Source organism: Comamonas sp. BIGb0152 (genome assembly GCF_024809975.1).
Taxonomy (GTDB): domain Bacteria; phylum Pseudomonadota; class Gammaproteobacteria; order Burkholderiales; family Burkholderiaceae_C; genus Comamonas.
Map to the genome: position 1 here is coordinate 56,873 of NZ_JANUDY010000013.1, position 56,018 is coordinate 112,890.

The 56,018-nt window shown below is 64.4% G+C and carries 45 protein-coding genes (1 of these 45 cut by a window edge); 20 read left to right on the top strand and 25 right to left on the bottom strand.

Annotated features, from left to right (window positions below):
- The 4 genes from prpF to M2375_RS20880 form a co-directional block, all read right to left on the bottom strand.
- Positions 1 to 890: the 5' portion of a 2-methylaconitate cis-trans isomerase PrpF gene (gene prpF / locus M2375_RS20865; RefSeq protein WP_259170217.1), read on the bottom strand. The gene continues 298 nt to the left of window position 1, outside the view; only the first 890 of its 1,188 coding nucleotides appear in the window; its start codon is at positions 888 to 890; its stop codon lies beyond the left edge, outside the window.
- Between the two features lie 34 nt (positions 891 to 924).
- Complete coding sequence (gene acnD / locus M2375_RS20870; protein ID WP_259170155.1) at positions 925 to 3,564, bottom strand: Fe/S-dependent 2-methylisocitrate dehydratase AcnD; 2,640 nt, start codon at positions 3,562 to 3,564, stop codon at positions 925 to 927.
- A 77-nt stretch (positions 3,565 to 3,641) separates the two neighbouring features.
- The gene (gene prpC / locus M2375_RS20875; RefSeq protein WP_259170218.1) at positions 3,642 to 4,811 is read right to left on the bottom strand and encodes a 2-methylcitrate synthase; all 1,170 of its coding nucleotides are present in this window, start codon (positions 4,809 to 4,811) and stop codon (positions 3,642 to 3,644) included.
- A 5-nt stretch (positions 4,812 to 4,816) separates the two neighbouring features.
- Positions 4,817 to 5,215: an acyl-CoA thioesterase gene (locus tag M2375_RS20880; protein ID WP_259170156.1), complete on the bottom strand. Its 399-nt coding sequence runs from the start codon at positions 5,213 to 5,215 to the stop codon at positions 4,817 to 4,819.
- Between the two features lie 150 nt (positions 5,216 to 5,365).
- Between M2375_RS20880 and M2375_RS20885 the strand changes: the two genes are divergently transcribed.
- Positions 5,366 to 6,784, top strand: coding sequence for a short-chain fatty acyl-CoA regulator family protein (locus tag M2375_RS20885; RefSeq protein WP_259170157.1), 1,419 nt, complete (start codon positions 5,366 to 5,368; stop codon positions 6,782 to 6,784).
- Here M2375_RS20885 and M2375_RS20890 read toward each other — a convergent pair.
- On the bottom strand, positions 6,781 to 7,653 hold the full coding sequence (locus tag M2375_RS20890; RefSeq protein ID WP_259170158.1) for a LysR family transcriptional regulator: 873 nt from the start codon (positions 7,651 to 7,653) through the stop codon (positions 6,781 to 6,783). The two genes, M2375_RS20885 and M2375_RS20890, sit on opposite strands and share 4 nt — an antisense overlap.
- Before the next feature lie 35 nt (positions 7,654 to 7,688).
- Here M2375_RS20890 and M2375_RS20895 point away from each other — a divergent pair, with 35 nt between their 5' ends.
- Both M2375_RS20895 and M2375_RS20900 read left to right on the top strand, forming a co-directional pair.
- The gene (locus tag M2375_RS20895) at positions 7,689 to 8,273 is read left to right on the top strand and encodes a GNAT family N-acetyltransferase (RefSeq protein ID WP_259170160.1); all 585 of its coding nucleotides are present in this window, start codon (positions 7,689 to 7,691) and stop codon (positions 8,271 to 8,273) included.
- 2 nt (positions 8,274 to 8,275) lie between these two features.
- Positions 8,276 to 9,823, top strand: a complete 1,548-nt coding sequence (locus M2375_RS20900; protein ID WP_259170161.1) for an MFS transporter — start codon at positions 8,276 to 8,278, stop codon at positions 9,821 to 9,823.
- 1 nt (position 9,824) lies between these two features.
- Here the strand turns inward: M2375_RS20900 and M2375_RS20905 are convergent, their stop codons facing one another.
- The 7 genes from M2375_RS20905 to M2375_RS20935 form a co-directional block, all read right to left on the bottom strand.
- Entirely contained in the window at positions 9,825 to 11,057 is a 1,233-nt protein-coding gene (locus M2375_RS20905) for an acyl-CoA dehydrogenase (protein WP_259170162.1), read from the bottom strand.
- Between the two features lie 54 nt (positions 11,058 to 11,111).
- On the bottom strand, positions 11,112 to 12,416 hold the full coding sequence (locus tag M2375_RS20910; protein WP_259170163.1) for an LLM class flavin-dependent oxidoreductase: 1,305 nt from the start codon (positions 12,414 to 12,416) through the stop codon (positions 11,112 to 11,114).
- A 62-nt stretch (positions 12,417 to 12,478) separates the two neighbouring features.
- Entirely contained in the window at positions 12,479 to 14,236 is a 1,758-nt protein-coding gene (locus tag M2375_RS20915; RefSeq protein ID WP_259170164.1) for an ABC transporter ATP-binding protein, read from the bottom strand.
- Positions 14,233 to 15,150 carry an ABC transporter permease gene (locus M2375_RS20920; RefSeq protein WP_259170165.1) on the bottom strand — a complete coding sequence of 306 codons (918 nt, stop codon included), beginning with the start codon at positions 15,148 to 15,150 and terminating at the stop codon, positions 14,233 to 14,235. The genes M2375_RS20915 and M2375_RS20920 overlap by 4 nt, the downstream gene beginning before the upstream one ends.
- Positions 15,147 to 16,064: an ABC transporter permease gene (locus M2375_RS20925; RefSeq protein ID WP_259170166.1), complete on the bottom strand. Its 918-nt coding sequence runs from the start codon at positions 16,062 to 16,064 to the stop codon at positions 15,147 to 15,149. The genes M2375_RS20920 and M2375_RS20925 overlap by 4 nt, the downstream gene beginning before the upstream one ends.
- Positions 16,061 to 17,599 (bottom strand): ABC transporter substrate-binding protein, encoded by a 1,539-nt coding sequence (locus M2375_RS20930; protein ID WP_259170168.1) that lies wholly within the window; start codon positions 17,597 to 17,599, stop codon positions 16,061 to 16,063. The genes M2375_RS20925 and M2375_RS20930 overlap by 4 nt, the downstream gene beginning before the upstream one ends.
- A 95-nt stretch (positions 17,600 to 17,694) precedes the next feature.
- The gene (locus tag M2375_RS20935) at positions 17,695 to 19,224 is read right to left on the bottom strand and encodes a rhodanese-like domain-containing protein (protein ID WP_259170170.1); all 1,530 of its coding nucleotides are present in this window, start codon (positions 19,222 to 19,224) and stop codon (positions 17,695 to 17,697) included.
- A gap of 259 nt (positions 19,225 to 19,483) precedes the next feature.
- Between M2375_RS20935 and M2375_RS20940 the strand changes: the two genes are divergently transcribed.
- Positions 19,484 to 21,148 carry a phosphoethanolamine transferase gene (locus M2375_RS20940; RefSeq protein ID WP_259170172.1) on the top strand — a complete coding sequence of 555 codons (1,665 nt, stop codon included), beginning with the start codon at positions 19,484 to 19,486 and terminating at the stop codon, positions 21,146 to 21,148.
- A 19-nt stretch (positions 21,149 to 21,167) separates the two neighbouring features.
- Here M2375_RS20940 and M2375_RS20945 read toward each other — a convergent pair whose 3' ends face one another.
- The 5 genes from M2375_RS20945 to M2375_RS20965 form a co-directional block, all read right to left on the bottom strand.
- Positions 21,168 to 21,560, bottom strand: a complete 393-nt coding sequence (locus M2375_RS20945; RefSeq protein ID WP_259170175.1) for a diacylglycerol kinase — start codon at positions 21,558 to 21,560, stop codon at positions 21,168 to 21,170.
- A gap of 391 nt (positions 21,561 to 21,951) precedes the next feature.
- Positions 21,952 to 22,371: a response regulator transcription factor gene (locus M2375_RS20950; RefSeq protein ID WP_259170176.1), complete on the bottom strand. Its 420-nt coding sequence runs from the start codon at positions 22,369 to 22,371 to the stop codon at positions 21,952 to 21,954.
- A gap of 66 nt (positions 22,372 to 22,437) precedes the next feature.
- Positions 22,438 to 22,647 (bottom strand): response regulator transcription factor, encoded by a 210-nt coding sequence (locus tag M2375_RS20955; protein ID WP_259170178.1) that lies wholly within the window; start codon positions 22,645 to 22,647, stop codon positions 22,438 to 22,440.
- Positions 22,648 to 22,991: 344 nt separating this feature from the next.
- On the bottom strand, positions 22,992 to 24,209 hold the full coding sequence (locus tag M2375_RS20960; RefSeq protein ID WP_259170180.1) for an MFS transporter: 1,218 nt from the start codon (positions 24,207 to 24,209) through the stop codon (positions 22,992 to 22,994).
- Between the two features lie 14 nt (positions 24,210 to 24,223).
- Positions 24,224 to 25,456, bottom strand: a complete 1,233-nt coding sequence (locus M2375_RS20965) for an MFS transporter (RefSeq protein ID WP_259170182.1) — start codon at positions 25,454 to 25,456, stop codon at positions 24,224 to 24,226.
- Between the two features lie 134 nt (positions 25,457 to 25,590).
- Here M2375_RS20965 and M2375_RS20970 point away from each other — a divergent pair, with 134 nt between their 5' ends.
- Positions 25,591 to 26,187, top strand: a complete 597-nt coding sequence (locus tag M2375_RS20970) for a TetR/AcrR family transcriptional regulator (RefSeq protein ID WP_259170183.1) — start codon at positions 25,591 to 25,593, stop codon at positions 26,185 to 26,187.
- 211 nt (positions 26,188 to 26,398) lie between these two features.
- Positions 26,399 to 26,548, top strand: a complete 150-nt coding sequence (locus M2375_RS20975) for a hypothetical protein (protein ID WP_259170184.1) — start codon at positions 26,399 to 26,401, stop codon at positions 26,546 to 26,548.
- A gap of 228 nt (positions 26,549 to 26,776) precedes the next feature.
- Here the strand turns inward: M2375_RS20975 and M2375_RS20980 are convergent, their stop codons facing one another.
- From M2375_RS20980 to M2375_RS20995, 4 genes are all read right to left on the bottom strand, one after another.
- Complete coding sequence (locus M2375_RS20980) at positions 26,777 to 26,980, bottom strand: hypothetical protein (protein ID WP_259170185.1); 204 nt, start codon at positions 26,978 to 26,980, stop codon at positions 26,777 to 26,779.
- A 119-nt stretch (positions 26,981 to 27,099) separates the two neighbouring features.
- Complete coding sequence (locus M2375_RS20985; protein ID WP_259170186.1) at positions 27,100 to 27,294, bottom strand: hypothetical protein; 195 nt, start codon at positions 27,292 to 27,294, stop codon at positions 27,100 to 27,102.
- Positions 27,295 to 27,500: 206 nt separating this feature from the next.
- Positions 27,501 to 30,017, bottom strand: a complete 2,517-nt coding sequence (ligD, locus tag M2375_RS20990; RefSeq protein ID WP_259170187.1) for a DNA ligase D — start codon at positions 30,015 to 30,017, stop codon at positions 27,501 to 27,503.
- 24 nt (positions 30,018 to 30,041) lie between these two features.
- Entirely contained in the window at positions 30,042 to 31,070 is a 1,029-nt protein-coding gene (locus M2375_RS20995) for a Ku protein (protein ID WP_259170188.1), read from the bottom strand.
- Between the two features lie 252 nt (positions 31,071 to 31,322).
- On the opposite strand from M2375_RS20995, the gene M2375_RS21000 reads away from it, so the two are divergent.
- The 8 genes from M2375_RS21000 to M2375_RS21035 all read left to right on the top strand — a co-directional run bounded on the left by M2375_RS21000 (position 31,323) and on the right by M2375_RS21035 (position 37,416).
- Positions 31,323 to 31,532, top strand: coding sequence for a hypothetical protein (locus M2375_RS21000; protein WP_259170189.1), 210 nt, complete (start codon positions 31,323 to 31,325; stop codon positions 31,530 to 31,532).
- On the top strand, positions 31,532 to 32,311 hold the full coding sequence (otsB, locus tag M2375_RS21005; protein WP_259170190.1) for a trehalose-phosphatase: 780 nt from the start codon (positions 31,532 to 31,534) through the stop codon (positions 32,309 to 32,311). Before M2375_RS21000 ends, otsB begins: the two co-directional genes overlap by 1 nt.
- The gene (locus M2375_RS21010) at positions 32,308 to 33,882 is read left to right on the top strand and encodes a trehalose-6-phosphate synthase (RefSeq protein ID WP_259170191.1); all 1,575 of its coding nucleotides are present in this window, start codon (positions 32,308 to 32,310) and stop codon (positions 33,880 to 33,882) included. Before otsB ends, M2375_RS21010 begins: the two co-directional genes overlap by 4 nt.
- 3 nt (positions 33,883 to 33,885) lie before the next feature.
- Positions 33,886 to 34,929 carry an acyl-CoA dehydrogenase gene (locus M2375_RS21015; protein ID WP_259170192.1) on the top strand — a complete coding sequence of 348 codons (1,044 nt, stop codon included), beginning with the start codon at positions 33,886 to 33,888 and terminating at the stop codon, positions 34,927 to 34,929.
- Entirely contained in the window at positions 34,917 to 35,675 is a 759-nt protein-coding gene (locus M2375_RS21020) for a PIG-L deacetylase family protein (RefSeq protein WP_259170193.1), read from the top strand. The genes M2375_RS21015 and M2375_RS21020 overlap by 13 nt, the downstream gene beginning before the upstream one ends.
- Positions 35,672 to 36,250: a bifunctional 2-polyprenyl-6-hydroxyphenol methylase/3-demethylubiquinol 3-O-methyltransferase UbiG gene (locus M2375_RS21025; protein ID WP_259170194.1), complete on the top strand. Its 579-nt coding sequence runs from the start codon at positions 35,672 to 35,674 to the stop codon at positions 36,248 to 36,250. The genes M2375_RS21020 and M2375_RS21025 overlap by 4 nt, the downstream gene beginning before the upstream one ends.
- A gap of 10 nt (positions 36,251 to 36,260) precedes the next feature.
- The gene (locus tag M2375_RS21030) at positions 36,261 to 36,932 is read left to right on the top strand and encodes a glycosyltransferase family 2 protein (protein WP_259170195.1); all 672 of its coding nucleotides are present in this window, start codon (positions 36,261 to 36,263) and stop codon (positions 36,930 to 36,932) included.
- Between the two features lie 310 nt (positions 36,933 to 37,242).
- On the top strand, positions 37,243 to 37,416 hold the full coding sequence (locus M2375_RS21035; protein ID WP_259170196.1) for a hypothetical protein: 174 nt from the start codon (positions 37,243 to 37,245) through the stop codon (positions 37,414 to 37,416).
- A 356-nt stretch (positions 37,417 to 37,772) separates the two neighbouring features.
- Here M2375_RS21035 and M2375_RS21040 read toward each other — a convergent pair whose 3' ends face one another.
- Positions 37,773 to 38,720 (bottom strand): hypothetical protein, encoded by a 948-nt coding sequence (locus M2375_RS21040; protein ID WP_259170197.1) that lies wholly within the window; start codon positions 38,718 to 38,720, stop codon positions 37,773 to 37,775.
- 270 nt (positions 38,721 to 38,990) lie between these two features.
- Between M2375_RS21040 and M2375_RS21045 the strand changes: the two genes are divergently transcribed.
- The 5 genes from M2375_RS21045 to M2375_RS21065 all read left to right on the top strand — a co-directional run bounded on the left by M2375_RS21045 (position 38,991) and on the right by M2375_RS21065 (position 43,231).
- Positions 38,991 to 39,683, top strand: coding sequence for a response regulator transcription factor (locus tag M2375_RS21045; RefSeq protein ID WP_259170198.1), 693 nt, complete (start codon positions 38,991 to 38,993; stop codon positions 39,681 to 39,683).
- Positions 39,581 to 41,524 (top strand): ATP-binding protein, encoded by a 1,944-nt coding sequence (locus tag M2375_RS21050; RefSeq protein ID WP_259170199.1) that lies wholly within the window; start codon positions 39,581 to 39,583, stop codon positions 41,522 to 41,524. Before M2375_RS21045 ends, M2375_RS21050 begins: the two co-directional genes overlap by 103 nt.
- A 382-nt stretch (positions 41,525 to 41,906) precedes the next feature.
- Complete coding sequence (locus M2375_RS21055; RefSeq protein WP_259170202.1) at positions 41,907 to 42,167, top strand: hypothetical protein; 261 nt, start codon at positions 41,907 to 41,909, stop codon at positions 42,165 to 42,167.
- Positions 42,168 to 42,180: 13 nt separating this feature from the next.
- Positions 42,181 to 42,651, top strand: a complete 471-nt coding sequence (locus M2375_RS21060; protein WP_259170203.1) for a DUF4279 domain-containing protein — start codon at positions 42,181 to 42,183, stop codon at positions 42,649 to 42,651.
- A 370-nt stretch (positions 42,652 to 43,021) separates the two neighbouring features.
- Positions 43,022 to 43,231: a DUF4287 domain-containing protein gene (locus M2375_RS21065; RefSeq protein ID WP_259170204.1), complete on the top strand. Its 210-nt coding sequence runs from the start codon at positions 43,022 to 43,024 to the stop codon at positions 43,229 to 43,231.
- Positions 43,232 to 43,500: 269 nt separating this feature from the next.
- Here M2375_RS21065 and M2375_RS21070 read toward each other — a convergent pair whose 3' ends face one another.
- A complete protein-coding gene (locus M2375_RS21070; protein WP_259170207.1) occupies positions 43,501 to 47,469 on the bottom strand; it encodes an IPTL-CTERM sorting domain-containing protein in 3,969 nt (1,322 codons plus the stop codon).
- Positions 47,470 to 48,222: 753 nt separating this feature from the next.
- On the opposite strand from M2375_RS21070, the gene M2375_RS21075 reads away from it, so the two are divergent.
- A complete protein-coding gene (locus tag M2375_RS21075) occupies positions 48,223 to 49,239 on the top strand; it encodes a DNA topoisomerase IB (protein WP_259170208.1) in 1,017 nt (338 codons plus the stop codon).
- Positions 49,240 to 49,444: 205 nt separating this feature from the next.
- On the opposite strand, the gene M2375_RS21080 is transcribed toward M2375_RS21075, so the two are convergent.
- Both M2375_RS21080 and M2375_RS21085 read right to left on the bottom strand, forming a co-directional pair.
- The gene (locus M2375_RS21080; protein ID WP_310473193.1) at positions 49,445 to 52,642 is read right to left on the bottom strand and encodes a DUF5979 domain-containing protein; all 3,198 of its coding nucleotides are present in this window, start codon (positions 52,640 to 52,642) and stop codon (positions 49,445 to 49,447) included.
- A 1,191-nt stretch (positions 52,643 to 53,833) separates the two neighbouring features.
- Positions 53,834 to 54,808, bottom strand: coding sequence for a hypothetical protein (locus M2375_RS21085; RefSeq protein WP_259170210.1), 975 nt, complete (start codon positions 54,806 to 54,808; stop codon positions 53,834 to 53,836).
- Positions 54,809 to 56,018 lie beyond the last annotated feature (1,210 nt).

The window sequence follows — 56,018 nt, forward strand, 5'->3', positions numbered from 1 at the left end:
GCATCCACCGCCTTGCCGCTCGATGCCGTATAGCTGGCCGGCGGCGCCACAAAGGCCAACTTGGGCGTGTGCTGGCGGCTGGCTGCCTCGCCCAGCTCCTGGATCAGGCCCATCTTGAGGGCGCCATGCGCGCGAATCGCTTCCAGGCGCGCCAAGGCCTGCGCATCGCCATTGATATCGCCCTGCAGCTCGCAGCCGCTGTAGCCCAGGTCTTGCGCATTGAGAAAGATCGTCGGGATGCCCGCATTGATCAAGGTTGCGGCAAAGCGGCCTACCCCTGGCACATCGAGCTCGTCCACCAGCTGGCCGGTGGGAAACATCGCGCCACCATCCTCGCCCTCGTCAGCCGGATCCATAAAGGCCAGCTGTACCTCGGCAGCGGGAAAGCTCACGCCATCCAATTCAAAATCGCCGGTTTCCTGCACCTGTCCGTTGCAGATGGGCACCTGCGCAATGATGGTCTTGCCGATATTGGCTTGCCAAATGCGCACGGTACACAAGCCGTTGTGCGGGATGCGGGCCGGGTCGATCAGGCCCATTGCGATCGCGCAGGGGCCGACGGCAGCCGAGAGGTTGCCGCAGTTGCCGCTCCAGTCCACCAAGGGCTTGTCGATGGCCACCTGGCCAAACAGATAGTCCACATCATGGTCAGCGCGTGTGCTCCTGGCCAGCAGCACTGCCTTGCTGGTGCTCGATGAGGCATTGCCCAGGCCATCGATCTGTTTGCCATAGGGGTCGGGACTGCCCAAGCAGCGCAGCAAGAGGGCATCGCGCGCTGCGCCGGGCTGCTGCGCGGGCAGCGGCAAATCCGGCACATGGAAGAACACGCCCTTGCTGGTGCCGCCACGCATATAGAGGGCGGGTATCTTGATCTGGGGGGGATGGGTCAGGGTCGTCATAGCGGGTTCAGAAAAAAAGGGGCCATCAGACAGTGGCAGGCTGCGCAGCGCTGGATGCCAAAAAATCCTGCGCAAAGCGCTGCAACACGCCGCCTGCTTCGTAGACAGACAGCTCTTCGCCGGTATCCAGGCGGCAGACCACGGGCACGCGATCGATCTGGCCATGGCGGCGCCGGATCACCAGGCTTAGCGCGGCCAGCGGAGCGCGCTCACCCTCCACATCATAGGTCTCGGTGCCATCGAGCTGCAGCGTCTTGCGGGTGGTGCCCGGCTGGAAGGCCAGCGGCAGCACGCCCATGCCAATCAGGTTGCTGCGGTGGATGCGCTCAAAGCCCTCGGCCACCACCGCCTCCACCCCCGCCAGGCGCACGCCCTTGGCGGCCCAGTCGCGGCTGGAGCCCTGGCCGTAGTCGGCACCGGCAATGATGATCAGCGGCTGGCGGCGCTGCAGATAGGTCTCCATCGCCTCCCACATCCGCAGCACCCGGCCTTCGGGCTCGATGCGGGCCAGCGAGCCTTTTTGCACCTGGCCATCGACCACGGCCATCTCATTGACCAGCTGGGGGTTGGCAAAGGTGGCGCGCATGGCGGTCAGGTGGTCGCCCCGGTGCGTGGCGTAGGAGTTGAAGTCTTCTTCGGGCAAGCCCATCTTGGCCAGGTACTCGCCAGCGGCCGAGCTGGCCAGGATGGCGTTGGACGGCGAGAGGTGGTCGGTGGTGATGTTGTCAGGCAGTAATGCCAGCGGCCGCATGCCCTTGAGGGTGCGCGGATGGGCAGCCAGCGCGCCCACGCCCTCGGTATCCCAGTACGGCGGCCGGCGGATATAGGTCGATTGCGGGCGCCAGTCGTACTGGGGCGCAGCCGCCGGGCCATCGTCTTGCTGGATGGCAAACATGGGCCCGTACACCGCGCGGTACTGCGCAGGCTTGACGGCCTGCGCCACCACCGCATCAATCTCCTCGTCGCTCGGCCAGAGGTCTGACAGGCGGATCTCCCGGCCATCCACGATCCCCAGCGCGTCCTTTTCGATATCAAAGCGGATGGTGCCTGCTATCGCATAGGCCACCACCAGCGGGGGCGAGGCCAAAAACGCCTGCTTGGCATAGGGGTGGATGCGGCCGTCGAAATTGCGGTTGCCCGAGAGCACGGCCGTGGTGTACAGGTCGCGCTCGATGATCTCTTGCTGAATCTGGGCATCGAGCGCGCCGCTCATGCCATTGCAGGTGGTGCAGGCAAAGGCGACGATGCCAAAGCCCAGCGCCTCCAGATCGGCCAGCAGCCCCGCCTCCTTCAGGTACAGCTCCACCGCCTTCGATCCGGGCGCCAGCGAGGTTTTGACCCAGGGCTTGCGCACAAGGCCCAGGCGCCGCGCATTGCGCGCCAGCAAGGCCGCCGCGATCACATTGCGTGGATTGCTGGTGTTGGTGCAGCTGGTGATGGCCGCGATAATCACCGCGCCATCAGGCAGCAGTCCATCGGCCTCCTGTGCACGCGCTCTCGCCAACGGCTCAGCCCCGGCAATGCCGCGCTCCACCAGCTGCGAGGTGGGCAGGCGGCGGTGCGGGTTCGATGGCCCCGCCATATTGCGCACCACAGCGGACAGATCAAAAGCCAGCACCCGTTCGTACTGCACCTCGCGCAGGCTATCGGCCCAAAAGCCTGCGGCCTTCGCATAGGTCTCTACCAACTGCACCTGCTTGTCATCACGGCCGGTCAGGCGCAGATAGGCCAGCGTCTGTGCATCAATCGCAAACAAGGCGGCCGTGGCACCGTACTCCGGGCACATATTGGCAATGGTGGCCCGGTCGCCAATTGACAGGCTCTCCGCCCCCTCGCCATAAAACTCCAGGTAGGCGCCCACCACCTTTTGCTGGCGCAGGTATTCCGTCAGCGCCAGCACGATGTCGGTGGCGGTGATGCCCGGCTGTGGGCGGCCGCTGAGCGCCACGCCGACGATGTCGGGCAGCCGCATCCAGGAGGCGCGGCCCAGCATCACGTTCTCGGCCTCCAGGCCGCCCACACCCACTGCTATCACGCCCAGCGCATCCACATGCGGGGTGTGGCTGTCGGTGCCCACACAGGTGTCGGGAAAAGCGACCCCATCCTGCACATAGACCACCGGCGACATCTTTTCCAGATTGATCTGGTGCATGATGCCGTTGCCCGCCGGGATCACATCCACATTGGCAAAGGCCTTTTTGGTCCAGGCGATGAAATGGAAGCGGTCCTCATTGCGGCGGTCCTCAATGGCCCGGTTCTTCTCAAAGGCTTGGGGGTCAAAACCGCCGCACTCCACCGCCAGCGAGTGGTCCACGATCAGCTGCACCGGCACCACCGGGTTGACGGCAGCCGGGTCGCCCCCCGCTTGGGCAATCGCATCGCGCAGCCCGGCCAGATCCACCAAGGCCGTCTGGCCCAGAATGTCATGGCAGACCACCCGCACGGGGAACCAGGGAAAGTCGATCTCGCGTTTGCGCCCGATCAGCTGGCCCAGATAGTCCGGCAGACAAGCAGGGTCCGCGCGGCGCACCAGGTTCTCGGCATGGACCCGCGCGGTATAGGGCAGCTGGGCCCAGGCGCCGGGCACCATCGCATCGACTGCAGCGCGTGCATCAAAGTAATCCAGGCCGGTTCCAGCCAGTGGTTTTCGGTAATCGGTGTTCATGGGGCTGTGCATAGCGGCGGGCTTGCTGCCCGCGCTGGTGTGGTGGGGAAAGCCAACATAATGGGCCAAGCTGCCGATCAACTGCGCTCAGCAATGGGCACAAAAACCTGGTCTTCCGGCCCGGTGTAGTGGGCACTGGGCCGGATGATCTTGTTGTCTATGCGTTGCTCAATCACATGTGCGGCCCAGCCGCTGGTGCGCGCCACCACAAACAGGGGGGTGAACATGGCCGTCGGCACGCCCATCATGTGGTAGCTCACGGCGCTGAACCAGTCGAGGTTGGGGAACATTTTCTTCACCTCCCACATGACAGTCTCCAGCCGCTCGGCAATGTCGTACATCTTTGTGGAGCCGGCATCGAGCGACAGCTCCTTCGCCACGCCCTTGATAACGACATTGCGCGGGTCGCTCACGGTGTAGACGGGGTGGCCAAAGCCAATCACCACCTCCTTGTTCTCTACACGCTGGCGGATATCGGCCTCGGCGGCGTCGGCATTGTCATAGCGCTTTTGGATCTCAAAGGCCACCTCGTTGGCGCCGCCATGCCTGGGGCCGCGCAGCGCGCCAATCGCGCCGGTGATGGCGGAGTACATGTCGCTGCCGGTGCCGGCCACTACCCGGGCGGTAAAGGTCGAGGCATTGAACTCGTGCTCAGCATACAGATTGAGCGACGTATGCATGGCCCGCTCCCACAAAGCGCTGGGCTTTTTGCCATGCAGCAGGTGCAGAAAATGCGCACCAATGGAGTCGTCATCGGTTTCCACATCGATGCACTTGCCCGAGGTGCTGAAGTGGTACCAGTACAGCAGCATGGAGCCCAGCGATGCCATCAGCCGGTCGGCGATATCACGCGCGCCGGGCAGGTTGTGGTCGTCCTTCTCTGGCAGGGTGCAGCCCAGCACCGATACCCCCGTGCGCATCACATCCATAGGATGGCTGGCGGCAGGCAGTTGTTCCAGCGCCTGCTTCACGCTGGCGGGCAGGCCGCGCAGCGCCTTGAGCTTGTCCTTGTAGGCGCGCAGCTCAGCGCGGGTGGGCAGCTTGCCATGCACCAGCAAGTGGGCGATTTCTTCAAACTCGCAGACTTCGGCCATATCCAGAATGTCATAGCCCCGGTAGTGCAAATCATTGCCGCTGCGCCCTACGGTGCACAAGGCGGTGTTGCCCGCCGTCACGCCCGAGAGCGCGACCGATTTCTTGGGCTTGAAGCTCGAAGGCGCTGCGGCCTCGGCGAGCGTCGTGGTCATGGTGGTCATAGCGGGGTTTCCTGGTTCAAATATGCGCAATCGAGGGGGATGGGCCGGCCTTTGGTATCGACGGCCACCATTTCAAACAAGCCTTTGAGCACCTCTTCGGGCGCAATGCCGGGCAGGTCAGCCAGACCGGTGACGCAGACCGTCATGGAGCTGCGCCCCACTCGGCTGACCCAGGCGCGCAAAGTCAGGCAGTGGCCCACAGGCGTGGGCGCCAAAAACTCAATACGGTTGACAGCGGCCATGACAACCTCGCCTTGCGCAAGGCTGCGCGCTGCGAGGAAAGCAGCCTTGGCCATCAACTGCAAACCCTGGCCCGCAAACAGCGTTCCGTGGTGGTTGCTGAGCGCTGGCAGTACCAGCTCTTGCGACTCGACGAATCCAGTGGGTGTTGTCATAATTCGCAATTTACGCAAAATACAATGAGAAGACCAGCACTGAAATGGCGAATTTTTGCGAATGAAAATGCGTAATTTGCAAATATTGCGAATTTTCAGAGCCACGGGCAATCCTTCTCCCGCGAGCCCGATGACCAGAAAGACTTTGCGATGAAAAAAACCTTCATGGGTGTGAAGCTGCGCAAGCTCCGTGCAGAGCGCAACCTGTCCCAGATTGCATTGGCGCATACGCTGGGGCTGTCTCCCAGCTACCTCAACCAGCTGGAGCAAAACCAGCGGCCCCTGACGGTGTCCGTGCTGCTCAAACTCCACCGCACCCTGGGTGTCGACATCCAGCAGTTCTCGGAGGACGAGGAGACACGCTTGGTCGCTGGTCTGCGCGAAGCCCTGGCCGATTCCCCACAAGCCATTGCCTTGCCCGAACTGCAAGAAGTGGCCGCGCAGATGCCGGCGCTGGGCGCTGCTGTGGTGGCGCTCTACCGACGCCATCTGGAAACCATGGAGCGGCTCGAAGCCCTGTCGCTGCAGCTGGGCGATGACCGCGCAGGCAGCACCCGGCCTGCGGCCATGCCATTTGAAGTGGTGCGTGATTTCTTCTTCTCGCACCAGAACTACTTTGATGCGGTGGACCGCGCCGCCGAAAGCCTGGCTGCCCAGGCCCAGGCAGAGCGCCCGGGCAGGCCACTGGCCGACTGGCTACGCGAGCGCCTGGCGCTGGCGCACCAGGTGCGGGTGGAGTTTGTGGACAGCGCGGGGGCGAGCAAACGCCAGTTCGACCCCGCCTCGCGCCTGCTGCAGCTGTCCTCTGCGCTGGGCACCGCGCAGCAGGCGTTCCAGCTTGCCACCCAGCTGGCGCTGCTCGAGATCGGCGACACGCTCGACAGCCTCAGCCAGGTGCCAACACTCATCAGCGACCCCGCCGCCCGCCGGCTGGCGCGCCTGGGCCTGGCCAACTATTTTGCCGGCGCCCTGCTGCTGCCCTACGGGCCCTTTCTGCAGGCCGCCGAGGCGCTGGGTTATGACATCGACCTGCTCGGCCAGCGCTTTGCCGTGGGCTTTGAGACGGTCTGCCACCGGCTCAGCACCTTGCAGCGGCCAGGCAATCCCGGTGTGCCCTTTTTCTTTGTGCGCGTCGACCGGGCCGGCAATATCTCCAAGCGCCAGTCCGCCACACACTTTCATTTCAGCCGCACCGGCGGCACCTGCCCGCTGTGGAATGTCTACGAGGCCTTTGGCCAGCCGGGCCAGGTGCTGGCCCAGGTGGCGAGCATGCCCGATGGCCGCCGCTACCTGTGGGTTGCACGCTCGGTCTCCGGCGGGCAGCGCGGCTATGGCGCACCGCGCAAAACCTTCTCCATCGGCCTGGGCTGCGACCTGCGCCATGCGGCGCGCTTGGTGTATGCCAAGGGCATCGACCTGCAGGATCCGGCGCTGGCCACGCCGATTGGCATGGGCTGCAAGGTCTGCGAGCGCGACCACTGCCCGCAGCGCGCCTTTCCCTATCTGGGCAAAAGCCTGGCCGTCGACGAGAACGCCAGCCGCCTCACCCCCTACGGCTCGGGCGTCTAAATCTCCGCCAGCAGCTGGCCAAAACGCCGCTCGACATACTGCGCTGTCGGGCTGCGCTGCGCGCCCTGGCGCCAGAGCATGCGCACCGACAGCGGGGGCAGCGCCAGCGCCGGGCAAGGCACCTCGCGCAGCGCCTGGCGGTTGCCTTCGTAGTGCGCGATATTGACTGGCAGCACCGCCCAGCCCAGCTTGTCGGCCACCATGTCGGCAATGTTGTAGAAGCTGTCCGAACGCCACACGCGCGGGCTATAGGCGCGCTCGTGCACATCCTCGGTGTGCATCAGCAATTGCCGGTGCTGGGCCAGCTGCTGCAGGCCCACCACCCGGCCATCGGCGAGCGGGTGGTCGGTCGCCACAAACACCCCCTGGGGCACGGTGCCCAGGTGGCGCTGCTCAAAATGCTGCAGCACCGGGCCCCGGTCGATATGCAGGGCCATGCCCGCCCTGCCCTCACCCACATAGTCGGCCACCTCGCTGGCGGTGCCGTTGAGCAGCAGCAGCTCCAGGCCCGGGTACTGCTGCGCCACCTCCCGCAGCAAGCTGGCCACCGCCGTATAGGGTAGCGCCTCGTCAATCGCCAGCGACAGCTCGGCGTCCGCCCCGCCGCTCAGCGCCTGCGCGCGCTGGTCCAACTGCTCGGCCTGGCGCAGCAGCTCACGCGCTTCGAGCAGCAGCACCCGGCCCGCATCGGTGAGCTGGGCATTGCGATGCGAGCGGTCAAACAGCACCACGCCCAGGTCCACCTCCAGCATGCCTACGGCCGTGCTCACCGCCGACTGGGCCTTGCCCAGGCTGCGCGCAGCCGCAGAGAAAGAGCCGCTGTCAGCGGTGGCGACAAATTGCCGCAGTTGTTCAACCGTCCATTCCATAGCGCACTAATGTAGCTTATCCATCTAATTTATTGATGGATTCCAACTTTATCAATCTGTTTTTATGGCGCAATATCCGCCCCATGCAATCGAACCACACCACAACAACGGCCCTGAAGATGGCCTGGTGCCATGAGCCCGCGCAGGCCCCGGCCATCCTGGCACTGTTTATGGGCCAGCTCAACGCCCACTACCTGTCCCACGGCGAGCTGCAATCGCCACGCGCCATCGCACCGGGCCAATGGAGCCCCGACCTGGCCCGGCACATGGCCAGCGAGATCGAAGCGACTTTGGCCGCGTCCGAGCCGGGTGCATCGCAGCGGATCGCCACCGCCCACCAGGGCGACATGCTCGTGGGCGTGGCCTTTGTCTCGCTCGACGAGGCCCAGCGCGCGCCCACCCCGTTTGCCACCTTGGATGATCTGGTCGTGAGCCCCGTCGCACGCGGCCAGGGCCTGGGCCAGGCCTTGTTTGCCTGGGTCTGCGCCCAGCTACAGGCCCAGGGCGTGCAACGCCTGTTTCTGGAAAGCGGCATCGACAACCACGGCGCGCACCGGCTGTTTGAGCGCCTGGGCTGCCAGCCCGTGTCCGTCACCATGATCAAAGAACTGGGAGCGTAACCATGGCACTGCATTCCAGAAGATGGCTGGTGCTGGCCATTGTGTCGATGGCGCTGCTGCTGATCGTCGTCGACATGACGGTGCTCTACACCGCCCTGCCCACCCTCACCCATGACCTGGCCGCCTCCAGCTCGATGAAGCTGTGGATCGTCAACGCCTATGCGCTGGTGGTGGCGGGCCTGCTGCTCAGCACCGGCGCGCTGGGCGACCGCCTGGGCTACCGCCGCATGTTCATGCTGGGCCTGGTGGTCTTTGGCGCTGCCTCGTTGGCCGCGGCCTATGCGCCCAATGCCGGGCTGCTGATTGCCGCGCGTGCCGTGCTGGGCGTGGGGGCGGCGATCATGATGCCCGCCACCTTGGCCATCATCCGCATGAGCTTTCCCGACCAGCGCGAGCGCTCGGTGGCCATTGGTATCTGGGCCTCGGTCGCCTCGGGTGGCGCGGCACTGGGCCCGGTGGTAGGCGGCGTGCTGCTGGAGTATTTCTGGTGGGGCTCCGTCTTCCTGGTCAATGTGCCCATCGTGGCCTTGGCCTTGGTGCTCACCATCTGGCTGATTCCGGCAGACCGCATCAAAAAAGGCGCCAGCCTGCCCGGTTGGGACTACACCAGCTCGCTGCAGGCCATGGTCGCTATGGTCAGCCTGGTGCTGGCCATCAAGGAGCTGGCCAAACCCGCGCCGTCGCTGGCCTTTGCCGTGCTGATGGGCGTGCTCAGCGCCGTGGTGCTGGGGGTCTTTATCCGCCGCCAGCTGCGCAGGCCCCAGCCGCTGGTGGAGCTGCGCCTGTTCCGCATCCCCACCTTCTCGGGCGGTGTGATTGCCGCCGTGGTCGCAGCCGTGGCCTTGGTCGGGGTGGAGCTGGTGTTCAGCCAGCGCCTGCAGCTGGTGGTGGGCCTGAGCCCGCTGCAAGCAGGGCTGGCGATCTTGCCCATCCCGGTGGCGGCCTTTGTCGCCGGCCCGATTGCCGGCTGGGCGCTGTCGCGCATCGGCACGCACCGGCTGATTCTGGGCGGCCTTGTGGTCACCGCCCTGGCGCTGTGTGCATTGGCGATGAGCCTCAACACCGATGCCCATGGCCTGCAGAAAATCGCCGTGCTGGCCGTCCTGGGCCTGGGCGTGGGCGCCACCATCACCGCCGCATCCAATGCGGTGATGAACAGCGCGCCGCCCGAGCATGCAGGCATGGCCGCCTCCATCGAAGAGGTGTCCTACGAGTTTGGGGGCGTGCTGGGTGTCGCGCTGCTGGGCAGTGTGCTGTCCTGGCGCTATACCAGCAGCCTGGTGCTGCCGCCCAGCCTGCAGGCGGCCGCTGGCGCCAGCGATGGCATTGATGCGGCCCTGCTGGCAGCCGAAACACTGCCGCCGCAAGCGGCTGCGCAACTGCTCGGCCTGGCCCATGGCGCCTTTGACCAGGCCTTTATGGCGGTAATGGCCACCGCCGTGGTGCTGGTGCTGGCCTCAGCGCTAGCGGTGGTGCTGCTGCGCAGCTGGAGCCAGCGCAAGCCGGCAGGGGTGCATGGCAGCAGCGCGGTGGCCAGCGAAGGGCATTGATTTAGAAAAAGTCCTTGTCCGGCAGCGGCTCAGCATGCACTGCCAGCCGGCCCAGCGCCAAAGCCTTGTACAGCGCTGGGTTGTGCGAAGCCACGGTGCGGGCATTGCGCCAGTGGCGGTCCAGGTTTTGCGTGCGCAAGGTGGACGAGGCGCCACCCAGGTCAAACACCGCCGTGCCGGCCTGAAGCACCAGGCCATCGACGATGAACTTGGCCTTGGCGGCCAGCACCGCCGCATGGTGGGCGGCGCCCTTCAGGGCGCGGTCGCCCTCCGCCGTGGCCAGCGACGCATCCTGCGCATGGCTGGCAGCGGCCACCACCGCTTCTGCAGCAAACAGCTGGGCAGACAGATCACCGACGATTTTGAGCAACAACGGGTCTTCGGCCGGCGTATCGGCCGCCGCAAAGAAAAAGCCCTTGCGCGATCGCTTGTGCAGCATCGCAGCAGCATCGCGAACAATGGCCCGCAAGATGCCGGTGTTCACCGCCGTCAAGAACAGCTGGGGCAAGGTGCTCTTGTAAGGCCGGCTGTAGCCAGTGCCTGCGCTGTCCACGATGATCTCCTCGGGCTCCACCCGCACGTTCTCGAACAAGGTGGTGCCGCTGCCCGTCATGCGCTGGCCCATGGCATCCCAGTCATCGACCAGGTTCACACCTTCGCGCCGGGTGGGGATGATGGCGGTGACATCGCGCTCCTGCGCATCGCGCGCCCGCACGATGACGAAATCCGCATACAGGCTGCCGGTGCTGTAGAACTTGGCGCCCGTCATGCGGAAATGCGCGCCGTCGGGCACCAGGCGCGTGAAGGTCTTCTCCCCGCTTCGGGCCTGCGCCAGCTCGGTATTGGCCAGGCCAAAAATCGCCCCCTGTGCGACCTGCTCGCGCCAAAAATGCGCCTGCGCACTGACCGGGTTGCGCGCAAAGCGCTCCACAAACACAAAGTGGTTGCGCAAGATATGCGCAACGTTGGAATCGGCGGCGGCCAGCGCAATCACCTGCTCCATCAGCCCCGCAATGCTGGCCCCTGTGCCGCCCTCTGCCACTGGCAAGCGGTAGGCGCCAAACCGCTGGTCCTTCAGGGCCTGGATCTGTGCAAACGGCAGAATGCGCTTTTCCTCGCGCTCGGCTGAGCCAGCGGCGATCTCGTCAAACAGCGCTTGCCAGTCGCTGCTGGCGGTTTCACTGGTTGCGGTCTGCGCAGCAGGGGTCAGGGTCTGGGGGTAGTCGATTTTCATAAACGGTTCTGCAAAAGCGCGGGCCGGGCCCGGTGGGTATGTTGTAAGAAGGGCTCAGGCCACAGCCAGGCCCAAATTGCCGCGCAAGGTGCTGGCGGTATAGGTTTCGCGGTAGACCCCTGCCTTGCGCAGCAGCGGCACCACCTGGTCGACAAAGTCCTCCAGGCCCGAGGGCAGCACGTCGTGCATCAGATTGAAGCCATCGATGGCGCCACTGCGGAACCAGGTCAGCATGTAGTCGGCCACCTGCTCGGGCGTGCCAACGATGGTGTTGTGGTTGCTGCCGCCGCCGTTTTGCGCGCGGATCAGCTCGCGCACCGTCCAGCCATGGCTGCGCGCCTTGTCCACCACGTTCTTGGCAAAGGTGGTCATGCCGTTGTCCGGCAGTTGCAGGTCAGCGGGCAGCGGCCGGTCCAGGTCGGCATGGCCAAAGCGGGTCTGCAGCAGGTCCGACAGGTAGTTCAGCCCTTGTTCAATCGGCACCAGATCGGCCAGCGTTTTGGCGCGCTGCTGGGCAGCCTGCTCGGTGTCGCCCAGCACGGTCACTAGGCCGGGGAACACCTTGACGGCGTTGGGCGCACGCCCTAGCGCATGAAGCCTGGCATCCAGGGCCTGGCGATAGCTTTGCGCCTGCTCCAGAGACGGCGCCAAGGTAAACACCGCATCGGCATGCAGGGCGGCCAGGTCCAGGCCCGCGTCCGAGCCACCGGCCTGCACCACCAAGGGCCGGCCTTGCGGGCTGGGCGGCACATTGATGGGGCCCTCGACCGAAAAGAACTCGCCCTGGTGCGCAATGGGCCGGATTTGCGCCGGGTCAAAGTACTGGCCGGTGGCGCGGTCTGCCACAATGCCGCCCGGCCCCCAGCTGGCCCACAAATCCTTGAGCACCTGGCTGAACTCCGCCGCGCGCCGGTAGCGCTCGGCATGCGCCAGCGGCGCGCTGCGGCCAAAGTTGCGCGCGGCCTCCACATCGGCCGAGGTGACGATGTTCACCCCCGAGCGCCCGCCACTGACCAGATCGAGCGACGCAAAGCGCCGCGCGATATTGAAAGGCTCGTTGTACGACGAGGACACGGTGGCCAGCAGCCCGATATGCCGGGTCTGCGCGGCGATCAAGGTCAACAGAATGCTGGGCTCGATCGCCGGGAACGGGCGGTGCAAGCTGTTGCCGGGAAAGGCTGCGCGGTCCGAGAAAAACACCGCGTCAAAGCCGCCCCGCTCTGCGGTCTGGGCCAGGCGGACAAAGTAGTCGGGCGTCACCGGCCACAGCGGGTCGTTCTGCGGCCACAGCCAGGCGGCCGCATGGGCCCCTGCGCCGTAGATATTGAGGTTGAGGTGGAGTTGGGTGGGCTGGCTCATCGTGTTCTACGCACTGGCAATAGGCGATCAAAAAAGGGAATCCAGGCAAGCGCAAAGCGGCATCAAGCCACCCGCGCCAGCGCCGCCTGCGGTGCAGGCCGGGCCTTGAAGCGGCTGCGCGCCGGGTCGATATCGAGCATCGCGGCCAGCAGGCTGCGGGTGTAGGGGTGCTGCGGCGCGCCAAAGACCTGGTCACGCGGGCCGGCCTCCACCACCCGGCCCTTTTCCAGCACAACGATGTCGTCCGAGATCGCGTAGACGCTCTCCAGCCCGTGGGCGATAAACACCATGCTCAGCTGCAGATCTTTCTTGAGGCGTTGCAGCAGCGCCAAGATTTCGGCCTGCACCGACACATCGAGTGCGGAGACGGGCTCATCGCAGATCAGCAACTGGGGCTGCACGCTCAGCGCCCGCGCAATGCAGACGCGCTGGCGCTGGCCACCCGAGAGCTCATGGGCAAAGCGGTCCAGCGCCGAAGCCGGCAGGCCCACCATGTCCAAAAGCTGCGCAGCCTGTGCCCGCAGTTGCACCGCCGTCCAGCCCGGTTGCTCGGCCAGCGGCTCTGTAATCAGCGGGCCAATGCGCATGCGCGGGTTGAGCGAGGCATAGGGGTCCTGGAACACCATCTGGATGCTGGCAGCCGCGCGCACTGCGGGGTCGCTCAGATCGGCGCCATCAAAACCGAGGCTGCCGCCATCGGCCTGGGCCAGGCCGGCGATGATGCGCGCCAGCGACGACTTGCCACTGCCCGACTCACCCACCAGGCCCAGGGTGCGGCCCCGTTGCAAGGAGAAAGACACGCGATCCAAGGCCAGGTGCTTCTGGGGCTTGAAGTGCCAGGCGCGGGGCTGCTGGTAGTACTTGCTCACGGCATTGAGCTGCAGGATCGGCGGCGATTCTTGCGCAGCCAGCGGCTGCTGCAAGGCGGCATCTACCAGCGGCTGGCGCACCACCGCAGGAATGCGCGGCGCCAGCGCCAGCAGCTGGCGCGTATAAGGCGCTTGCGGCCGGGCAAACAGCTGTTGCACCGGGGCGGATTCGACCATCTCACCGTGGCGCATCACATGCACCTGGTCGGCCACCTGGGCGACGACCGACAGGTCGTGGGTGATGAGCAGCACGCCCACATTCGACTGCTCGGCCGTGCGCACCATCAGCTCCAGCACCTGGGCCTGCACCGTGTTGTCCAGGGCGGTGGTGGGCTCATCGGCGATCAGCAAGGCAGGCTCGCCTGCCATGGCAATGGCCAGCATCACGCGCTGGCGCATGCCGCCCGAGAGCTGGAACGGGTAATCCTGCAGCAGCTGGGCCGGCCGGGGCAGGCCCATGCGGGCCAATAAATCAATGGCTTCTGCCCGGCGCTGCTGTCGCGTCAGCTGGCGTTTGTAGTACAGCACCTCTTCGATCTGGTCGCCAATGGTCAGCACCGGGTTCAGCGACGACAGCGGCTCCTGGAACACGATGCCCACATCGGCACCGCGCAGGCTGCGCCAATCGGCGTGGCCCAGGTTGCGCAGATCGCGGCCGTTGAGGGTGGCCTCTTCCGCACTGAAGCGTGCATTGCTGGGCAGCAGGCCCAGCACGCTCAAGGCGGTCAGCGTCTTGCCCGAGCCGCTCTCGCCCACCAGGGCCACCACCTGCCGGCGCTGCACCTCCAGGTCCACACCGCGCACCAGGCGCAACGGCTCGCCACCATCGTGGGGCTGCAGGCTGACGCTGGCATTGCGGTAGCGCAGGACGCTATCCGCCAAGCCGGCCTGCAGCGCGGCGGGGCGGATGAGGGTAGCAGGCACGTGGGCAAGGGCTTGGGCAGCAGTCATGGCAGGCGTGGGTCCAGGTAGTCTCTGAGCCAATCGCCCAGCAAGATGATGCTAAAAACCGTGGCTGTCAGCGCTACGCCAGGGAAGGTACTGATCCACCAGCTGGTCGCAAGCTGCTGGCGCCCATCGGCCAGCATCTGGCCCCAGGAGATGTCGGGCGGCTGGATGCCAAAGCCCAAAAAGCTCAAGGACGATTCCGTCAGGATGACGGTGCCAATGTTCAAGGTAGCGACCACCACCAGGGCCGGCAGGATATTGGGCAGGATGTGGCGCAGCAGCAGGCGCGAGGTGCGCACACGGCTTAGCCGCGCAGCGGCCACAAACTCCAGCTCCTTGACCCTCAGCACCTCGGCCCGCGCAATGCGGGTGTAGATCACCCAGTTGGTCAGCGCGATCACCACAATCAGCGGTGCCAGGCCAGCGCCGGCCACCAAGGCCACCACCAGCATGAACAGCATGGCCGGAATCGCCAAGATCGCATCGACCACGCGCATCAGCACCTGGTCCAGCCAGCCGCCGCGCAGCCCCGCCAGCACGCCGATGGCCACGCCAATGGCGCCCGAGAGCGCGACGGCCGCCAGCCCCACCGTCACCGAGCTGCGCGCGCCATAGATGATGCGCGCCAGCATGTCGCGGCCCTGGCCGTCGGTACCCAGCGGGTAGGCCCACTGGCCCTTGCCCAGCCAAACGGGGGGCAGGTAGCGCAGCGACAGATTGCGCTTGACCGGGTCGGCCAGCGGCAGCAAGTCGGCGCCCAACGTGGTCAGCAAGATCAGCAGCAGCAAGAGGGCACCAAAGCGACCACTGCGGCTGCGCCACAAGGCGCGCGCAAAGCGCTGCAGGCTGGATGGCTGCGCCGCCACTGGCGCCCCGCCCTGCACCGCCCCGCCGGTGTTCAGAACCACGCCGCTCATAGCTTCATCCTCGGGTCAATCAACCGGTAGGCCACATCAGTGGCAAAGTTCAGCAGCAAGGTCATCACGGTGATCACCAGCACACTGATCTGGATGACGGCCATGTCCTTGGTGTTGATCGCCTGCACGATGAGCTGGCCCAGACCCGGCCAGGCGAATATGGTCTCGGTCACCAGCGCCCCGCCCAGCAGCGCCACCACATGCAGCGAGGTCATCGTCACCGTCGGGATCGCGGCATTGCGCAGCGCATGTTTACCAATCACCAGCCAGTCGGGAATGCCTTTGGCATAGGCGGTGCGGATGTAGTCCTGGCTCAAGGTTTCGAGCATGCTGGCGCGTACCAGCTTGGCCAGGTCACCGGCAAAGGCCGTGCCCAAGGTCAGTGCCGGCATCACCAGGTGCGCCCAGGTGCCGCTGCCCGATACCGGCAACCAGCGCAGGCTGACGCCAAATACCAGGATCAGCATGATGGCCACCCAGAAATTGGGCATGGCCTTGCCCAGCACCGCCACGCCGGAGACGGCATGGTCCACCCAGCTGCCGCGCCGCAAGGCAGCGGCCATGCCGGCGGGGATCGCAATCACCAGGGCTACCAGCATCGACGCCGCCGTCAGCAGCAAGGTGGCGGGCAGGCGTTCGAGCACAATCGGCAGCGCCGAGCTGCCATAGCGGTACGAGGTGCCAAAATCGCCCTGCAGCAGGTTGCGCATGTAGTTGAGGTACTGCAGGTGCACCGGCTGGTCCAGCCCCCAGGCAGCCACCATGGCCAGGCGGTCGGCCTCCGATGCTTGGTCCGGGATCATCATCACGGTCGGGTCACCGGCCAGGAAGACCAGCGCAAACACGATCAAGGTGACCGTGAACAGCACCGGCACCGCCTGAAGCAGCAGCCGCCACAAGGCCGAGAAGATCATGCGCGCCGCACTTGCTCTGCCGGGATCATCTCGTCAAAGCGGCCGGCAAACTGCACCCGCTTGTTGACGCTGTAGATGGCCTTGGGGTACAGCACGCCGATACGGGCGCGGTCCTGGGTGATGATCTCCTGCGCGCGCCAGATGATGGCCTGGCGCTCCTTCTCGCCCGTGGTGCCGGGCAGCTCGGTCGCCAGGCGCTCGAACTCGGCATTCTTCCAGTGCGGGTTGAAGCGCTTGAGCGAGCCCATGTTCAGGATGAAGGAGGCATCGGTATACGAGCCCATGCCCCAAAAGTAGATCTCACCATGCGAATCACTGCCCACGCGTGCGTTGTAGATGCTCCACTCCTGCACCTCAAGCTGCGCATTCAGGCCCACATCCTGCAGGTAGCCGACGATGGCCTCGGAGACCTCGCGGTCCTTGATATAGCGGCCGCTGGGCGAGCCAAAGCGGACCTTCGCCCCCTTGGCGCCCGCCGCCTGGATCAGCTGGCGGGCCTTGTCGGGGTTGAAGGAATTGGCCGCCGTCAGGCGCGTATTGGCGTTGGGAATCTCGGGCGGAAACAGGCCGCGCGTGGCGGTGGCATAGCCATCGGCCACCACCTCGGCCAGCTCCTGGCGGTTGATGGCCAGGTCAATCGCCTCGCGCACCCGCGCATCGTGGGTGACCACACCCGGCTCTGTGCGCAGATGCAAGCCAAAATTGCGCGCAATATTGAAGGCGACGATGCCGGTGTCGGCATTGGACTTGAGGCGGCCGATGTCTTCGGGCGGAATGTTCACCGCCAGGTCCACGCCGCCGGACAAGGCCTCGGCCACGCGCGTTGCCGTCTCGGGAATCGCGCGGATCACCACCCGCTCCCAGTGCGGCGCCCCACCCCACCACTGCGGGTTGCGCGCCAGCACCAGGCGGTCGGCCTTTTTCCACTCGACAAACTTGTAAGGCCCCGTGCCGATGGGCTTGGCAAAAAAGGCCTCTTCGCTACCTGCCGCCTTGAACGCATGCTGGGGCAGGATCGAGCCGCCATTGCCGACAAAGTTGTGCAGAAACAGCGGATCGGGCTTGCTGGTGACCAAGCGCACCCGGTGCGGACCCAGCACCTCGACCTTCTCGACCGAGCGGAACTTCTCCACCGCGCTCAGCAGCTTGGGGTTGCCCTTCATGCGCTCAACCGTGAACTTCACGTCCTCGGCGGTAAAGGGCTTGCCATCGTGCCACTGCACATCAGCGCGCAGCTCAAACACCCAGGTGCGCGGGTCTTCCTGCTTCCAGGACTGGGCCAGGCATGGCGTGAAGGCCATCTTGCCGTTCGGAAATTCCTTGTTAACCAGGTATTCGTAGAGATTGACCAGCGCCGACTGGGTGCTGTTGTTCTCGTGGTTGGCAGGGTCCAAGGACAAGATGTCGTTGCTCTGCGCAATCGTCAACGTGGTGGATCCCGCCGCAAAGGCGGCCCGCGGCAGCGCAAAGGGCAGCGCGGCCAGGCTGGCCGTGGCGGCGGCGTTTTTCAGAAAGATACGGCGGCTGGTAGACATGGGGGTGTTCGAATCAAAAAGAAAAAGGGGGAGAAGAGTCAAGCAGGAGGCGCATTGCGGGCCACGCTTGCCGCGGCCTCGGGCGCGGGGGCGGATCAGCCCAAACAGAACAGCGCGCGTTCTTGCGCATCAATCTGGGCGAGCAGGCCGGTTTCCCATGCCAGGTAGGCACGCGCTGCCGCCTTGTTGCCGCTGTGGCGGTCATGCACAAAAAACAGATAGTCGATGCGCTCGGCGTCGCTTGGCACATCGGGGCTGGCCAGCACTGGCAAGCCCGCGCGCTGCCACTGCTCGGGCCCGTCGCTCAGCAGATGCCATACGCCGCCCACATCGCGGGCAGCGGCTGCTGCCAGCGCAGGCTCGGGCGTGATGAACACGGTTGCCCGGGTCCCATCGCCGCGCTGCAGCAGCGGCCGAATGGACCAGCGCGCTCCGGCGATATGGCCAGCGCGGTAGCTGGCGCTGTCACGCAGATCGACCAGGTCATAGGCCGCCCGGTCCGCAGCCAGCGCCGCACTGCTGATGCGCGGCAAGGCCGCTTCGGCTGGTGGCGCTGCGGGAGTGGCGGGCAAGGCATCGGGCCTGGCCAGATAGGCCTTATGCCCCAGGCGCCGCAGCCAGACCGCCGTCATCGGCGCGCGCAGGCCATCGGTATCCACCAACACGATGCGCGCATGGCGCGTGCCCAGGTACTGGTCGGTGGCCTGCACCAGCTGGCCGCCGGGCGCGTGGGCGGCGCCCGCAATAGGCGCGGCGGCAAACTCTTCGGGCGAGCGCACATCCAGCAGATAGGTGGTTCTTTCGTGGTCGGCCAACCAGGCGGCCAAGGTGGCGGCATCCAGGTGTGCCGCGCCTTGCTGGGCGCTCAGTTGGGCCAGCCTCGCGGCCACTTCGGGGACGGGTGCGCGGCGGTGTTCGGGGTAGCTGCGGTTTTGGCCATGGTCCAGCGGCAGGTCGTTCAAATACCAGCCCTGGGTGCCGTTTTCCAGCGCGTAAATGGGGTTGGGCAAGCCCAGGTCGCGAAGGGTTTGCGCGCCCACAATGGAGCGCGTGCGGCCCGCGCAGTTGACGACCACCGTCGTGTCCGCATCGGCGATCAGATCGGCATGGCGCAAGGCCAGCTCGCCATTGGGGCAGCTGATGGCGCCGGGGATGCTCATCTTGTTGAACTCGGCCAGCGGCCGGCCATCGAGCACCACCAGCTTGCGGCCTGAGGCTTGCAGCTGCTGCAGTTGCTGCGCACTGATGTGTGGGGTACCCAATGCCGCTTCGGCCAGCTCACCAAAGGTTTTAGAAGGCAGGTTCACGCCTTTGAACAGCACCAGCCCTGCCCCCTGCCAGGCGGCAACGCCGCCTTCGGTGATGGACAGATCGCTGTAGCCCAGCGCCGCCAAGGCATGGGCTGCGCGCTCGGCAACGCCGTTGCCGCCATCGATCAAGAGGATCCGCGTGGATGGCCGTGGCACCAGCCTGGCAATGTCTGCCTCCAGTCGGCTGTAGGCCAGCGGAATCGCGAGAAAGGGGTGTCCCTCCCCAAATTCACCCGCTTCACGCACATCCAGAAATGCGAATTCCTTCCCATCAGCCAACAGTGCTTTGACGGACAGGGGATTGAGTACTTGCATAAAAACCATCATCTCTCGGACACAGCCCCATCCTCGATGGAGCATGGGGGAGAGCTGCGATTGTGCGCAAGGGCCAAGGCAGGGAAAACGAATTAAATCTACTTAACATATTTGCTGGGCAACTATGCAGGCCCGCTGCCCGCTGCTGCGCCAGCCTCGCCGCAGCGCCTGCTTGCCCAGCGGTTAACAACTTCTTGACGCTGGTTTTTTGATACTGCACGCCACTTTCATTCCTTGGGAATTGCGCGTGTTGAGACTTTTGAAATCCCTGCGATTGAACCCGGTACAGCTCAGCTGGGTTACCGCTCTTTTCTTCACCACCGTCGGCAATCTGGTGCTGTGGCAAAGCTTATGGGCCAAGGTCGAGGTCAACAGCCTGCACAGCCTGTTGTTCTTCCTCAGCCTGCCCGTCTTTCTTTTCTGCTTTTTGAACCTGCTCCTCGCGCCGGTGCTGGCCCTGCCCTATGTGCGCAAGCCCGTGCTGGCCATGCTGCTCATCGTCAGCGCCAGCTGCAGTTATTTCATGTACCACTACCAGGTGCTGATTGACCGCAGCATGGTCCAGAACTTTTTCGAGACCAACCAGGCCGAGCTCCAATCGTACTTTTCGGCCCCTTTGCTGCTGACCATCCTGGCACTAGGCGTGTTGCCCGCTGGTCTGCTGGTGTTGCTGCCAAGCAAAAAACTGCGCAGCCCCTGGCACACCGCGATCTGGTGGCTGTGCAATATCGCGGTCACCTCCGCGGTGCTGGCAGCCGTGGCCATGCTGTTCTACAAGGACTACGCCTCACTGCTGCGCAATCACCGGGAGATCAGAAACCAGGTGCTGTTCTTCAACTTTGTGCACAACACCAAGAGCTATCTCAAGCGCAAGCACCAGGCGCAGTCCCTGCCGCTACGGGCCGTGGCCGAAGATGCCCAGCGCATTCCGGATGCCGCGCCCCGCCGCCCCAAGCTCATCATTGCCGTCATCGGTGAGACTGCACGCGCCCAGAACTTCCAGCTCAATGGCTATCCACGTGCCACCAATCCCGAACTCTCGCAGCGCGACGACATCATCAGCTTCAAAAACGTGTCCTCCTGCGGCACATCCACCGCCGTGTCCGTGCCCTGCATGTTCTCGCGCATGGCTCGCCCACAATTCGACAACGTGCGCGCAGCGACCGAAGAGAACCTGCTGGACATCTTGCAGCGCACGGGGGTGGACATCCTCTGGCGCAACAACAACAACGGCGGCTGCAAGGGCGTGTGTACCCGCCTGCCCACCGACGACATGCCCCAGCTGAAAGTCGCCGAACTCTGCGCCAACCAGGATGGAAGCTGTTACGACGAGGTACTGCTGCATGCACTCGACACGCGCATCGACGCCATGCAAGGTGATGCGCTGGTCGTGCTGCACCAGTTGGGCAGCCATGGACCCACGTACTTTGAGCGCTACCCGGCAGACGCAAGCGTCTTTGGCCCCACCTGCAACAGCAACCAAATCCAGAAATGCAGCAACGAGGCACTGACCAACACCTACGACAACACCCTGGTCTACACCGACCGCCAGCTGAGCAACACCATCACGCTGCTGCAACGCTATTCGGACCAACGCGACGTCGCGATGGTCTACCTCTCTGACCACGGGGAGTCGCTGGGCGAGGGAGGCCTGTTCCTGCACGGCACGCCGTACCTGCTGGCACCCAAAGCGCAAACGCAGGTGCCGATGCTGATGTGGTTCTCACCGGGATTTGCACAGAATGCGCGTCTGGACCTCTCCTGCCTTCGCAAGCGTGCAGACGGCGAAGGCTTCAGCCACGACCATTTCTACCACTCGATGCTGGGGCTTTTCGATGTGCAAACCCGGGTCTACCAGTCGCAGCTCGACCTGTTTGCCCCCTGCCGGCCCATGCGCACAGCGCCGCTCAGCCTGGCTTCTTAAGCGGCCTGTGCCAGCAGCGCTAGCCCCACAGAACCACCGTCCACACCGCAGCCACCGTCAGCAGCGCCATGCTTTGCGCGGCGCTGCCCATGCCCTTGGCATTTTTAGAAAGCGGGTGGATCTCCAGCGAGATGCGGTCCACCACCGCCTCCAGCGCGGCGTTGAGCAGCTCCACCACCAGGCTGACCAAGCTCAACGCCAGCAACAAGGCGCGCTCTGCCGCGTCCAGGTTCACGCAAAAGGCGGTCAGGATCAACAGGCCATGCAAGGCCAGCAGTTGCCGAAAGGCAGCGTCATAGCGCAGCGCGGTGAGAAAGCCGTCACGCGCGTAGAGCAAGGTATGCAAGAGCCGGGCCAGGCCGGTTTTTCCCTGCGGGTATTGTCCTGAATCGGGGGGTGCCAAGGGTTGCATTTGCATCTCCAGAAAACCTCACATGCCGCTAAGTATGGGAAGGAAGATGTCAGGCGTTTGTCAATGCTGGCCAAAGTGCTGCCCTGCCCAGCGGTCGTTGCATGTTTGCCTGATTGCCATGCCCCCTGCTGGCAGCCGCGAGGGCCTGTCTTGGCTCCTACCGGCTTGGATCCGACCCATCTGGCGCATCTGGCACATCCGACACATCCGACACATCTGGCACTGCAGATTTTTAGCGATGGTGCCGGTTTTCAATGCATGTGCGCCCGGCCAAGCGGCTGCTGAACCAAGAGCCAGGCCGACCACACCTGCAGCACCCAGGGCGGCGTGGTGTACAGCCCAACGGCAGTGAATGGGCCCTAGGCTCCACCAAGGCAACTGCTGCGCCGGATCAGGAATCTGCGGCTTGCTGGCACCGGTCCAGGCTCCAGCCTATGCCGTGCATGGTTTTGATCAGCCCGGAGCGGAAGTTCTTGTCGATCTGCTGGCGCAAATCATGGATGTGGGTGCGCAAGGCGCCGCTTTGTGGTGGCTCGTCGCCCCAGAGCAGGTATTCCATTTCTTGCTTTTTCACCACCGCGGGCGCAGTACGCACCAGGCACAGCAGCAATTTATGCGTGGTGGGCGTCAAGCAGATGGTCTGGCCCTGTCGCCAGGCAAGCGGCACCTGGGTGTCGACCTCCAGATCCTCCCAAACCAGGATGCCCTGCACCAGCAGCCGTTGGGAGCGGCGCACCAAAGCGTGGATACGGGCATTTAACTCCAGCAGTGCAAAGGGCTTGATCAGGTAATCATCCGCGCCATATGCCAAACCCTGTACACAGCCATCGACCTTATCGCACGCACTGAGCATCAGCACGGGCACCGGATTTTGAAACTACTGCCGAAGTTTGCGGCACACACTCAGGCCATCGAGCCGGGGCAGTATCACATCCAGCAAGACCGCATCGTAATCATTCTGGGTGGCCATCCTCAGTCCCGTCATCCCATCGCGCGCATCATCCAGCACATAACCCAGGGGCTCCAGGAAGCCATACAGGCCGTTTACCAACTCCGGGTTATCGTCAACAATCAGCAGGCGCGTCATAGGCAATAGGCATATTTTTTGGCTTGAATGGCTTACTCCCGCTGAGCTAGGGTAAACCATTAAATCCATCCATTAAATAGCGCCTCATGCCCTCCCAGTATTGATTCAAAAAGAATCTGGATTTATCAAAACCCTGAAACCAAAGGCGTTGCGCTGAACGAAGATATAGACTTTAAACATTATTCATGTCCTTAAACTATTAAATTTTCATTATTGATAAATTTAATAGAAAACCGCCGTTGGCGGCGTCGTATACGTCGGCAGCCAGGGCAGTCCGGGCCGTCTCGGCAGCCTCTATCCGCCGGAATTCGCCTGCCCCCGCCTGCATGCCCGGACCCGGTCTTTCAACGCGTGCCCGCATCCCCTCGCTCCACCGGTGTTGCGCGGCTCCGCCCACCCAGGCCCAGCGTCAGCAACAAGGCCATCGCAGCCAAGCTGGCGGCCAGCCACAGATTGGCATACAGGCCCCATCCATCCACCACCTGGCCCCCGGCCCAAGCGCCCAAGGCAATGCCGGTGTTGAACACACCGACGTAGAGCGCCGTCGCGATCTCGATGGCATGCGGGGCGGCCTTCATCATCCAAGTCATCAGCGCCACCGATACCCCGCCATAGGCCAGCCCCCAAAACAGCAGCACCCCGGCGCTGCCCAGCTGCGAATGGCCCAGCGCCACCAGCAGCAACGGGGTCAGCAGCAGCCCCAGGGCAATGGCCCCCAAGGTCAGCAGCGGCTGGCGCGCTGCAACCAGGCCTGCCAGAAAATTACCGGCCATGCCAGCCAGGCCATAGGCCAGCAGCAAGCCAGCCAGCCATTGCGCTTCAAAACCGGACACCGACACCAGCAGCGGCCGCACAAAGGTAAATGCCATAAAGTGCCCGGCCACCAGCAACAGGGTAAGCAGCAGGCCGGCCTGCAGATGGCGGTTGCGCCACTGTGCAAAAAGCTGCGCGGGGCGCAGCCTGTGCTGCACCGGCAGCGCCGGCATCACCGCCAGATGGAGCAGCAGCACCAGGCCGCTGAACACGGCCATCGCAGCAAAGGCCCAGCGCCAACCGGCCCCCTCGCCGATCAGCGCCCCGATCGGCACCCCCAGCACTGAGGCTGCGGCAACACCGCCAAAGATGACCGAGGTCGCCAGCCCAATGGCGTGGGCAGGCACCAGCCGCGCCGCCAGGCCGCCAGCCATCGCCCATATGCCGCCGATGCACAGGCCCAGCAGCACCCGGGCTGCCAGCATCCAGCCCCAGTGGGGCGCCAGCGCCGAGGCCGCATTGGCGATTACCAACAGGCCCAGCAGTACCGCCAGCATGCTGCGCCGGTCCATGCCGCCGGCCAACACCACCACCAGCGGCGCAAACAAGGCCGCGAGCAGGGCCGGCAAGGACAGCATCAGCCCGGCTTGCCCGGTAGAAATCGCCAGCGAATGCGCGATGGCGGTGAGCAGGCCGACCGGCAGCATTTCGGTGGTGACCACCGAAAAAGTGGCCAGGCCTGCGGCGATGACGGCAGGCCAGGGATTGGGGGCCGTGTCTACCGCGTTGTCAGTGGCGCTGCGAGGCATGTTTCGCTTCCTGGTCATGGCAGCGTGGCCCAGCGTTGCGGGGCAGCCTGCGGTGCGGCTGCATCACGCCCGCGCAAACGCCGCGCCGCCAACCACGCCAGCAGCAGCACCACCAGCCCCGCCACAGCCGCCACCGCCATGCCAGCCCGGGCACCCCCCTCTTGCACCACCCGCCCCGCCAGTGCTGCGCCCAGGCCCACGCCCACATTCAGCCCTGCCAGCAGCCAGGTCATGCCCTCGGTCGCCTGGTGCGCGGGCACCAGGCGCTCGACCAGCGACATCGCCACCACCATCGTCGGCGCAAAACACAGCCCTGCCAGCAGCACCGCGCCGGCCAGCGCGGGGATGCTGCCCACCAGCAGCAACGGCAAGGTGCTCAAGGCAGTGGCCAGGCCGCCCAGCCCCAGCAGGCGGGGCAAAGGCGTGGGCAGTTTGAGCGCGCCAAACAGCAAACCAGCGCCGCAGGAGCCCAGCGCATAGGCGGCCAGCACGGCGCTGGCCCAGCCCGGCTCACCCAGTTGCGCTGCAAAGGCCAGGCTGACGATATCCACCGTGCCGACGATGACGCCCATGGCGGCCATCAAGCAGGCCAGCTGCGCGACATGGGGCAGCGCGATCACCGCCACCGCATCTGCGCTGCGCTTGCCCCGCGCCAGCACCGCTGGCTCGGTACTGCGCTGCGCCACCAAGGCAACAACGCCCAAGGCCAGCAGCAGCCCCGCCGCCAGCGGCCCTGCCTGCGGAAACACCGCCAGGCACAGGCCTATCGCCAGCGGCGGCCCGGCGATAAAGCTCAGCTCGTCGAGCACGGTCTCCAGCGAATAAGCGGTCTGCAAACGCGGCTCTCCACGGTAGAGCGCGGTCCAACGGGCCCGCAGCATCGCAGACATGCTTGGCATGCAACCGGCCAGCACCGCCCCGACAAACAAGGTCCAGTCCGGCGCCTGCCACCAGGTGCTGGCCAGCAAAACCGCCAGACCGGTGGCGCTGAGCCCCGTGGCCCAGGGCAGCACCCGGCCTTGGCCATGCCGGTCCACCAGCTTCGAGGTGTGCGGTGACAGCAGCGCATAGCTCAGCACAAAGGCCGCAGACACCGCCCCCGCCAGCGCATAGCTGCCGCGCAGCTGAGACAGCATGGTGATGATGCCGATCCCCATCATCGGCAACGGAAGGCGGGCCAGCAGGCCCGCCAGGCTAAAGGCAGTAGAGCCGGGCGCGGCAAAAAGTTCTCGGTAGGTGTGGAGCATGGGTTCTTCCTGCGCCCCGGCTTGCCAACGCAGGCCTGGGCAGCGACAATACATACAAGGCGTATGAATAAAATCTTATCGCCATATGCCCGCTCTGTAAATAATCATACGTACTGTATGTAAGGAGATTCTGCATGGTTCGTCGCACCCGCGCCGAGATGGAAGCCACCCGCGCCAGCCTGCTGGCCACTGCCCGCAAAGTGTTGGCACAGCACGGCTATGCCGATACCTCAATGGACGATTTGACCGCCCAGGCCGGCCTGACCCGAGGCGCGCTGTACCACCACTTTGGCGACAAAAAGGGTTTGCTGGCCGCCGTGGTGGCGCAGATCGATGACGAGATGGACGCCCGACTGCAAGCCATCTCGGACGGCGCAGAGGACGCCTGGCAAGGCTTTCGCCAACGCTGCCACGCCTACCTGCAAATGGCACTGGAGCCAGAAATCCAGCGCATTGTGTTGCGCGATGCCCGGGCCGTCTTGGGCGGTGCCTCCCCCGATTCGCAGCGCCATTGCCTGCAGTCCATGCAGGGGCTGATCGCTGCGCTGATGGTGCAAGGCACAGTGACCCGGGCCGATCCGCAGGCGCTGGCCTCGCTCATCTACGGAAGCCTGGCCGAGGCGGCCTTCTGGATTGCCGAGGGAGAGGATGGTGCTGCACGCCTGGCGCAAGCCGCAGTAGCGCTGGATTTGCTGCTGCGCGGCCTGCTGGCAGCGCCCGCCAAGGCATAGCGCCGCCGTTCAAGCCTGGGTTGATGCGCCGCAAAGGGCAGCGCCGGTCGCGTCGGAACCTGCAGTCACTGCGCTGCGCCGTTGGGTGACGTGCGGGCGCCGCTGTCCACTACGGGCAGGCAAGCGGGCAGACTACAGCCAGCGCAGCAGCGCAGCCTTAAGCTGAAATGGCAGCGAATCTGATGCTGTGCAACCCCTTCAGGAGACCACCATGAGCAACCAGCAACAACCCAACCAAAACCCCAACGGCCAACCTGCAGACAAGCAGCAAGAGCAAAGCAACCAGCAGCGCCCTGGCCAGCAGCAGCAACCGGGCCGTGAGCAAAACCAGCCCCAGCAGGAACAGGCGCAACAGCAGTAAATGCCGTGGCCATTGTTGGCAATAGATGGCAGTAGATGGCTATCGGTGGCAATTGCCCAAGAAAAAGCCCGCAGATGCGGGCTTTGTAGTGTGTCGCCAAGGCTCGTGTGCACCACCCTGGGCGTAGGGAGTGGTCGCGGATCGCAATGGGCCGCCAGCTGGCTATCGCCGCCAATAGCGGGCTATTGGCAAACCAAGACAAGGCGGGCAGATCACCGCAGCCCACGTTCAGACCACGGCAGGGAGTTTTGCCAAATGCCCTTGGGGGCGAAACTGCGGCTGGTAATGCTTCAATGCCAATTCCACATCCTGCAAACGGTCGGATTGCGCAGACCCCAACAAGGGCTCTAAATCCCGCAAACCCACCACTTCCAGTTCCAGACGCTCGTACTGCGCTTGTGTCACCACAAGCAATTTTTGGGCTTGTCGCATGGGACCGCCTTTCTGCCTGGCGCATCGAGATATTGATCCAGGCAATATCACCTTACCGCTGGGCGATAGGTTTGCAAAGCCCATTTTTACTTGCCCACCGGGGCTGGACATAGCCAGGTTCAATCCTTGGGTGGCTTCCAGGCGCCAGCCGTGATGGGGCTGGTCAGTTGCTCAATCTTGGCATCGATCAGCGACAGACGGGCATGTTCAATCGTGCCTTCGGCGGGCGCGTTGGCGAGCAACTCGGCCCCCTGGTTTTTCAAGGATTCCAAATAGGCATCCTTTTCCTGGTCATTCTTGCGCTGTTCCGACATGCTGGCCTCCACGGTTCTGGTAGGCGAAACTGTAACAAATTCAGGCAAAAATACCAGCCACTCCGCAGGAAATTACAGCAATAACTTAAAAAGTCCTACACGGATTGAAGAAAGCACAGTGCTTATTATTTATCGGATGAATGTTCATCCCAAGCAGCGGAGACCCGACCCAGACGCAGGCTCCACACAGAGGCATGCGCGCAGGCCTATGGCGACGAAGCCTCCCCGCCGGCATAGCCCAGCAGCTTCATCGCGGCCGTGATCGACACGGCCGCCTTGGCATAGCCTTCCCAGGGGGCGTTCCCCTTGCCAAAACGGGCCTCTATGGATTGGATACCCCAGTGCGCACCGCTGCTGACCTGGTCCAGCTCTGACCAGGCAATGGGCACGGAAACGCCCATGCCCGGGCGGGCGCGCAGCGACCAGGCACTGGCGGTGGTGGCGCCCCAGCCGTTGCGCAGGTAGTCGACAAAAATCTTGCCCTGGCGGTTCTGCGGCCCACTTTTGGCCACAAAGCGCTGGGGCACGGTGGCGGCAAGATGCTGCACGATGGCTTTGGAAAAACCCTTGACCGTCTCCCAGCCATGCCGCCGCTGAATGGGCACCACCAGGTGCAGGCCCTTGCCGCCACTGGTTTTGAGGAAAGGCGCCAGGCCCATCTCCTGCAGCAGCACCCGCAGCAGCTCGGCCCCTTCCTGCACGGCCGACCAAGGCAGGTCCTCGCCGGGGTCCAGGTCAAAGCTCATGCGGTCGGGCCGCAGGATCCTGTCGCGTTTGGCGTTCCAGGTATGGAACTCCAGCACATTGAACTGCGCCGCCTGCGCCAGGCCTTCGGCACTGGCAATGGCCAGCAAAGGCGGGTGCGCAGGATCTAGCGACTGGGGCAGCTGCACGATGCCAGCCATGGCACGGCCCTGCAGGTGCTTTTGAAAAAATGGCTGGCCCGCCACACCATCAGGCGCGCGCAGCAGCGAGGTGGGCCGGTCCTGCAGGTGTTCCATCATCAGCGGGGCGACCTGCTCGTAATAGCGCACCAGCTGCAGCTTGGTGACGCCGGTGCTTGCATCCAGGATGCGCTCGCCATGGCTGACCGCGATACCGCGCATGGCCGGTTTGACCGTTTTGGCTGGTTTGGCCTGCTTTGGTGCTGGCATGGTCGCTGCCTCCTCCCGGGTGATCTGGCGGGCCGGCTTGTCCTCGCGCAGCCCTTGGAAGACGGCATGGCGCAGCCTGCCCTGGGCGGTCCAGCTGGCAAAGCCGACTTCTGCGACCAGCACCGGTTTGACCCAATGGGCTTGGTAGGCAATGCGCTCAGGGTCCTCAAAAGGGCAAGCCCGGGTCTGGATCTGTTGCAGCCGCGCCGCCAACTGGCGCAAGCTCGCCTCGCTAAAGCCGGTGCCCACATTGCCGGCATAGACCAGCTTGCCAGACTGGTCATGCAGGCCCAGCAGCAAGGAACCCAGGCCCGTGCGCGTGCCCTTGGGGCGGGTGTAGCCGCCGATGACGAACTCCTGGCGCTGGCTGCATTTGAGCTTGATCCAATCGGCTGTGCGGCCTGCGTGGTAGGCGGCCTCTTTGCGTTTGCCCACCAGGCCCTCCATGCCCAGTGCGCAGGCAGAAGCCAGCAGCGGCACCGGGTCGCCCATAAAGGCTTCGCTGAGGCGCAGGTTGTGGCCCAAGCCGGGGCTGGCCTGTAGCGCCGCTTGCAAGCGCTGGCGCCGCGCCTGCCAAGGCTGCAGGCGCAGATCCTGGCCATTGGCAAACGGCAGGTCAAACAGGTAGTAGACCAGCGCGGGGCTTCCACCCTCCTCAAAAGCGTTCTGCAGGCGCTGAAAATCGGGCAGGCCTTGTGCGTTGAGGGCCACAACCTCGCCATCCAACCAGGCATCAGCCAGTGACAGCTGCTGCAGGGCCGCAGCCAGCGCCGGCATCTTTGCGGTCCAGTCTTTGCCATTGCGCGTCCACAGCGTCACCTGGCCGCCCTGTTTGCGCGCCGCCATCCGGTAGCCATCAAACTTCAGCTCCCAGGCCCAGTCCTCGGCGTTCTGGGGTGGCGCGTCGTGCAGCACGGCCAGCTGCAGCGCCAGGCTCTGGGGCAAGGCGCCGGCCTGGGCTGTGCCGGCAGCAGCGCGCTGGATCACCGGGGCGCCACGGGTGCTGGCGGCCGCTAAGCGCTGCTCGCTGGCCACACTGTCCGGCCGGGCGGTGACGATATCGACATCCTCCGCCTTGCGCGCAAAGTCATCCGCGTCCTTGATCAGCAGCCAGGGCGGTTGGCGCTCGCCCTCCTTGCCCTGCATGCGTACCAGGCTCCAGCGGCCCTGCAGCTTGTGGCCTTGCAGCGCAAAGCGCAGCCGTCCCTTGGCATAAGCGTCCTGCGGGTTGCCCAGCGGCAGCCAGGTCCCCTTGTCCCAGACGATGACCTTGCCCGCGCCGTAGTTGCCCGCAGGAATCTGGCCTTCAAAGCAGTTGTACGAGATCGGGTGGTCTTCCACCTGCACGGCCATGCGTTTGTGCTGCGGGTCCAGGCTTGGCCCCTTGGGCACCGCCCAGCTCTTCATCACGCCATCCATCTCCAAGCGCAGGTCGTAATGCAAATGGCTGGCCCAGTGCTTTTGGATGACGAACTGCAGCTGGCCCGCGACCGATTCCCCGCCCTCGGCGGGCTCGGGCGTGGCTGCAAAATTGCGCTTGCTTTGGTATTTTGACAAGGAGCTGGGCATGCAGGCCTTCCTGGCATTGCGGCGCTAGGCGGCCCGACGCCGCGCAGGTGCGGCTTTGTCAGGCTTGGGAGCGGCCTTGGACTTGGCCGCAGTCTTGGGCGTGGGCTTAGCCTCAGTCTTAGGTTTGGGCTTGGCTTTCACCGCAGCCGTTTTAGCCACCGTGCTGGCCTTTTTCTGGGGCGCTGGGCCTGCCTTGGCCGCAGCAGGCTTGGCATGGGCTGCCTGCGCCCCACCTGCCAGGCTGCGCTTGAGCAAGGCGGTCAAATCCAAAATCTCTGCCCCGCCGGACACCGGCGATTCCTGGGGTGCCTGCACCACCTCTTGCACCTCGCCAGCATTGACCTTGGCGTCGATGAGCTTGTGGATCTCTTCAGAGAAGGAGTTGCGAAAATCATCGGCATTCCAGGCCTGGGCCTTGTCTTCGATCAGCGCCACGGCCATGTCCATCTCGGCGCTGCTGATGCCTGCAGCCTTGGCCGACTGCGGCGGCAGATTGAGTTGCTCAAAGGAGCGGATATCGCCGCCCCAGCGCAGCAGGTTCAGCACCAGCGCCCGCCCGCAGGGCACCAGCACGGCCAGGTGCTGCTTGGTCTGTATGACCACCTTGGCCACGCCCACCTTGTTGGTTTTGCGCAAGGCCTCGCGCAGCAGCGCATACACCTTTTCGCCCCGTTTAAGCGGCGCCGTGTAATAGGGCCGCTCCAGGTAGATCAGCGGAATGTCATCGGCATCCACAAAGGCCTCGATCTCGATGGTCTGCGTGGTTTTGGGGAAGGCCGCACTGATCTCCTCCTGGCTGAGGATCACATAGCGGCCGTCTTCATATTCCACGCCTTTGACGATGTCGCTGCTGGCAATCTCCTTGCCGGTGCGCTTGTTGATGCGTTGGTAGCCCACCGGCTCCATCGAGCGCTTGTCGAGCCAGTCAAAGTCGATGCCCGAATCACGCGTGGCCGTGTAAAGCCCTATGGGCACATGCACCAGGCCAAAGCTGATGGCGCCTTTCCAGATGGTTCTTGTCGATGTCGGGGCTGTGCCTTGCGTCTGTGTCATGCCGGCCTCCTGTGGATGCCCCAGTGTGACCGCCCGGCAGCGGCTGCGCTGAGAGGAAATGGCAACGCCGCATAGGAACTTATGAGCGCCTGCACGCCAGAGCGGTCTGACACGCGGCACCCATTCGCCCGGCCTGTGGGCAGGCGCCAAGGCCTCAACTCGCTTGGATGACTCCAGCGTCGGGCGCGCCCATCCTACAGACCTGGGCGCCCGCAGCCGCCACCCTAGAGGCATACCACTGAGGAGCACGCCATGAACAGCACACAGCCCAAGCAACGGCCCGACTACCCCGAAGACGAGAACATGGACCCGGTCGGCGAGCCCTACCCGGAGCAGGAGCCTGTGGCGCCCGCGCCGGGCGACGACCCACCGCACCCACCCTTTTCTCCCCATACCGAACCGGACATTCCGCAAGACCCCGAGTCCGGGCGCGTGGTCAGCCCAGAGCCGCTGGATTCCTGATGCACACACTCGCCCCAGCGCCGCCGCCTCTGCCCGATGATGCGGCGCTTTTCCTGGACTTTGACGGCAGCCTGGTGCCCATCGCGCCCACCCCGGACAGCATTGTGGTGCCGCCCGCGCTGCTGCCTTTGCTGCGCGCGCTGCAGGGGCAGCTGCAAGGCGCGGTGGCCATCGTCTCGGGCCGCGAGATTGCCGTGCTGGATGCCTATCTGCAGCCCTTGCGCCTGGCAAGCGCCGGCGCGCATGGTGCCCAGCGCCGCGATGCTTCGGGCCACCAATGCGATGCCAGCCCGGGCGACATCTCCGCCGTGGTGGAGGCCTGCCAGCAACTCGCCCAGGCCCATCCTGCGTTGTATGTAGAGCCCAAGCAAAGCGGCGTTGCGCTGCACTACCGCAGAGATCCATCGCTGGAAGGGCTGTGCCTGCACAGCCTGCAGGCCATGCTTGCCCACCGGCCGCAGTGGACGCTGCTGCGCGGCCAGTGGGTGCTGGAGATGCTGCCCAGCGATGCGAGCAAGGGCCGCGCCATCCAGGCCTTTATGCAGGAGCCGCCGTTTGCCGGGCGCACGCCCTTTTTTGTGGGCGACGACATCAGCGATGAAAGCGGCTTTGCGGCGGTGCTGGCGGAGCGCGGGGTGGCCATCAAGGTAGGGCCCGGCGCCAGCGCTGCCAGCCACCACCTGGACGGTGTCGACGCCGTGTACCAATGGCTGCAGGCGGCATGCGCGCCGCGCCCAGGCCCTCAAAGCCTGCACCGGCATGCCGAGGCTCAGGCATGAGCCGCCTCGTCGTTGTCTCCAACCGGGTTGCCGACCCCTTGGATGCCGCGCCCGGGGGCCTGGCCATTGCGCTGGAAGAGGCCCTGCAACGCCAAGGCGGGCTGTGGTTTGGCTGGGGCGGCACGCTGACCGATCAGCCCAACCCGCAGGTATCCACCCGGCAATGGGGCCCTGTAACGCTGGCAACCACTGCGCTGGAGCGCCGCGACCATGACAGCTACTACAGCGGTTACTGCAACAACGTGCTGTGGCCGGTTTTCCACAACCGCCTGGATCTGGCGGTTTTCGATCCCGGTTTTTACGAGGGCTACCAGCGGGTCAACCGGCAGTTTGCCCAGCAACTGCTGCCCTTGCTGCAAGACGACGACATCATCTGGGTGCATGACTACCACCTGATGGCCTTGGCGGCCGAGCTGCGCGCGCTGGGTTGCAAGCAGCGCATCGGCTTTTTTCTGCACATTCCCTTCCCGCCGCCGGTCGCCCTCAGTGCCGTGCCGCAGCACCAGGCGCTGATGCAAGCCTGCATGGCCTACGACCTGGTGGGCCTGCAAAGCCAGCAGGACCTGCAGCATTTTGAAAGCTATGTGCTGGCGCAAGCCGATGGCCGCATCCACCCCGACCACCATTACTGCGCCCATGGCCGGCACACGCGCTGCGAGGTGTTCCCGATTGGCATTGATGCCCAGGCCTTCGCCGCGCTGACGGCCACGCCCGAGGCGCTGCAGGTGCAAGACACCATGCGCCGCGAATACGGCCGGCGCCGCCTGGTGATCGGCATTGACCGGCTCGACTACTCCAAGGGCCTGCCCGAGCGCATCCACGCCTTTCGTGATCTGCTCGAGCGCCATCCCGCCCACCGGCGCAGTGCCACCTTGGTACAGATTGGCTCACCCACCCGGGAGCACTTGCAGGCCTATAGCGACATCCGCACGCAGTTTGAATCGCTGTGCGGCGCCATCAATGGCGACTTTGGCGAGCTGGACTGGATGCCCGTGCGCTACATCCACCAGGTGCTGACGCGCGCCCACCTGGCCGGTCTGTGCCGCTCAGCGGCGGTGGGCCTGGTCACGCCGCTGCGCGACGGCATGAACCTGGTCGCCAAAGAGTTCATCGCCGCCCAGGACCCGGCCGACCCGGGCGTGCTGGTGCTGTCGCGCTTTGCAGGCGCGGCCGAGCAACTGCAAGAGGCCTTGCTGGTGAACCCCTATGACGCCCACAGCACCGCCAACAGCATCGACCAAGCGCTGCAGATGCCGCTGGCCGAACGCATTGCCCGGCACCAGCGGCTGCTGGCGCGCATCCAGGCACAAGATGTGCACTGGTGGAGCGGGCGCTTTCTCAGCACGCTGGGCCAGTGCCAGCCACCACAGCATCGCCAGCCGCCCATGGCACTGCCCGCGCACAGCAGCGTTGCAAGCACCGTTGCCAGCACGGGCGCTGACAAGCCGCCAACCCGTCCTGCTGCGCCCATCCACCTGGGTGGCGCCAGCGCAAGCCCTTACCTGCCCGTGCTGCCCCGCAGTGCCCCGGCACACCCCCTGGGCGCTGCACCGCTACGCCCGGGCCGCTGAACCATGACAAACCCTAGCGAACTTGAAAATTTTCTGACCTGCCTGCCACCCCAGGAGCCAGCCGAGATGCTGCGCGCCCTGGTGGCACACGGCTTTGACCAGCTGCCCCTGCCCGGCCAGGGCCAAACGCTGGCGCGCTGGCAGGCGCTGGCGGCCGTGGCCGCCTGCAACCTGAGCCTGGTCAAGCTGTATGAGGGCCATACCGATGCGCTGGCGATCTTGGCCGAGCTGGGTGCCGCCGCACCCGCTGCCGCGCAGACCTGGGCCGTATGGGCCGCCGAGCCCCCCAGCCACCGCGTGCAGGCCACGCCGGTGAGCGGAAGTGGCAACGGCAACGGCAGCGGCAGTCTTGCATCTGGCAGCGCTGTGCAGCTGAGCGGCAGCAAGGCCTGGTGCTCGGGCGCCCAGAGCGTGGACCAGGCACTGCTCACCGCCTGGCTGTCTGATACGGAGCGCTGCCTGGTCGCAGTCGATATGCGCCAGCCAGGTGTGCAGGTCAGCAGCGATGGCTGGCAGGCCGTGGGCATGGCCGCCAGCGCCAGTGTCGATGTGCACCTGGATGGCGCCAGCGCGACCTTGATCGGCCAGCCCGGCGACTACCTGCGTCGCCCGGGCTTTCAGCATGGCGGCGCCGGCATTGCGGCCTGCTGGTATGGCGCCAGCACCCGCATGGCAGACCACTTGCTGCAGGCCTGCCGCCGCCACGCAGAGCCGCATGCCATGGCGCACCTGGGCGCCGTGGATATCGCGCTCTCAACCACTGCCGGCCTGCTGCGCGCCACGGCTGCCCTGATCGATAGCCAACCGGGCGCGCCCTGGACCTTGGCAGTGAACCGCACACGCCTGGCCGCAGAGGCAGCCGCGCAGCAAGTGCTGCAGCATGTGCCGCGCGCGCTGGGCGCTGGCCCCTTGTGCAAGGACCGGGCGCTTGCCTTGCTGCTGGCCGACCTGCCCGTCTTCATCCGCCAAAGCCATGCAGAACGCGATCTGGCAGCCCTTGGGCAGTCGATGGCCCAACAGGAGGACCGCCTGCCATGGAAGCTCTGATGTCCCGACAGATCGAGGGCGAAGGCACGCCCGAATTGCAATGGCAGGCTTGGCTGGCGCAAGCGCCTTTGGGCACTGCGCCTGCGCAGACGCTGCTGCAAGGCTGCCAGCGGGTGGTGATTGTCTCGCCCCACCCCGATGATGAAATCCTGGCCACCGCCGGCATCATGCAGCACTGCGCGGCCAGCGCACTGCCCTGCACGGTGGTAGCGGTCACCTCTGGCGAGGCCAGCCACCCGGGCTCGCGCCTGTGGTCGCCCCAGCAGCTGGCCCAAGCGCGTGAGCGCGAAAGTGCGCAGGCCCTGGCCCTGCTGTGCCCCGGCAGCGAAAGCATCCCATTGCGAATTCCCGACGGCCAGGTGCAGGATCACCAGCCACAGCTACAAGCCCGGTTGCAGCAGCTGCTGCGGCCTACTGACGCCGTCTTCTGCCCCTGGCGCTACGACGGCCACCCCGACCATGAGGCCAGCGGCGAGGCCTGCGCCGCAAGCACGGCCGAGATGGGCAGCCGCCTGTTTGAAGTGCCGATCTGGGCCTGGCACTGGGCCAGCCCCGGCGACCACCGGGTGCCTTGGCAGCGTGCCCTGCGCATCCCCCTGAGCGCCGAGCAGCTCGACCGCAAATGCCAGGCGCTGTCCTGCTTTCGCAGCCAGCTTTTGCCAGACCCATCCACCGGTCGGCCCGCAATCCTGCCCCGCTGGGCAACGGCCCGCTTGCTGCGCAACTTTGAGCTGGTGCTGCGATGAGCCAACGCCAGCATTTCGAACAGCTCTACCAAAAGCTGGCCGACCCCTGGGCCGTCAAGACCGCATGGTATGAGCGGCGCAAGCGCCAGGTGCTGCTGGCCGCCCTGCCGAGGGAACAGTACCGCCACGGCTTTGAGCCCGGCTGCGGCAATGGCGAGACCACCATGGCGCTGCTGGAGCGCTGCGACCAGTTGATCGCGGCCGACTTTAGCGAGTCAGCGGTGCTGCTGTGCAACGCCCGCATCCAGCGCCAGGACCGGCGCCAGCTGCATCTGCAAAAACTGCAGCTGCCGCTGGAGTGGCCACAAGTACCTGCGGGCGGCTTTGATTTGCTGGTGGTATCCGAGCTGGCCTACTACCTCACCGATGCCGACCTAGCGCTTTTCAACGCGCGCTGCCTGTCATCGCTGGCACCCGGCGGGCATTGGCTGATGTGCCATTGGCGGCACCAGGCGCCTGACCTGCTGCAAAGCGCAGATGCCATGCACGCGCAAATCCGGGCCCACCCGGCACTCAAGACCGTGGTGGAACACCGCGAGACCGATTTCTTGTTAGAGGTTTGGGAAAGACTGTGAGCTGCACTCCATGATTGGCATCTGTATACCCGCCCACAACGAAGAAGCGCTGATTGCCGCCTGCCTCCACAGCGTCGCCGTCGCCGCCCAACACCCTGATCTCGCCGCCGAAGCAGTGCAGGTCGTCGTCATGCTGGACAGCTGCAGCGACGGCACCGCCGCCATCGTTGCCCGCTGGCCCTTTGTAGCCCTGGCCATTGACGCCCACAACGTGGGCCGGGCACGCGCCGCCGGGGCCCGCCACTTGTTGCAGCACCAGGCCCGTTGGCTGGCGTTTACCGACGCGGACACCTGCGTCGCGCCCGACTGGCTGGCCGCTCAGCTTTCCCTGGGCGCCGACGTGGTCTGCGGCACGGTCGAGGTCGACAGCTGGGATGCCCACGGCTGCCATGCGCAGGCGGCGCGCAGCCAGTTCGAATCCAGCTACCAGGACCGCGATGGCCACCGCCATGTGCATGGCGCCAACCTGGGCCTGTCCGCCCGCAGCTACCAGCAAGCGGGCGGGTTTGATGCGATGGAATGCGGCGAAGACCAGGCGCTGGTCGACCGGCTGGCTGCCCTGGGCGCGCAGATCGCCTGGAGCGCCTCGCCGCGTGTGCTGACCAGCGGCCGGCCCTTCTCTCGCGTAGAGCATGGCTTTGCCGGGGCCATTCGGCAGGCCTCGCAGCCGGATATGCACTGACTGGGCAGCCCAGAGGCTTCACGCCAGCCACCGGCCTGCTGGCTTGCTGGCTTGCTGGCTTGCTGGCTTGCTGGCTTGCTGGCTTGCTGGCCGCCAGGCTGCCACAGCGCAGGGGTTGGGCAGGCGCCTGCCTCTGCGCCCGGCCTGCCGTGGCAGGGCTGTATTGCGTCACGCGCAAGCCCGTCAAGGTGGCGTGGGGAAAAGCACTACAGCGTGTCAGCTGAATCCTTTTGACATTCCTCAGACATCGCCTACACCGCGCTCCCGCGCTTCAAGACGATCATGGAGCTATCGAAGAAAGGAGTTCGTCATGCAACACCAGCCATCATTCCCGATGCTGACCATGCCAACCCGACCCTTAGTCGCGCAGCGTGGTGAGAAGCAAAACCGCTATGTTCCAGCGGTGTCCACCGATATCAGCAAGACCTTCGAGAAGTACCGCCGTCTGGCTGCGCTTCAAAACGCCAAACACATCGCCAGCTAGGCAGGCGCTGCAAAGCTTGGTCCAATGGGATGGACGCGGGTCAGGATGCGCCGCAAGGCTTCTTTTGTAGTCAATAGCGCGCTATTGGCTAGGAAGGCAACGCAGCGCATCGACCAAGCCCAAGCTCAGACCCCGTCAGGGCGTTTTGCAGAGGCACCCTCACACCGTTTCTCGCCGAGTTCCTGCATCTCCATCCATCCGGTTCAAGCTTGCATGAACAGCCCCAACGGGCATCGGCCTTTCTATCTTGGCCTGCCAGCCTAGCTGGCAATCAAGGCATCGTCACCAACAGCCCGCCTCCCAGCGGGCTGTTGGCGTCTGCAGGCCCAGCAGGCACTTGCAGACCCGCTCAAACCTCAGTCAATCGGGACAATGCGCACACTCGATGGGCTGCCCGCATCCGCTGCAAGCACGGCCACAAACAGGCGGCGGTTGCGTTCGTCATAGGCCACACCCCGGATCTTGGGCCAGCCGCTGGCCAGCACGCGGCTCTCCCCCTGGGGGCTGACGCGAAACAGCGTGCCGCCCGAGCCGCCAAAGAACAAAGTGCCATCTGAGGCGGCGGTCATCAGGTCAATGCCCTCGGCGGGGCTGAAGGCGGCAACCGGGATGCCGTCTGCCAGCGTCGCGGGCGCGGCACGCAGCTTGGCCAGCGAATACGACAGCAGCTTGCCGCTGCTCTGGTCGCTCACATAGACGGTATCGCCCACCACGGCCAGACCCACCGGCTTGCCAAAGCCGGTGATTAGCTCCGTCTCCGTTGCGGCACTGCCATGGACTTGGAGCTCGCTCACCGCACCCACGCCGCCCTTGATGAACCAGCTGTCCAGCAGCGTGCCATCGGGCGCAGGGGTCATGCCGATGCGGCGGCGCACGCTGTCGGTGCCGTTCAGGTAATAGGCGTTGCCTCTCTGGGGCACGACTGCCACGGCACCGTCGAGACCAAAGCCAAAGCGCGTCACATACAGGCTGCCATCGCTGCTGCGGGTGAGCTGGCCCAGGGTCGAGCCGCTGGCAGGCGCCGTGGGCAGGGCTGCGTACTGCGCAAACTGGCTGCCGCCGTCCCACACGCGGATGGTGTTGGTTTTCTCATCGCTCACAAACAATCGGCGCTCGCTGTTGTCCCAGTACAGGCCATTCAAATCCGCCGACACGGACAAGGTCGTGGGGCCCCGGTCCACATCGCTGCCACTGCCGCCGCAGGCCGACAGGCTGGCGGCCGCCCCCACCAGACCCGCCAGCAGCATGCGGCGCATGCCTGAGCCCAGTGAAAAACGGCGCAGGATGGGGGTGGTTGATGGCATGGCTGTGTCCTCGTTATGGATGTAAACCGCTATTATATTTTGGAATAGCGCTTAGCTTGAATGCGGACAAAGCGGCAGGCAACCATTGGGAAGAGTGGCTCGGGGCGCGGTCTTCCAGGCGATGTTAGACACACTGCTGGGCACCTTGCAGCGCAGCACCCCACCCGCCGCCACGGCCATCGCAGGCCAGGGGGTGGTGCGCGGAGATAACCGCAGGCACTCCCGTAAATGCGGGATGGCAGCCGACCCTGTTTGCGTCAAAATGTAGCAATGACCCCTGCGCAACTCCCCGTACTGCTGGTTGATGATGACCCCGACATGCTGGCCCGGCTGGGCGAGGTACTGGGCTCCGTGGGCATAGCGCCGGAGCAGCTGTGCGAGGCCGGCTCGCTGGCGCAGTGCCAGCAGTTGGTGGCGGCGCCCGGCGGAGCTCTGCAGCCGCTGGCCATGGCCCTGGTCGATCTGGGCCTGCCCGATGGCAGCGGCATCGACCTGATCGGCTGGCTGCGTGCCCGTAGCCCCGCGCTGCCGATTTTGGTGGTCTCCGCCTGGAGCACCGAGGAGATGATCCTGGGCGCGCTGCGCGCCGGCGCCAATGGCTATGTGCTCAAGGAGCGCGACGACCTGGAGATCGCGCTGTCGGTGCGCAATGTGCTCAAAGGGGGCGCGCCCATCGACCCCTTCATTGCCCGGCGCATTCTGGACCTGGTGGGCCGCCCGGCCGGGCGCCCTCCCACCCCATCGCAGCCGCCCGACCCGGCGCTGCGCGATGCCCTGACCGAGCGCGAGCGCGAAATCCTTGACCATGTCGCCGCTGGCTTGAGCAACCGCGAAATCGCCGAAAGCTTGCACCTCTCCCGATGGACCATAGACACCCATATCCGGCATATCTACGACAAACTGGCGGTGAGCTCGCGCACGCAGGCCTTGCGGCGTGCACGCGAGCATGGCTTGCTGCGCTGATCTGGCTGGCCGCCCTGTGCCTGGCGCTGCCCGCGCAGGCGCAAAGCACGCCCTGGCCAGGCACGGCCGAGGCTGCGCGCGCGGACTGGGACGCCCAGCAGCCACCGGACAGCGGCTGGCTGCCGGTCAAGCTGCCCAACGACTGGAACCAGCAATGGCCCGGCCATAGCGGCGTCGTCTGGTACCGGCTGCGCTGGGACATTGCGGGCCAGCCCCAGACCCAGGGGCTGTACATCCACTACCTGATGCATGCCGGCGTGATCGCGGTCAACGGGGTGGAGCTGCAGCGCGACCCGCAGCTGACCGAGCCGATGACGCGCGCCTGGAACACGCCACGCTACTTGGTGCTGCCCGCGCCCCTGCTGCACAGTGGCAGCAATGAGCTGCTGATCCGCGTGAGTGGCTACTACGCCTACCAGCCCGCGCTGGGGCCGATCGAGATAGGCGCGCCCGAGCTGATGCGCACTGCGCAGCAGGACAGCTACCTGGTGCGGCAAAACCTCAACTGGCTGCACCTGGGCGTAGGCGCCACCTTGGGCTGCTTCTTTCTGGTGCTATGGCTGATGCGCCGCCAGGAAGCTGCCTACGGCTGGTATGCCGCGCGCCAGGCCGCCTGGGTGGGCTTTACCGTCAACTTTGTCAGCAACACGCCCTGGCCGTTCAACAACATCAACAGCTATTCGGCCGTGGTCTCGATCGCCTATGTGCTCTACCACGGCTGCAACGCCATGTTTGTGCTGCGCTTTATGGGCCGCCGCTGGCCCCGGCGCGAGGCTGCCATGTGGCTGAGCATTGCCGCGCTGGCTGCCGCGACCTTGCTGGTGCCCGACGCCCAGCTCAGGGCCATGCGCACGGTGATGGCCTGGGCCTCATCGGCCCTGCTGTTTACCACCGCCGGCGTGTTCGTGGGCCTGGCCTGGCGCCATGGCAACCAGGCCCAGCGCCTGCTGTCGCTCACAGCGCTGGCCAGCGCCCTCGCCATGGCGCATGACCTGCTGGTCTTCACCCGCATCGTGGACGACAACTTTTACCTGGCCACCTACACCGAGCCGCTGGCCACCGTGGGCATTGCGCTGACCCTCGCCTGGACCTTTGTGAGCAACACCCGCCGCATCGAGCGCTTTAACGACGAGATGCAGCACCATGTGGCCGAGGCCCGCGCCGAGCTGACCGAGTCGCTGTCCGGCCGCCACGAGCTGGAATTGCTGCAGGCCCGCCTGGGCGAGCGCGTCAACATCGCCCACGACCTGCACGACGGCCTGGGCGGCATGCTGATCGGCAACATCACCACCTTGGAGCGCACACGCAGCACCCTGCCCCCCGACCAGGTGCTGGGCATGCTGCGCGGCATGCGCGACGACCTGCGGCTGGTCATCGACCTGGCCTCTGCCCAACACTACGGCGAGCTGTCCCTGGCCGAGCTGCTCGCCCCCATGCGCCACCGCATGAGCCAGCTGTTTGAGCTGCATGACATCGCGCTGCACTGGCAGCTCAGCCATATCGACCAACTGCACCTGGCCACCAGCGCCAGCCTGGAGGTGCTGCGCATCCTGCAAGAGGCGCTGACCAACGCCTTCAAGCACAGCCATGCCACGCGCGTAGACGTGGTACTGGCCCGCGAGCCCCGGCAGCTGTTGCTGCAGGTGCAAGACAACGGCGCAGGCCTGCCCGCCTCTAACAACACCCGCTCCCCCACCCACGGCACCGGCCTGCGCAGCATGCAGGCGCGGGCCCAGCGGCTGGGGGCGCACTGGTCGCTGGCCTCGCAAGCGGGGAGGACGACGGTGTTGCTGCAAGTGCCGCTGCCGGCGGGGTCGGCGGCGGACGCACCGGCCGCCTGATCGAACCAGCCGCACCACAAACGCGCCCCAAAAGTGGGGGCGGGCCGGCCCGGCGCTGGTCGAACCGGCCAGCGTTGCCGGCCCGAGCAAATCGCGTGGCGCAAGGCGTGCGCCTGCCGGGCAGCTCCATCAACGACCCCGCAAAACTCTGGGATATCGAACCCCTGCTGAAATGTTCGATGCGTGTGTTGCGTCGATCGGTTGAATTCACAACCAGAAGCGGCCCATGAGCCGGCCAGGGGCGTCACCGAAGGAAAAACGGGATCTTTCCAGTTCTTGTACCTTGCAAGTCATGGGCTGGGACGAATCTACTGCATGGTTTCCATTTATGGGAGGCTCCGTGGAAAAACGGTTCATGCGTTCACTACAACTGAGCACTCCCATGTCCCGCGCAGAGCCGAAAAGCGTAGTGAAGAAGATCGCCGCTCGGGAAATCTTTGAGGTGTTCCTTGCCGATGACAGGTATGCGAGTGGTATGGGTCGTTCCCTTGAGAGCATCGGCGGACAAGTTTCACTCCGCCGAACCGCTGGATGCGCTGCCAAAGTCTTCTTGGGCTCGAGCAACGACCATCGTCAACCGGCCACCAGCAGGCCATCGTTTCACTGGAAAAATCAGGTCGGCTGCGCTCCTTCGTCAATCTGAATAGACTTCACTAATGGCTCATCTTGAACGTTCTGTGGCAACGTTGCGCATCATGGGTGACGAACTTTTGCCCGAGGAGATTTCGAGGCTGCTCGGTGCGGTGCCGACGTCAGCTTATGCGAAAGGGCATCAGTTCCGCTCGGAGGCATCCGAGCGAATTGTCACGAGGAAATCGGGTATGTGGCGCCTGATGGCAAAGGAGACCCAGCCGGAAGACTTAGACGGGCAGGTTGCTGAGCTGCTTGGTCAAGTCACGTCGAATCTATCGGTTTGGGGCAACCTCACGGCCCGATTTCGCGTTGATTTGTTCTGCGGTTGGTTCATGGGCAGTGCAAATGAGGGCGTGCAGATTTCATCCGAGACCCTGCTTGCATTGGGGCAGCGCGGCATCATGTTGTCGTTCGACATCTACGAGCAGGATGCGTCGGATGCCGAGCGTGCTGTGGCCTCAGGTGGAGATCAGCCGGCTGATGTCAGCAGTTGAATAAACTCTAGTTCTGCTTGGGGTCGAACTGCCGCAGCCACTATCCGCCAAGAGCGGCCCGCCGCCACTGGGGCAGAAGCCGCTCAGAACGCGCCACTCAGAACGCACCATCTAGGCAGGCGCCTGCAACTGGGTCAAAATGCCGAACCGACGCCTAGGGATCCTCTGCAAAACCCTCGCCCAAAGGGATGGACGCGGATCGGGATGAGCCGCAAGGCGTCTTTTGCAGTCAATAGCTGGCTATTGACAAGAAAGACAACGTAGCGGATCGCCCGAGACCGCGTTCAGACCACGGCAGGGAGTTTTGCAGAGGGTCCCTAGGCCTTTGGCTTTGCACAAACGCCATGCTCACCCTTTGAAGGAGCCCACGATGGCTGAGACATCCAAGATAAAAGGCCCTGCCTCGTACTTTCCGTCCATCGAAAAGACATACGCCAAGCCCATCACGCATTGGATGGATATTCTTCAAGAGGCCGGCCCGCTGAAGCACATGGAGCTTGTCAACTGTCTGAAGACCCAGCACCAGATCGGCCACGGGCACGCGAACGCTCTGGTGGCGGCGTTTCTCGCGAAGAAGTAGCGCACCACCCAACCTGCCCCGGCCTGCATCCGGCGGTAAATTGAACCCACCGCCACGGTCTCCAGCGCTTGGGGCCTAAGATTTTTGCAGTCCAGTGCGAAACGCATTGCAAGCGCCATAAGCGCCAACGGCTGGCCTGGCATGCACGGCCAAGCCAGCCAAGCGACAAGGGCCAGTCACCCAGCCCTTGTGCACCACCTCCACCCCTGCTTACTCAAAATCTTGGCCCCGGGCCACCCGCATTCCCAGGTGGCCCGACGCTCTATCCCTCAGTCCGCCTTGCGCGCCACCCCACGCCGCCCCAGCAGACCCATCCCGGCCATCAGCGCCGCCAACAAGGCCAGCGCCCAGGCTGACAGTGTGGGGACCGCAATGGGGTTAACGCCGCCGTTGCCCGGTGGCGCGGTGACCACCACCTGCGACGGGGTCAGGGTCACAGCGCCAGCGTTGTTGCTATCGCCGCTGTAGGTCACGGTGATAGCGCGCTCGCCTTGCGCTAACCCGGTGGTGGTGCAACTGGCAGTGGCGGTATCGCCCACGGTCACCAGAGCCACGGGGCCGCCACACAGCACGGTGGCGCCATCGCGGAAGGTCACCGTGCCGCCAGGTGCGCTGCCGGTAACGGTGGCGGTCAGGGTCACCGCCTGGCCCTGCTGCACTTGCTCGGGGCTGGCCTCCAGGCTGATCTGCGCGGCGGCCTGGCCGACGGCGAAGCTTGCGCTGCTGGCTTGCAGCACGGCGGGCTCGGCCAGCTGGGGGTTGATCGCCAAGCTGGCCACCAGGCTGTGGCTGCCGGCATCGGCAAACGCCAGGTCGTCAAACACCGCGCTGCCGGTGGCGGTGGCCAAGTCAACCGATACCGGCGCGCCGGCCAGCACCAGCTTGGCCAGGCGGCCCGCACCCGAGCCTTGGGCCAGTTGCACGCTGCCCAGCGACGCAAGCGTGCCCAGTGCCGGATAGCTTGTGCTGTTAAAGCCCTGGCCGTTTTCCTGCAGCGTGACCTGCGGCGCTGGCAGCATGGGCGTGTTCAGCGCCACGGCCGAAGGCTGCACGCTGAACTGCATCGCGTAATGCGTTTGCACGGCACCCGCGTCCACGCAGGAGGCAGGCAGCAGGCCTGCGCCAGCATAGGGCCGCGCCGCGCCGCGCTGGTCCAGCACGGGCACCGTCGCATCGGCCGCACTGGCCACGCCAGCGCAAATGCTGCGCGAGCCCGGCAGCGCCAGCATGGTTTGCATCACACCACCATAGTTGCCCAGCGGCGCCAGGCCAGGGTCGAGGGTCGTGGCGCTGTCTTGGGTATACATATTGCCGCCGCCATCGGTGACGCTGATGCCCGCGCTGCGGATGTCGGCAGTCTGCCCCTCACCACCGCTGTTGCCGGCCACGATGGTGTTGACCAAGGTCAGGCTGGGGGTGTTGGCGCCATCGGCCATGCCGCTGATACCACCGGCATGGCGGTTGCTATTGCCCGCCACGGTGCTGTTGACCAGCAGCAGCCGGCTTGCGCCCTGGTTGTAGATGGCACCGCCTGCGCTGCCAGCGTCCTGGCTGTCGTTGGCGGTGATGGTGCTGTTCTCGATCTGCGCGGCACTGCCCAGGTTGGCGATGGCGCTGCCGCCCTGGGTGGCCTGGTTGGCCACCCAGGTGCTGCCGCGCAGGGTAGCGGTGTGGCCGGCTGCCAGCAACAGCCCGCCGCCCAGCTGCGCGGCGTTGTTGCTGTCAAAGCGGGTGTTGTCGATCTCCAAGGTGCCGGCCCCCTGCGCGTACACGGCCCCGCCCGAGCCGGCCTGGGCCAGCGTGTCATTGCCACCGCTGTAGCCGCCGGGCACTGCGGCGTTCTGGGCCAGCACCAGGTTTTGCAGTTGCACCAAGCCGGTGGAATGGTTGAGCAACGCACTGCCCCCGTTGGAGCGGCCTTGCGCCAAGGTCAAGCCCGCCAGGCGCAGCGACCGGGCCGCAGCCTCGATCTGCAGCACCCGGCTGGCGCGGTTGCCGCTGATGGTGAGCACATCGGCACCCGGCCCTACGATCGCCATGTCTTTGGCCAGGCTGATCTGGCCGTGGGCCAGGGTGATGGTCTGCGGTGCGGCAGCGCTGAACACGGCCGGGTCAAACCGGATAGTGGGCGCGCCACCCAGCAGGTTGGCCTGCAGCACCGCATCGCGCAAGGTGCAGGTATTGGCATTGCCCTGGGCGCAGGCCTGCGGTTGGCTGCCATCGCTGTCGCCGGGGTGGTTGACCACATAGCTCGCAGCAAAGAAGCGCAGCAGGCTGGCGGGCATGATGGGGCTCATGCAGTTGTTAGCAGGGGGCGCCACATAGCAGCCTTGGGTGAACACTTGCACCGCTGCGTCGCTGCCACCCGTGCCGGCTGGCGCCACAAAGCTGAGCGACGTGGCCGTCACGTTGAAAGGCTGGATGTAGGTAAAGCCTGCAAATTGCACTTGGGCCGTGGTATCGAAGTGGCTGCCGTTCACCGTCACCACCGTACCGCCTGCGGCATCGGCCACGGCGGGCGTCAGGCCTGTGACGGTGGGCGGCAGCAAGCGCACCTGTGTGTTGGCCGAGCCTTGGGCAACGGGGATCGATAGCGGATCTGCCACGGTGATCTGCTGCTGGCCTGTGGCAGCCAACGTAGCGCTGAAACTGCCCACGCCGCCGGAGAGCGCGGCATCTGCGGGCAACTGTGCCCCCGCATCACTGCTGCTGAAGTGCAGCGTGCCGCTGTAGCTGGGCATCGCATGGCCATCGGTATCGAGCGCGTTGACGGTGACGTTGAACGCCTGGCCCGCAGCCACCTGCGCTGGCAGGCTGATACCAAAGCCGCCCAGCTGCTGGGCCGCAACGGTAAACGCCAAGCTGCTGACCGAGGCTGCGCCCAGGTAGGCGCTCAAGCTGACACCGGCGACCGGTACGCCACCCGGCAAGCTGAAGCTAACCGTGCAAGCCGCCTGGCCGCTGGCATTGCTCGGCGCGCAGCTGGCGGTGGAACCCAAGCCCGCATGCACACTGGCGCGCAATGCCGGGGTAACGCCGACCAGAGGCTGCCCAGCGCTTTGCACATCCACCGTCACCGGCATAGCAGCACCCGGCGCCACCTGGCTGGGGAAGGGCGATGGGCTGGTGATACCCACGGTGTAGCCCTGGCCTTGCACAGCGCCCGCATCCATCACCGCACCCACCGTGGCCGGGCGCGGTGCGCCGATCTGGTCAAAAGCCAGCTCGCCTGCCGCGTAGCGGCCCACACCCAGCGCAAGAGAGCCCGCCAGTGGTGGCATCGTGGGCATGGTGCCGCCATAGGCGCCCAATGCTGCCAAGCCCACTTGCACCGCGTCCTCCAGCCGAACGGTATTGACCAGGCTGTGCTGGAGTGTGAAAGAAGCCCCCCCTACAACATCGGGATAGCTATTGGATGGCGCTGTATTGCCACGAATGATGGCGTTGACCACCAGCGGAGCACTGCTTCCCTCTTTGTAGAAACCACCGCCAAAACTATGGGTCGCCTGGTTGGCGCTGATGGTGGTGTTGTGGATGACAATGCTGCCGCCTGAGCTGCTGTGGATACCGCCGCCGCGAAGGGCGCGGTTGTTGGCAATGGTGCTGTTGTGGATCTCGAGCGCAGCGGCTGATGCATCATTCTGGATACCGCCGCCGTAGCCAAAAGATGCGTTGGTGGCCGTGTTGTTGGCCACCGTGCTGTTGATCAAGCGCAGGCTGCCGCTGTTGCGGATGCCACCTCCGTTGCTGGTGCCGTTGTTGTGGTTGTTCTCGATCCAGCAGCCATCGACGGTGAGCGTCGCCGCACTGTAGATGCCTTGTTGCGCACCAGTCAGGCGCAGCCCTGATACCCCCACCACCAGCGGGTTGCCGGTGCCAGCAGCGCCTTGGCGCGCATTCAAGCGAAGCAGCACCTGGGAGGAAGCGCCCTGGACCGTCAGCAAATGCGCGCCCGGGCCCGCAATGTCCACGTTGTAATACGGCGTCAACTGCGAGATGGCGATGGTCTGCGGCACGGAGAACAAGCGGGCATCGAACTCAATGCGCGCCGTGCCCGTCGTATCCCTGTCCATATTGAGCGCCAAGATGGCATTGCCCAGGGTACAGCTGCTGCGGTTGCCCGCATCACAGCCCGTTGCGTTGACGACCGCGCTGCTGACCGCATTGACCGTATAAGTTTTGGCCTGCGCCGCAAACGGCAGCACCGCGGCGGCTACCAGACTCGCCAGCCAGCGCATGGCCCCCCAGCCACCACCCGCCAGCAGATGCGGCCTGAATGGCCGAACCCGCCCCGCCCTCGCTTTGTTGCCGCCCTCCGCACCGGCTGCAGCCTTGCCCCATCGATCCATCATGACCCCCAGTTTTGCGTGTTGAGCGCAGCGTAAAGGGGGATGGGAGCTTTGACATCCCGCAAATTAGTGATTTGGGGGTGGGCACTGCAGCCCTGCGCAGGACCAGGCGCAGAAATCGGGGGCTGGACGCAGCGGCAGCAGGTGCAGGCAGCTGGCAGCTGGCCATCCGTCCGTTTGACTTGCCTGGTCGCCTGTTCCAGCTTGGCATCGATCAGAGACAAACGGGCAGGTTCGCTGCTTGCGGGCACTGGCCTGCGGGCGAGCAACGCAGCCCCCCTTCTCGCCATTCAGCCCATCAGCAGCCAAATTCTGGTGGTCTCCATCGTGCTCGGACATTTGGTTTTCTTTCATTTTCTTTGGAAAACAACCCATCCCTATTTCTGAGAAGAACACGACGGCCCATAGCCCAAACTACAAACCATGCGAATGGCGCTGGCAGGCAGAAAAAGAGTGCGTAGCGAACTTCGCGCCCGTCATGCAGCCAGGCCAGCGCCCCTGGCGCGATGTTTATGCAGGCCATTTCAGCAGCAGAGGCAGGCTGGCCGCTGACATGCTGCAACGAGGCGCGCAGCTAAGCTCAGGCGATCTGGCCGCCTTGCAGGCGCCCCCAACGCACACGCACCACACGCGCAGCACGACATGGTCCCCCTCCCCAAGCCACTGGCCTATGTAACGGACGCCACACCCGGGTGGCAGCGCATCCCCGATGGAGACGGGTTCGTCTACCACAACCAGCGCGGGCAGACCATCCGCAACCCGCGCCAGCTCCAGCGCATTCGCCAGTTGGTGATTCCGCCGGCCTACACCGATGTCTGGATTTGCCCCGATCCACAAGGCCACCTTCAGGCCACTGGCCGCGATGCCCGAGGGCGCAAGCAGTACCGCTACCATCCGCTCTGGCAGGAGCAGCGCAAACAGACCAAGTTCGACCGCATGGCCGCCTTTGCCGCCAAGCTGGGGTGCATTCGCCGGCGCATCCAGCGTGACCTGAAGGCGGGTGACACCACGCAGAGCTCAGTCGCGGCGGCCGTCGTTCGCCTGCTCGACACCACTGCACTGCGCATTGGCAATGACAGCTATGCCCGCGACAACGGCTCCTTTGGTTTGACGACCTTGCGCAACCGCCATGTGACGATGCGCGCATCGCGTATCCGGCTGGCGTTCAAAGGCAAGAGCGGTGTGGAGCAGCAGGTGGAGCTGGACGACCCGCGCGTGGCGCGCATCGTGCGGCGCTGCCAGGAGCTGCCCGGGCAGCGGCTGTTCCAGTACCTCAATGAGGACGGAGAGCGCAAGCAGCTGCGCTCGGAGCACGTCAATGCCTATCTGCACGAGATCGCCGGCGAAGACTTCAGTGCCAAGGACTTTCGCACCTGGCATGCCAGCGTGCTGGCCTTGTCGCTGGCACTGCAGTCGCGCAGCGGCGATGCCCCGCTGAGCGCGCCCGATATCGTCAAGCAGGTCGCCCAGCACCTGGGCAACACCGTGGCGGTCTGCCGCAAGTTCTACATCCATCCGCAGGTGATGGCGCGGTGCGAAGCGCAGGATGGCACACCCGATATGCCGGCCCCCAAGACCAGCAGGGCAACAGGCCTGCAGGCAGCAGAGCGCGCCTTGCTGGCGTTGTTGGGCAGCGGTAGGCGCAGGCGCAAGGCCTAAATAGGACAGGCACGGCGGCAGCGCAGGCCATGCGCTGGATAGCGCTCTGCAAAACCCTCGCCTAGTGGGAGGGATGCGGAGCCCCAGATGCCGGAAGGCCCTGGTGGCCGCAAGCACAGGGCCCCAATAAAAACGCCGATATCCCGGGGAGATATCGGCGTCGCACCCTGCATCGATAGCTGCGATCAGCTTCGATCAGCGGCTATCAGTCACGTTTTGTGCTGCGCAGGCCTGCCATGCCCATGGCCGCCACGGCCAGCATCATCAGCATCAGCTTCCAGGCGTCCAAGGTGGGAACCGCCTTGAGCTTGGAGCCCGAGCCATCAATCGGTGTATCGGGGGAATCAGTTTGGCGGTTGGTAAAGGTACAGACCAGCTCTTCCGCCGCGACCAGCGCAACACGCAGCTGCCTTGCGGTCAGATCCGTGGTCACTGCGCTTTGGGGTGCCGCACCGTTCTGGGTGGTGCATTGGATGCTGACAAGCTTCCAGCCGGCCGCTGCGTTTTCAGTCCAGGTGTAGGTTTGGCCTGCCTCCAGGTCCGCGATGGTCTGGCTGCCCGTTCCCGCATTCGTGAGCACCGTGGTGGTCGCCGGAACGCCCGTGCCTGTACCTGCAAAGCTGAACGTCGCGCTGCCCGCTGCGGCGCCGCCCGCCGCCGTCTGGGCCAGCTTGGTGATGGTCAGCTTACCGGCAGGCAAGGCAGACAGCGTATTGGTCACCACCACCGACAGCGGCGTGTTGGGGCCGAGCACCGAGGTCGGGTTGGGCACAATCGTCGCAGCGCCAGTCCAGGCATAGCCATTGGGCGCCGCAGGGGGCGTGTCTTCCGTCACCGTGCAGGCATCTTTGTCGTAAAAGCTCAGCGCAGCGCTATCGCCGCTCACAGCGCCAGCGGCAACCGTCGCCGACCACTTTTGTGCAGGCTGCGCACCACAGGTGATGCTTCCGCTGAAAGTCATCGCCGCAGGCATGCCCGCCGCAGGCAGGCCCGCGACCTTTTTCGTCACCGTGATGGGCGAGCTGGTGTTGAAAATCTGGAAGTTCACCGTGCTGCTATTGGACTTGGGCACCGGATCAAGCCAGCCAGGCGCCACCGCTGCCGAGGCGGTGTTGGCAAAGGTGCCTGCCGTGTTTCCAGCCGCTCCCGTGATGACAAAGCGAACGATTCCACCGTCCGGCAGCGTGGGGATGGTGCTGCTGACCTGGTGGCCCGCACTGTCGTAGTTCACCGCGCCGCAGACCGCGCCCGGCGTTTGGGCAACGCAGACCGCATTGCCATAGACAAACCCGCTGGGCAAGGGGTCGGAAAAAGCCACATTGTTGGCCACGGCCGAGCCCGTGGCATTGGCCACATCGATGGTGTACACCACGGTGGAGCCGCTGACACTGGTGGTTACAGGATCTACCTTTTTGTTGACGGAGATATCCGCACAACTGACGGGCAGAGTTACCTGTGCGGAATTAGTGCCCGGGCCCATATCGATATAGCCTGCAGGCACAGAAGCGGAGAAGGTATTCAAGATATAGCTGGATGCGGTATTGCCACAGGAGGGCACATCCAGCGCAGTCGGGGTCATGGTATAGGCCACCGTCACCGTGCCACCTACCGGAAGCCGAGGGACAGATGTGCTGAATACCGCCACATCAATCCCTGCCTGGGACTGGTTGCCAAAATTCGAGGCATCCGGGCACACAGCGCCCCCTGTCGCATTGCAGCTGGCGAAGGACGTACTGGTATTGATGTACTGGTAAGGCGCGCCGTAGGTGTAATTGGCAAAATTGGTGATGGCATCATTGATCTGCACCTGGTCCACCGCATTGGGGCCGTTATTGACCAGCTTCATGGTGTAGGTAATAGGCTGGCCTGCCACAAATACATTGCTGCTTTGCGTCTTGCTGACCTCCAGATCGGTTTGCGGGCAGTCAGGCGCCCGAGGCGTTTGAATAGTTACCTGCGATGCATTATTGTCGTAGTTGCTGTCCGTCGTTCCACTGGGCAAGGTGGCTCTGAATTCATTTTGTATAAAGCCTGCGCCCGAGCTGCAGCGCTGCGTGCCCACGATGGTAGGTGTCATCGTGTAGACAATGCTCAGCGCCCCGCCCACAGGCAATGCGGGAACCGTGGTATCGAACAAGTTGTAGTCAATACCAGTTGCAGAGACATTATTAAAATTTGAATCATCAGGGCAAACCGCAGAACCCGAGGCCGTACAAGCTACAAATACCGCATCGATATTGATGTAGCCATAAGGGGCGCCGGCGTTGTAGTTGGAAAAGCTCGTAATGGCATCACGAATGCTGGCTCCGTTCGCTGCATTGGGGCCATTGTTCACCAAGGTCATCGTATAGGTCACCGGGGTGCCCGATGCAAACACATCGCTGCTCTGGGTTTTGGTAACTGCCAAATCCGTTTGCGGGCAATTGGGCGACTGCGGGGTGGAAATACTCACCTGGGCGGCATTGTTGTCGTAGTTGGAATCGGTCATGCCCGCTGGCACCGAGGCCCGGAATTCATTGCGCAGAAAACCCCCGCCCGTGCTGCAGCGCTGAACACCGGTAACGCTGGGCGTCATGGTGTAGACAATGGTGATCAGCCCGCCCGACGGCAAGGTCGGCACCGTGGTATCAAACAACACATAGTCAATACCCGTCGCAGACTGGCTGTTGAAATTGGAAGCAGCCGGGCACACGGCCCCGCCGGCAACCGTACAGCTGACCAAGGCGGTGCTGATCGTCAGATAGTCATAAGGGGGGCCCGCGTTGTAGTTGGCAAAGTTCGTCAGGCTGTCTCGAATATTGGCACCGTCTGCACTGGCCGGCCCTTTGTTCTCCAGCGTCATGGTGTAAGTTACCGGCACCCCAGGCGCAAATACATTGCTGCTCTGGGTCTTGGTTACTGCCAAATCGGTTCTGTAAGACATCGCCGTGCTGACCACACTGCTGTTGGTAGCAAGGTCTGGATCGGTCACGCCCGCTGGGGTATCGATACGCGCCGAGTTCGTGATACTCGATGGCCCGCTACTCGGGAAAGTCCCCGTAATCTCAATGATTACCCGGCCCAGCGCTGGTAAAGCAGGAATACTCCCAGCAACGCTGGCACTGCTAATCGCCAGGGATGCCGGGCACACCGCCCCATTGGTGGCTGAGATGCAGCTGGCAGCAATATTGGCCAAGCCGGGCGGCAGATTGTCCACCACGTTGGCACCATTGGCAGCACCCGGACCGTTGTTATCGATGGTCAGCACATAGGAAAAGCTCTCACCCCCGTTCGCAGACACTGGCCCGGTTTTGGTGATTTGCAAATCGGCAGTTTGCGCTTGCGCAAAAACCGGCAACAGCATGCTTGAGAATACCAGGAAGCAGAGCTGCCCTATTCTCTTCTGAATGAAATTACAAGACATATAAATCTTTAAAAATAAAGAATTTTCTGGATTTATTCAGGATTAGAAATAGCCACCACATTGAAGCCAATGCATAGCACTTACCCGAAAATTCTTGCCTCAAAAACCAAGTCAGAACCTGACATAGGAAACCCGATCCCCTCATGACTTTTCCGGCCACCAACGGCTGTAGAAAAGTCAATCTCCTCCAACTCTGCAACCGTCAACAATTGACAAATTCTAAGAAAAATTGCATTTAATCAAAGAAATCTATTTTATTTCAAAGCACCCATTAAGACTGTGAACAATCTCTTATTGAGGGTTAATGCATGCCGCAGCCAGGCACACGGTGCGAACTCCCTCGCCCCCTGGTTGGCCGCAAGATCGCGCGTGCCCAAGGGGCTTGGACAAGGCAAAAGCAACGGCGCAAAAACAGCGCAAGCGCAGCATGGAGGTTTGGCACACCCACCCTCGCTTGCGAGGGCGCCTGTCTGGTGCTCAAAGCGAGGATGGGTGTTGGCATGCGCGTTTGCGCTCAGCGGCGCTGGCAGCACATGCCAGGGCCCCGGGCTCGCGCCGGGCACGCAACAATGGCCGGGGCCAGCGCCGTGGTTGGCTGCATTCCTCGGCCAGTTGCACAAGCCCGGCTGGCGGAGCCAGGCGTACCGCGCATCGGGGCGCAGCAAAAACCCATGGGCATGCTTGCCGCCAGTGCAGCCGGTCACTGTTGATCAACGGGCCATGAATGCCATGCCACGCAATCGGCACTGGCGCTGTGCCGGGCAGCGCCAGGCCACCGCGCTGGCATGGCACGGACGGGGTCCTCGGCCATCGCTGGCTTGTCAGCAAGCACCAAGCCAACGGTTGTCAGGTCTGCGGTGGGATGCCGCAAGGGGGTGGCACAAGGCGTGCAGCAAAGCGCCAGCGCGGGGGCAGGTTCAGCGGCGTGCTGTGCCAGGCAGGCACGCGGACTTCGGTCCCCCGGTGCCCCGCTTAGGTCGATGTCCGCCTCCGCATCGAAGCGGGCAAGCGCATGGCCGGTCAACGGCAACTGGCGCGTGCCTTCAACCTCCCACCGTGCCCCGCCGCAGCGCAAGTGGCAAGTGCCGCGCCCTGCTTGCCCAGGGTGTTGACGATGCGGTTTGGGCCTCCCCGGCTGGGGAGGCTTCGCAACCGCCTAGAGCGGATTGTTTCGGCAGTGTCGATGCAGGCTTACCGCGCTTGGCGGCGTTTGTGGCCCACCCGGAATGCCCCAGCCAATGCAGACAGAATGCCCGACAGCAAGAGCAGGCCCCAAGGTGCATTGACGGGAACCGGTGTGGCAGCTGGTGGTGTGCTGGGCGCGGTGAATGTCACGGTCGATACCTGGGGTGGGTTCAAGCCGGCAGACTCCATATTGTCTGGCCCATTGGCATAGGCCGCCGCTGTATTCGATGTCACGCTGACAGAAATCGTGCAGGACTCCATGCTGTCGGCCAAATTACCCGTGACATCAATGGCGGTGGCACCCGCTGCTGCGGTGACCACGCCACTCGGGCAGCTCGTGCTGGCCGCAGGCGTTGCGGCCACCACCAGGCCTGCGGGCAGATGGTCGGTGAACGACCACCCTGCTTTTGCACCCAACTCCGCCGTATTGGTCACGGTGAATGTGAGCACACTGGTGCCACCCACCGCCTGGGTCACGGGGCTGAAGGATTTGTCCAGTGTGGGGCTTACATCCAGCAGCTGAATGTTGTCGAATGCATGGTCATTGCCACCACCACTGCCATTCGCATTCGTCATGCGGATACCGACGGCCGCGGTGTTGATCAGCACCCCGCCACTTTGGTGTGTGCCCAAAATAGCGCCTTGGCTGCCCGTCGATGCGCCAGCATTACCGAGGGCCGGCATGTCCAGCAAGCTGCCCTGGCATCCATCAATCTGGCCACCTGCGGTGACAGGGGACCCGGCATCGAGCAAATAGAACTGCAGTTGGGGTGCGCTGGCCCGGTAGCAGTTGGCCGCAGCTACATCGATACCGACGGCGATGAACCGGCTCGGCGAGGGCAAGGCAATGGTATTGACCGTCTCGAACTCCACCCGCCCCGCGCCGGGATTATTAGAGGTATAGGCAGACACTGCAAAATTGGTGGCGGGCGTGGCCTGGCCCTTGAACGTACCCAAGGCTTGTGCAAGCTGCTGCGTCACGTTCCAGGCCTCTTGGCTCCCACAACTGGCAGTCTGACCGTCATTGCCCGCCACAGGCTGGTCGGCAGACGAAAGAAGGCCATTGCAGCTGGTCAGCCAAACCGAATCAGCCGAATAGGTTTGGCCGGCGACGCCCTGATAGCCCGTCAGAATCTCTCCACTGGTGGCGGGTGGGAGGTTTTGAAAATCCTCGGTAAATATCACCGCCGGATTTTGTGGCACACCAGGCACCGCATGCGCTGCACCGGATGCCAGCAAAGCCGCACCCCCTAGGGTGCACAGGCTCAAACAGTAAGAAAGGCGCGATGGAATGCCAGGAAATGGCATGTGGGCCGCATTATCAGAGCATTCGAAATATCCAGTCATATGCACCTTTCAATCAATTCAATCAGCCATTAAAAAAAGCACCCGCGACTCCCACAGCGCGAGTCAAAACAAGGATTCCAATTCTTTGGGCGCCATCGCATCCATGCAATGCCATTCCAAACGGCGTACACCGCAGACAGATGCTGAAAGTTCTGTGTTTTGGCATCGCAGCAAAATAGAAAGATCGCGCACATTCCAAACGGCCCGGCGTGCAGACAGTTTCCTAAACTCAAAAAATTTTTAACCAACTCTCACCATTGAAACTTTGGGATTTTTCAAGTTTTTTTGGTTTTCTTCGGTTGCGTCGGTTTTCAGAATGCCCACGGCAAAAAATCCATCGCCGCACCGGTATTTGTTGCACAGATCCGACGAGTCCCGGTTCGAACTGCATGCCATGGGCAATGGGCCCCCGGGATGTCCAACGCGGTCTGATCCACGCTTTCGCATGCACGCCAAGTGGGGGCTGGTGCGCAGAACCCGTTCTAAACCTATGCCCTTATCGCGCCCGCCCACCGCGGCCTTGGCCTCCACCGAGCAGGCGGAGAAAGTGCCATCCACCTGCGAGCGGGCATGGGGGTGTTGCGGGTGCCCCTTGGGCAGAACGGGCTGAACGGGCTGAACGGGCAGGCAGCCTGCTGCGAATGGCGAAAGCGGGAACGCAGAGGGCTATGGGAATGGATAGCCGGATGCATCGGCCAGAACCCGGCACCTGGCTGGGCGCAGCACATGCGCGTAGCGCCCCCTAATGGCTAGGTGTTGATTTGCAATAGGTTGTTCAAGGCAAGTCGGGATGCTGGAGACTTGTAGCCCAGGGCTGAGTGCGGTCTTCGGGCGTTGTAATAAG

Coding starts and splice junctions, on each gene's coding strand:
- M2375_RS20955 (WP_259170178.1), bottom strand. CDS start 22,647: ATGACGCGCCTGCTGATTGTTGACGATAACCCGGAGTTGGTAAACGGC.
- otsB (WP_259170190.1), top strand. CDS start 31,532: ATGCACACACTCGCCCCAGCGCCGCCGCCTCTGCCCGATGATGCGGCG.
- M2375_RS20910 (WP_259170163.1), bottom strand. CDS start 12,416: ATGAGCCAGCCCACCCAACTCCACCTCAACCTCAATATCTACGGCGCA.
- M2375_RS21045 (WP_259170198.1), top strand. CDS start 38,991: ATGACCCCTGCGCAACTCCCCGTACTGCTGGTTGATGATGACCCCGAC.
- M2375_RS20965 (WP_259170182.1), bottom strand. CDS start 25,456: ATGCTCCACACCTACCGAGAACTTTTTGCCGCGCCCGGCTCTACTGCC.
- M2375_RS21020 (WP_259170193.1), top strand. CDS start 34,917: ATGGAAGCTCTGATGTCCCGACAGATCGAGGGCGAAGGCACGCCCGAA.
- M2375_RS20900 (WP_259170161.1), top strand. CDS start 8,276: ATGGCACTGCATTCCAGAAGATGGCTGGTGCTGGCCATTGTGTCGATG.
- M2375_RS20935 (WP_259170170.1), bottom strand. CDS start 19,224: ATGCAAGTACTCAATCCCCTGTCCGTCAAAGCACTGTTGGCTGATGGG.
- M2375_RS21035 (WP_259170196.1), top strand. CDS start 37,243: ATGCAACACCAGCCATCATTCCCGATGCTGACCATGCCAACCCGACCC.
- M2375_RS20960 (WP_259170180.1), bottom strand. CDS start 24,209: ATGCCTCGCAGCGCCACTGACAACGCGGTAGACACGGCCCCCAATCCC.
- M2375_RS21030 (WP_259170195.1), top strand. CDS start 36,261: ATGATTGGCATCTGTATACCCGCCCACAACGAAGAAGCGCTGATTGCC.
- M2375_RS20885 (WP_259170157.1), top strand. CDS start 5,366: ATGAAAAAAACCTTCATGGGTGTGAAGCTGCGCAAGCTCCGTGCAGAG.
- prpC (WP_259170218.1), bottom strand. CDS start 4,811: ATGACCACGACGCTCGCCGAGGCCGCAGCGCCTTCGAGCTTCAAGCCC.
- M2375_RS21075 (WP_259170208.1), top strand. CDS start 48,223: ATGGTCCCCCTCCCCAAGCCACTGGCCTATGTAACGGACGCCACACCC.
- M2375_RS21055 (WP_259170202.1), top strand. CDS start 41,907: ATGTCCCGCGCAGAGCCGAAAAGCGTAGTGAAGAAGATCGCCGCTCGG.
- acnD (WP_259170155.1), bottom strand. CDS start 3,564: ATGAACACCGATTACCGAAAACCACTGGCTGGAACCGGCCTGGATTAC.
- ligD (WP_259170187.1), bottom strand. CDS start 30,017: ATGCCCAGCTCCTTGTCAAAATACCAAAGCAAGCGCAATTTTGCAGCC.
- M2375_RS20930 (WP_259170168.1), bottom strand. CDS start 17,599: ATGTCTACCAGCCGCCGTATCTTTCTGAAAAACGCCGCCGCCACGGCC.
- M2375_RS21000 (WP_259170189.1), top strand. CDS start 31,323: ATGAACAGCACACAGCCCAAGCAACGGCCCGACTACCCCGAAGACGAG.
- M2375_RS21065 (WP_259170204.1), top strand. CDS start 43,022: ATGGCTGAGACATCCAAGATAAAAGGCCCTGCCTCGTACTTTCCGTCC.
- M2375_RS21015 (WP_259170192.1), top strand. CDS start 33,886: ATGACAAACCCTAGCGAACTTGAAAATTTTCTGACCTGCCTGCCACCC.
- M2375_RS21080 (WP_310473193.1), bottom strand. CDS start 52,642: ATGTCTTGTAATTTCATTCAGAAGAGAATAGGGCAGCTCTGCTTCCTG.
- M2375_RS20985 (WP_259170186.1), bottom strand. CDS start 27,294: ATGTCGGAACAGCGCAAGAATGACCAGGAAAAGGATGCCTATTTGGAA.
- M2375_RS20980 (WP_259170185.1), bottom strand. CDS start 26,980: ATGCGACAAGCCCAAAAATTGCTTGTGGTGACACAAGCGCAGTACGAG.
- M2375_RS21060 (WP_259170203.1), top strand. CDS start 42,181: ATGGCTCATCTTGAACGTTCTGTGGCAACGTTGCGCATCATGGGTGAC.
- M2375_RS21010 (WP_259170191.1), top strand. CDS start 32,308: ATGAGCCGCCTCGTCGTTGTCTCCAACCGGGTTGCCGACCCCTTGGAT.
- M2375_RS21040 (WP_259170197.1), bottom strand. CDS start 38,720: ATGCCATCAACCACCCCCATCCTGCGCCGTTTTTCACTGGGCTCAGGC.
- M2375_RS20995 (WP_259170188.1), bottom strand. CDS start 31,070: ATGACACAGACGCAAGGCACAGCCCCGACATCGACAAGAACCATCTGG.
- M2375_RS20890 (WP_259170158.1), bottom strand. CDS start 7,653: ATGGAATGGACGGTTGAACAACTGCGGCAATTTGTCGCCACCGCTGAC.
- M2375_RS20905 (WP_259170162.1), bottom strand. CDS start 11,057: ATGAAAATCGACTACCCCCAGACCCTGACCCCTGCTGCGCAGACCGCA.
- M2375_RS21050 (WP_259170199.1), top strand. CDS start 39,581: ATGGACCATAGACACCCATATCCGGCATATCTACGACAAACTGGCGGT.
- M2375_RS20970 (WP_259170183.1), top strand. CDS start 25,591: ATGGTTCGTCGCACCCGCGCCGAGATGGAAGCCACCCGCGCCAGCCTG.
- M2375_RS20880 (WP_259170156.1), bottom strand. CDS start 5,215: ATGACAACACCCACTGGATTCGTCGAGTCGCAAGAGCTGGTACTGCCA.
- M2375_RS20945 (WP_259170175.1), bottom strand. CDS start 21,560: ATGCAACCCTTGGCACCCCCCGATTCAGGACAATACCCGCAGGGAAAA.
- M2375_RS21070 (WP_259170207.1), bottom strand. CDS start 47,469: ATGCGCTGGCTGGCGAGTCTGGTAGCCGCCGCGGTGCTGCCGTTTGCG.
- M2375_RS20920 (WP_259170165.1), bottom strand. CDS start 15,150: ATGAGCGGCGTGGTTCTGAACACCGGCGGGGCGGTGCAGGGCGGGGCG.
- M2375_RS21025 (WP_259170194.1), top strand. CDS start 35,672: ATGAGCCAACGCCAGCATTTCGAACAGCTCTACCAAAAGCTGGCCGAC.
- M2375_RS20975 (WP_259170184.1), top strand. CDS start 26,399: ATGAGCAACCAGCAACAACCCAACCAAAACCCCAACGGCCAACCTGCA.
- M2375_RS20925 (WP_259170166.1), bottom strand. CDS start 16,064: ATGATCTTCTCGGCCTTGTGGCGGCTGCTGCTTCAGGCGGTGCCGGTG.
- M2375_RS20915 (WP_259170164.1), bottom strand. CDS start 14,236: ATGACTGCTGCCCAAGCCCTTGCCCACGTGCCTGCTACCCTCATCCGC.
- M2375_RS20895 (WP_259170160.1), top strand. CDS start 7,689: ATGGATTCCAACTTTATCAATCTGTTTTTATGGCGCAATATCCGCCCC.